Source organism: Actinocrispum wychmicini (assembly GCF_004345645.1).
GTDB lineage: Bacteria > Actinomycetota > Actinomycetes > Mycobacteriales > Pseudonocardiaceae > Kibdelosporangium > Kibdelosporangium wychmicini.
Map to the genome: position 1 here is coordinate 514056 of NZ_SLWS01000001.1, position 56393 is coordinate 570448.

Annotated in this window: 58 protein-coding genes (2 of these 58 cut by a window edge); 29 read left to right on the forward strand and 29 right to left on the reverse strand. The window is 68.1% G+C overall.

Annotated features, from left to right (window positions below; translation table 11 throughout):
* The 5 genes from EV192_RS02515 to EV192_RS02535 all read right to left on the reverse strand — a co-directional run.
* Positions 1–67, reverse strand: the 5' end (the start) of a protein-coding gene (locus EV192_RS02515) for a hypothetical protein (protein ID WP_132110663.1). It extends 2693 nt beyond the left edge of the window; 67 of the gene's 2760 nt are visible here — the first part of the coding sequence; the start codon lies at positions 65–67; the stop codon falls past the left edge of the window.
* 87 nt (positions 68–154) lie between these two features.
* Positions 155–733, reverse strand: coding sequence for a DUF2690 domain-containing protein (locus tag EV192_RS57280; protein WP_132110665.1), 579 nt, complete (start codon positions 731–733; stop codon positions 155–157).
* A gap of 169 nt (positions 734–902) precedes the next feature.
* Positions 903–2438 (reverse strand): glycosyltransferase family 87 protein, encoded by a 1536-nt coding sequence (locus EV192_RS02525; protein ID WP_243726588.1) that lies wholly within the window; start codon positions 2436–2438, stop codon positions 903–905.
* Between the two features lie 37 nt (positions 2439–2475).
* Positions 2476–5211 (reverse strand): transglycosylase domain-containing protein, encoded by a 2736-nt coding sequence (locus EV192_RS02530; RefSeq protein ID WP_165960177.1) that lies wholly within the window; start codon positions 5209–5211, stop codon positions 2476–2478.
* A 70-nt stretch (positions 5212–5281) separates the two neighbouring features.
* On the reverse strand, positions 5282–5686 hold the full coding sequence (locus tag EV192_RS02535) for a DUF5318 domain-containing protein (protein WP_165960178.1): 405 nt from the start codon (positions 5684–5686) through the stop codon (positions 5282–5284).
* A 189-nt stretch (positions 5687–5875) separates the two neighbouring features.
* Between EV192_RS02535 and EV192_RS02540 the strand changes: the two genes are divergently transcribed.
* From EV192_RS02540 to EV192_RS02575, 8 genes are all read left to right on the forward strand, one after another.
* Positions 5876–6418, forward strand: a complete 543-nt coding sequence (locus EV192_RS02540) for a PadR family transcriptional regulator (protein WP_132112889.1) — start codon at positions 5876–5878, stop codon at positions 6416–6418.
* A 45-nt stretch (positions 6419–6463) separates the two neighbouring features.
* On the forward strand, positions 6464–7546 hold the full coding sequence (locus EV192_RS02545; RefSeq protein ID WP_132110671.1) for an inositol-3-phosphate synthase: 1083 nt from the start codon (positions 6464–6466) through the stop codon (positions 7544–7546).
* Positions 7547–7620: 74 nt separating this feature from the next.
* A complete protein-coding gene (locus EV192_RS02550; protein WP_132110673.1) occupies positions 7621–8217 on the forward strand; it encodes a Uma2 family endonuclease in 597 nt (198 codons plus the stop codon).
* A 107-nt stretch (positions 8218–8324) separates the two neighbouring features.
* Positions 8325–8798 (forward strand): sigma-70 family RNA polymerase sigma factor, encoded by a 474-nt coding sequence (locus tag EV192_RS02555; RefSeq protein WP_243726589.1) that lies wholly within the window; start codon positions 8325–8327, stop codon positions 8796–8798.
* Positions 8798–9562, forward strand: coding sequence for a hypothetical protein (locus tag EV192_RS02560; protein WP_132110675.1), 765 nt, complete (start codon positions 8798–8800; stop codon positions 9560–9562). The genes EV192_RS02555 and EV192_RS02560 overlap by 1 nt, the downstream gene beginning before the upstream one ends.
* 43 nt (positions 9563–9605) lie before the next feature.
* Entirely contained in the window at positions 9606–10097 is a 492-nt protein-coding gene (locus EV192_RS02565; RefSeq protein WP_132110677.1) for a SigE family RNA polymerase sigma factor, read from the forward strand.
* Positions 10097–10864 (forward strand): hypothetical protein, encoded by a 768-nt coding sequence (locus EV192_RS02570; protein ID WP_132110679.1) that lies wholly within the window; start codon positions 10097–10099, stop codon positions 10862–10864. Before EV192_RS02565 ends, EV192_RS02570 begins: the two co-directional genes overlap by 1 nt.
* A 24-nt stretch (positions 10865–10888) precedes the next feature.
* Positions 10889–11533, forward strand: coding sequence for an SDR family oxidoreductase (locus EV192_RS02575; RefSeq protein WP_132112893.1), 645 nt, complete (start codon positions 10889–10891; stop codon positions 11531–11533).
* On the opposite strand, the gene EV192_RS02580 is transcribed toward EV192_RS02575, so the two are convergent.
* The 6 genes from EV192_RS02580 to EV192_RS02605 form a co-directional block, all read right to left on the reverse strand.
* Positions 11505–12815, reverse strand: a complete 1311-nt coding sequence (locus EV192_RS02580; RefSeq protein ID WP_132110681.1) for an amidohydrolase family protein — start codon at positions 12813–12815, stop codon at positions 11505–11507. The two genes, EV192_RS02575 and EV192_RS02580, sit on opposite strands and share 29 nt — an antisense overlap.
* Positions 12816–12825: 10 nt before the next feature.
* Positions 12826–13827 carry a nitric oxide synthase oxygenase gene (locus EV192_RS02585; RefSeq protein WP_165960179.1) on the reverse strand — a complete coding sequence of 334 codons (1002 nt, stop codon included), beginning with the start codon at positions 13825–13827 and terminating at the stop codon, positions 12826–12828.
* A 69-nt stretch (positions 13828–13896) separates the two neighbouring features.
* On the reverse strand, positions 13897–14538 hold the full coding sequence (trmB, locus tag EV192_RS02590) for a tRNA (guanosine(46)-N7)-methyltransferase TrmB (protein WP_243726590.1): 642 nt from the start codon (positions 14536–14538) through the stop codon (positions 13897–13899).
* Positions 14539–14638: 100 nt separating this feature from the next.
* Positions 14639–15145, reverse strand: coding sequence for a hypothetical protein (locus tag EV192_RS02595; RefSeq protein WP_132112895.1), 507 nt, complete (start codon positions 15143–15145; stop codon positions 14639–14641).
* Positions 15146–15573: 428 nt separating this feature from the next.
* Complete coding sequence (locus EV192_RS02600; RefSeq protein ID WP_132110687.1) at positions 15574–16338, reverse strand: hypothetical protein; 765 nt, start codon at positions 16336–16338, stop codon at positions 15574–15576.
* Positions 16335–17273 carry an ABC transporter ATP-binding protein gene (locus tag EV192_RS02605; RefSeq protein WP_132110689.1) on the reverse strand — a complete coding sequence of 313 codons (939 nt, stop codon included), beginning with the start codon at positions 17271–17273 and terminating at the stop codon, positions 16335–16337. The genes EV192_RS02600 and EV192_RS02605 overlap by 4 nt, the downstream gene beginning before the upstream one ends.
* Positions 17274–17490: 217 nt before the next feature.
* Here EV192_RS02605 and EV192_RS02610 point away from each other — a divergent pair, with 217 nt between their 5' ends.
* Together EV192_RS02610 and EV192_RS02615 are read left to right on the forward strand one after the other, a co-directional pair.
* Positions 17491–18036: a TetR/AcrR family transcriptional regulator gene (locus EV192_RS02610; RefSeq protein ID WP_132110691.1), complete on the forward strand. Its 546-nt coding sequence runs from the start codon at positions 17491–17493 to the stop codon at positions 18034–18036.
* Positions 18029–18919 carry an SDR family oxidoreductase gene (locus tag EV192_RS02615; protein ID WP_132110693.1) on the forward strand — a complete coding sequence of 297 codons (891 nt, stop codon included), beginning with the start codon at positions 18029–18031 and terminating at the stop codon, positions 18917–18919. The genes EV192_RS02610 and EV192_RS02615 overlap by 8 nt, the downstream gene beginning before the upstream one ends.
* Position 18920: 1 nt before the next feature.
* Here EV192_RS02615 and EV192_RS02620 read toward each other — a convergent pair whose 3' ends face one another.
* The gene (locus EV192_RS02620) at positions 18921–19577 is read right to left on the reverse strand and encodes a response regulator (RefSeq protein WP_132110695.1); all 657 of its coding nucleotides are present in this window, start codon (positions 19575–19577) and stop codon (positions 18921–18923) included.
* Between the two features lie 9 nt (positions 19578–19586).
* On the reverse strand, positions 19587–20744 hold the full coding sequence (locus tag EV192_RS02625) for a sensor histidine kinase (protein WP_132112897.1): 1158 nt from the start codon (positions 20742–20744) through the stop codon (positions 19587–19589).
* A 129-nt stretch (positions 20745–20873) separates the two neighbouring features.
* On the opposite strand from EV192_RS02625, the gene EV192_RS02630 reads away from it, so the two are divergent.
* From EV192_RS02630 to EV192_RS53600, 6 genes are all read left to right on the forward strand, one after another.
* On the forward strand, positions 20874–22433 hold the full coding sequence (locus EV192_RS02630; protein WP_165960180.1) for a dynamin family protein: 1560 nt from the start codon (positions 20874–20876) through the stop codon (positions 22431–22433).
* A gap of 7 nt (positions 22434–22440) precedes the next feature.
* Positions 22441–22911, forward strand: a complete 471-nt coding sequence (gene grpE / locus EV192_RS02635; protein ID WP_243726591.1) for a nucleotide exchange factor GrpE — start codon at positions 22441–22443, stop codon at positions 22909–22911.
* Complete coding sequence (locus EV192_RS02640; RefSeq protein ID WP_132110697.1) at positions 22908–24815, forward strand: dynamin family protein; 1908 nt, start codon at positions 22908–22910, stop codon at positions 24813–24815. The genes grpE and EV192_RS02640 overlap by 4 nt, the downstream gene beginning before the upstream one ends.
* Before the next feature lie 46 nt (positions 24816–24861).
* Positions 24862–25581: a DUF6802 family protein gene (locus EV192_RS53595; RefSeq protein WP_165960181.1), complete on the forward strand. Its 720-nt coding sequence runs from the start codon at positions 24862–24864 to the stop codon at positions 25579–25581.
* Between the two features lie 490 nt (positions 25582–26071).
* Positions 26072–27910, forward strand: a complete 1839-nt coding sequence (locus EV192_RS02655; protein ID WP_132110703.1) for a phosphoenolpyruvate carboxykinase (GTP) — start codon at positions 26072–26074, stop codon at positions 27908–27910.
* A 310-nt stretch (positions 27911–28220) separates the two neighbouring features.
* Complete coding sequence (locus tag EV192_RS53600) at positions 28221–28376, forward strand: hypothetical protein (protein WP_165960182.1); 156 nt, start codon at positions 28221–28223, stop codon at positions 28374–28376.
* Here EV192_RS53600 and EV192_RS02660 read toward each other — a convergent pair.
* Positions 28373–29227, reverse strand: coding sequence for a septum formation family protein (locus tag EV192_RS02660; RefSeq protein ID WP_165960183.1), 855 nt, complete (start codon positions 29225–29227; stop codon positions 28373–28375). The two genes, EV192_RS53600 and EV192_RS02660, sit on opposite strands and share 4 nt — an antisense overlap.
* A gap of 147 nt (positions 29228–29374) precedes the next feature.
* Between EV192_RS02660 and EV192_RS02665 the strand changes: the two genes are divergently transcribed.
* Both EV192_RS02665 and mctP read left to right on the forward strand, forming a co-directional pair.
* Positions 29375–29617 carry a DUF3311 domain-containing protein gene (locus EV192_RS02665; RefSeq protein ID WP_132110707.1) on the forward strand — a complete coding sequence of 81 codons (243 nt, stop codon included), beginning with the start codon at positions 29375–29377 and terminating at the stop codon, positions 29615–29617.
* On the forward strand, positions 29617–31251 hold the full coding sequence (gene mctP / locus EV192_RS02670) for a monocarboxylate uptake permease MctP (protein ID WP_132110709.1): 1635 nt from the start codon (positions 29617–29619) through the stop codon (positions 31249–31251). The genes EV192_RS02665 and mctP overlap by 1 nt, the downstream gene beginning before the upstream one ends.
* A gap of 48 nt (positions 31252–31299) precedes the next feature.
* Here mctP and EV192_RS02675 read toward each other — a convergent pair whose 3' ends face one another.
* The 6 genes from EV192_RS02675 to EV192_RS02695 form a co-directional block, all read right to left on the reverse strand.
* On the reverse strand, positions 31300–31815 hold the full coding sequence (locus tag EV192_RS02675; RefSeq protein WP_132110711.1) for a DUF3558 domain-containing protein: 516 nt from the start codon (positions 31813–31815) through the stop codon (positions 31300–31302).
* Between the two features lie 144 nt (positions 31816–31959).
* Positions 31960–32895 (reverse strand): bifunctional helix-turn-helix transcriptional regulator/GNAT family N-acetyltransferase, encoded by a 936-nt coding sequence (locus EV192_RS02680; protein WP_132110713.1) that lies wholly within the window; start codon positions 32893–32895, stop codon positions 31960–31962.
* A 40-nt stretch (positions 32896–32935) separates the two neighbouring features.
* On the reverse strand, positions 32936–33844 hold the full coding sequence (locus EV192_RS02685; protein ID WP_132110715.1) for an ROK family protein: 909 nt from the start codon (positions 33842–33844) through the stop codon (positions 32936–32938).
* A 373-nt stretch (positions 33845–34217) separates the two neighbouring features.
* The gene (locus EV192_RS53605) at positions 34218–34361 is read right to left on the reverse strand and encodes a hypothetical protein (RefSeq protein ID WP_165960146.1); all 144 of its coding nucleotides are present in this window, start codon (positions 34359–34361) and stop codon (positions 34218–34220) included.
* 188 nt (positions 34362–34549) lie between these two features.
* The gene (locus EV192_RS02690; protein WP_132110717.1) at positions 34550–35743 is read right to left on the reverse strand and encodes an AAA family ATPase; all 1194 of its coding nucleotides are present in this window, start codon (positions 35741–35743) and stop codon (positions 34550–34552) included.
* A 114-nt stretch (positions 35744–35857) separates the two neighbouring features.
* Positions 35858–37129, reverse strand: a complete 1272-nt coding sequence (locus EV192_RS02695; protein WP_132110719.1) for an acetyl-CoA C-acetyltransferase — start codon at positions 37127–37129, stop codon at positions 35858–35860.
* Between the two features lie 81 nt (positions 37130–37210).
* Between EV192_RS02695 and EV192_RS02700 the strand changes: the two genes are divergently transcribed.
* Both EV192_RS02700 and EV192_RS02705 read left to right on the forward strand, forming a co-directional pair.
* Positions 37211–38524 (forward strand): 3-oxoacyl-ACP reductase, encoded by a 1314-nt coding sequence (locus tag EV192_RS02700; RefSeq protein WP_132110721.1) that lies wholly within the window; start codon positions 37211–37213, stop codon positions 38522–38524.
* Positions 38521–39354, forward strand: a complete 834-nt coding sequence (locus EV192_RS02705; RefSeq protein ID WP_132110723.1) for a MaoC family dehydratase — start codon at positions 38521–38523, stop codon at positions 39352–39354. Before EV192_RS02700 ends, EV192_RS02705 begins: the two co-directional genes overlap by 4 nt.
* Here EV192_RS02705 and EV192_RS02710 read toward each other — a convergent pair.
* Entirely contained in the window at positions 39351–39998 is a 648-nt protein-coding gene (locus tag EV192_RS02710; protein ID WP_132110725.1) for a TetR/AcrR family transcriptional regulator, read from the reverse strand. The genes EV192_RS02705 and EV192_RS02710 overlap by 4 nt on opposite strands.
* A gap of 80 nt (positions 39999–40078) precedes the next feature.
* Between EV192_RS02710 and EV192_RS02715 the strand changes: the two genes are divergently transcribed.
* Positions 40079–40720, forward strand: a complete 642-nt coding sequence (locus tag EV192_RS02715; protein WP_132110727.1) for an SCP2 sterol-binding domain-containing protein — start codon at positions 40079–40081, stop codon at positions 40718–40720.
* Entirely contained in the window at positions 40717–41316 is a 600-nt protein-coding gene (locus tag EV192_RS02720) for an SCP2 sterol-binding domain-containing protein (protein WP_243726592.1), read from the forward strand. The genes EV192_RS02715 and EV192_RS02720 overlap by 4 nt, the downstream gene beginning before the upstream one ends.
* Here EV192_RS02720 and pdxR read toward each other — a convergent pair.
* Positions 41279–42634, reverse strand: a complete 1356-nt coding sequence (gene pdxR, locus EV192_RS02725; RefSeq protein WP_243726593.1) for a MocR-like pyridoxine biosynthesis transcription factor PdxR — start codon at positions 42632–42634, stop codon at positions 41279–41281. The genes EV192_RS02720 and pdxR overlap by 38 nt on opposite strands.
* A gap of 46 nt (positions 42635–42680) precedes the next feature.
* Here pdxR and EV192_RS02730 point away from each other — a divergent pair, with 46 nt between their 5' ends.
* A complete protein-coding gene (locus EV192_RS02730; RefSeq protein ID WP_243726594.1) occupies positions 42681–43658 on the forward strand; it encodes an aldo/keto reductase in 978 nt (325 codons plus the stop codon).
* Between the two features lie 12 nt (positions 43659–43670).
* Here the strand turns inward: EV192_RS02730 and EV192_RS02735 are convergent, their stop codons facing one another.
* A complete protein-coding gene (locus EV192_RS02735) occupies positions 43671–44519 on the reverse strand; it encodes an LLM class flavin-dependent oxidoreductase (RefSeq protein ID WP_132110729.1) in 849 nt (282 codons plus the stop codon).
* 33 nt (positions 44520–44552) lie between these two features.
* On the reverse strand, positions 44553–45287 hold the full coding sequence (locus EV192_RS02740; protein WP_243726595.1) for an AraC family transcriptional regulator: 735 nt from the start codon (positions 45285–45287) through the stop codon (positions 44553–44555).
* Positions 45288–45337: 50 nt separating this feature from the next.
* Here EV192_RS02740 and EV192_RS02745 point away from each other — a divergent pair, with 50 nt between their 5' ends.
* On the forward strand, positions 45338–45904 hold the full coding sequence (locus EV192_RS02745) for a TIGR03086 family metal-binding protein (RefSeq protein WP_132110731.1): 567 nt from the start codon (positions 45338–45340) through the stop codon (positions 45902–45904).
* Here EV192_RS02745 and EV192_RS02750 read toward each other — a convergent pair.
* From EV192_RS02750 to pdhA, 3 genes are read right to left on the reverse strand one after another with little or no spacing between them, the layout of a single operon-like run.
* A complete protein-coding gene (locus tag EV192_RS02750; protein WP_132110733.1) occupies positions 45898–47202 on the reverse strand; it encodes a dihydrolipoamide acetyltransferase family protein in 1305 nt (434 codons plus the stop codon). The genes EV192_RS02745 and EV192_RS02750 overlap by 7 nt on opposite strands.
* A gap of 3 nt (positions 47203–47205) precedes the next feature.
* Complete coding sequence (locus tag EV192_RS02755; protein WP_132110735.1) at positions 47206–48225, reverse strand: alpha-ketoacid dehydrogenase subunit beta; 1020 nt, start codon at positions 48223–48225, stop codon at positions 47206–47208.
* Positions 48225–49433, reverse strand: coding sequence for a pyruvate dehydrogenase (acetyl-transferring) E1 component subunit alpha (gene pdhA / locus EV192_RS02760; protein WP_132110737.1), 1209 nt, complete (start codon positions 49431–49433; stop codon positions 48225–48227). The genes EV192_RS02755 and pdhA overlap by 1 nt, the downstream gene beginning before the upstream one ends.
* Positions 49434–49777: 344 nt before the next feature.
* Here pdhA and EV192_RS02765 point away from each other — a divergent pair, with 344 nt between their 5' ends.
* A complete protein-coding gene (locus EV192_RS02765) occupies positions 49778–51196 on the forward strand; it encodes a M20/M25/M40 family metallo-hydrolase (RefSeq protein WP_424923333.1) in 1419 nt (472 codons plus the stop codon).
* Here EV192_RS02765 and EV192_RS02770 read toward each other — a convergent pair.
* Positions 51158–51826: an endonuclease V gene (locus tag EV192_RS02770; RefSeq protein WP_132110739.1), complete on the reverse strand. Its 669-nt coding sequence runs from the start codon at positions 51824–51826 to the stop codon at positions 51158–51160. The genes EV192_RS02765 and EV192_RS02770 overlap by 39 nt on opposite strands.
* Positions 51827–51831: 5 nt before the next feature.
* Positions 51832–52923 (reverse strand): ADP-ribosylglycohydrolase family protein, encoded by a 1092-nt coding sequence (locus EV192_RS02775; RefSeq protein ID WP_243726596.1) that lies wholly within the window; start codon positions 52921–52923, stop codon positions 51832–51834.
* Between the two features lie 122 nt (positions 52924–53045).
* Between EV192_RS02775 and EV192_RS02780 the strand changes: the two genes are divergently transcribed.
* The 4 genes in view from EV192_RS02780 to EV192_RS02795 are tightly spaced (at most 13 nt apart) and all read left to right on the forward strand, a layout consistent with a single transcriptional unit that may run on beyond the window.
* A complete protein-coding gene (locus EV192_RS02780) occupies positions 53046–53978 on the forward strand; it encodes an ABC transporter substrate-binding protein (RefSeq protein ID WP_132110743.1) in 933 nt (310 codons plus the stop codon).
* 13 nt (positions 53979–53991) lie between these two features.
* Positions 53992–54912, forward strand: a complete 921-nt coding sequence (locus EV192_RS02785; RefSeq protein WP_132110745.1) for an amino acid ABC transporter permease — start codon at positions 53992–53994, stop codon at positions 54910–54912.
* Complete coding sequence (locus tag EV192_RS02790; protein ID WP_132110747.1) at positions 54909–55679, forward strand: amino acid ABC transporter ATP-binding protein; 771 nt, start codon at positions 54909–54911, stop codon at positions 55677–55679. Before EV192_RS02785 ends, EV192_RS02790 begins: the two co-directional genes overlap by 4 nt.
* Positions 55680–55682: 3 nt before the next feature.
* A protein-coding gene (locus tag EV192_RS02795; RefSeq protein ID WP_132110749.1) for a pentapeptide repeat-containing protein crosses the window boundary here: on the forward strand, positions 55683–56393 show its 5' end (the start). Its footprint extends 1467 nt past the window's final position; 711 of the gene's 2178 nt are visible here — the first part of the coding sequence; the start codon lies at positions 55683–55685; the stop codon falls past the right edge of the window.

Sequence of the window (56393 nt, forward strand, 5' to 3'; positions counted from 1 at the left end):
CCGGGTCGGTGAACTGCAGCTGATCGGACGGTGGAGCGGCCTCGGCATACGGCATACGGCTGCCCATGACCAAGCTTGTGGCTGCCACACCTGTGGTGGCAAGTACTGCGACAATTCTTCGCATCGACGGATCCTTTTCAGATCAATACGCCTGTCAGTACCATTGAGTACATTCGTAGTCTGCGTCATTTCTGCCCCCATCAGGGGAAGGATCGACCGGAGTATTGGTGGGACGAGTCGTACTGCACGCCTTGACTGAGTTGTTCCAACTCACCATGGGCGTGGCGGAACCAGTGCCTGACCCGATTCGCAGAAAGAAAACTTGTTCGACAAACCCGAATTGACCTGTGTACCAGATCTGAAGACCGCAGGACGCGCCCGTGCCGGAACAGTTTCCGAAGAACTCTGACCATGCGGCCCGACATGATGGTGAGTAATAGAGAAATATGCCGAGAAGATCTCCTGGGACAGACTGGTAAAGTACCTGCCTGTCGGCGTTACACCCCATCGATTGGGGTGTCTTTCCGGTGCATGTGTCCCATGTGCAGCCAACGGCAAGCGTCGTGTTGTCGGCTGGTGAAGTTTTCGCGACGCCCTTTTCTTTGCTTGCGAGGGCTATCGTTGTGGCCGGCTGCTCGATGCGTCTCTCGACAGCGACTGTTCGGGGAGAAATTGGTTCTTGTGGAACTGTCGAAGCCGAAAAAATTGCCGTCAACAGTAGTCCAAAGACCATGGAAAACAAGGTTCTAAACCGCAACTTTCCTCCTGATTGCAACAATAGAAGGTCAGCGGGAAACAGTTCACCCCAGCATGTCAAAGTTGGAAAACCTTGAACGCAATCATTAGATTGATTCGGCTGTCCATAGTCAATAGTCCGAACAGTGCCGCTGGCCCAGGTGCCGTTACAGGGTGTGATCGGTGCTGGTCGAGCGTGCGACAGGCGACCGGCCCAGCCGGAATACGTCCGGCGAACGGTTGAACACTCCGCCCGCGGGGTCGTCGTCGCCGAACTTGCGGACCAGGTCGCGTTCCGGGTGGTAGATCTCGTAGACGACGAGCGCGCACAGGCCGACCACGACGACGTCCCGCAGCAGCACGAACCCGAGGAACCACTCGATCGGCAGACCTTTGTGGTCGACGCCGAGGTAGTACATCATCCGCGGGAACCACACGAGGGCGTCCACGAACATCCACGTCAACAGCACCTTCCAGCGCGGGATCGCCAGCACGGCCAGCGGCACCAGCCAGAGCGAGTACTGCGGGCTCCACACCTTGTTGACCAGCAGGAAGGACGCGATCAGCAGGAACGCGAGCTGGGCGAACCGTGGCCGAACCGGCGCGGCCAAGGCCGTCCATGCGATCGCCAAACAACAAGCCAGGAAGAGCAGTGCGGTAACGATGTTGAGCGCTGTCGGCGTCTGCAGCGCGCGCAGGTTGCCGTCGAAGCCGGGCCAGCCGCTGTACTCGGAGATCGCGTTCCAGATCGAGTCGATGTCGGCGGGCCGGATGGTGTTGCGCCGGAAGAACTCCCACCAACCGGTCGGGTAGGCCAACGCGATCGGCGCGTTCACCGCCAGCCACGTGACGAGTGTGGCGACGGTTGTTCGTTGCCATTCCCGGAGTTTCCCGGCGCGTAGGCACAACACGAACAAAACGCCCAGTAGGAACAACGGATAGAACTTCGTCGCGACACCCAGGCCGAGCAGAATCCCGGCCAGCACTGGTTTCTTGCGGGACCACGCCAGGATCGCGGCCGCGGTCGCCGCCGTGGCCAGCGCGTCGAAGTTGGTGTACGCGTGCACCAGGATCAGGGGTGACGCGGCGACGAGAAGCGCGTCCCAGGGACGTCGTCGCGCGATTCGCGCGGTCGCCCACACCGTCACCAGCCACGCCAGGGCCAGGAAGAAGGCGGTGATGTTGAAGTACACCGCGACCGGAAGCGCCTGCAGCAGGCCCATGTCCAGCCAGCCGGCGGTCAGTTTGGCGTTCACCCACTGGAACAGCCCGGCCAGCACCGGGTACTCCATGTACCGGGTCTGCTGGGTCGGTTTGCCCTTGTCCTCGACGAAACTCGTCTTGTACGGGAACGTGTCCGGCCGGTCGAGCTGTTCGGCGCCGTACAGCGGGACGACGTCGGTATAGCACATCGTGATGTACGGCCGTTGCGTCCGCCAGTCCAGCTCGAACTGGCCTTGGGAGTTGGTGAACTGCTGGATGCAGGCGACCTTGCCGAACCAGCTCACGGTCAACGCGAGGACCGCGATCAGCAGGGCGAACCGCAGCGGCGTCCAGAACCACTGACGGCCCACCTGGGCGTGTTCGCCGAGTGGGCCGCCGATCGGTCTCGCCGCGCCACGCCCGAGCGGTCCGGTCAGTGTGGGGGCGACTCGCTCGGCCAGGTCGAGCGAGTCGGTGTCACCGGAGTGGTCGGGCTGCACGGGCAGATGCTACGGGTGTCGGCATGGCCTGTGTCGGCTAACCACCGCTGTTGCCCGAGTCGCCGTTGTTGCCGCCGCCTCCGCCTCCACCACCGCCGCGTCCCGGTCCGCTCGGGTTGCCTGTGCCGGGAAGCGTGATCGGCGGCGTCGTGTGGGACTTGGACGACGACGGCGGCGAGGAACTCGAGGACGACTGCTGGGGCTGCGACGACTGCTGCACGGAACTCTGCTGCTGTTGCGACGAGTCCTGCTGTTGCTGCCGGGACGCCGCGATGCTCGACTGGGTGTCCTCGACCGACTTGCCGATCGCCTGGTACGGGCCGAAGTCGGCCTTGTCCTTGCCTTTGAGGTAGGCGTTCATGAACGCCTGCCAGATCGGGCCGGCCAGCTTGGAACCGTAGACGGCCTTGCCGTTCTTGTCCTTGACCGGGCTGTTGTTGTCGGTACCGACCCACACTGCCGTGGAGATCTGCGGCGTATAGCCGACCATCCAACCGGCGCAGTTGTCCGCTCTGGTGCTCTTGCCCTGGACCTCGGGGCATCCGTGCGTACCGGTCTTGCCGGCACACAGCCGGTTGTCGGCGCACGGGACCTTGGAGGAGGCCGGGATGGGCAGCAGGGACTCGGTGACGTTCCTCGCGATCATGGCGTTGTTGCCTGGGTCGTTCGCGTTGAACGCGGGTTTGGCAGCCGCCTCGGCGTCCCCGTCGTAGACGACCTTGTTGTTGTCGCTCGGGTCGGTGACCTGCGCGACCAGGTGCGGGGTGCGTTTGATACCGCCGTCGGCGAAGGTCGCGTAGGCACCCGCCATGTCCACAACACGAGCTCGGTACATGTCACCGCCGATGGCGATGTTCAAGTTCGGCTTCGAGCCACCGTCAGGACTGCTTTCGAGCGGGACGTTTTTCTTGTTGTACGGGACGTTCGTCGGGATGCCGGCCTCGATCGCGGCCTTCGCCACGGCACCTGTGCCGACCGTGTTGAACGCGATGTCGGCGAACACGGTGTTGATCGACAGCTTCATGGCCTCGGCGACCGTGCACTGGGTGGCCACCTTGCACGTCTCGCCGTCCGAGTTGCTCATCTTCGTGCTGCCGAACATGCGAGGTGTCGAGCCGTCGTAGATCTCGCCGAGTCCCTTGCCCTGGTGGAGCAGGGCGACCAGGTCGAACGGCTTGAACGACGAGCCAGGGTTCTGCCAGGACTGGCTGGCGTAGTCCAGGCCGTTGTTCTCCTTGTTGTACCCGTAGTAGGCGATGGCCCGGCCGGTGTTCGGGTCGACCGCGACCAACGCCTGCCGAAGGTACTCCGGCTGGCTGTTCATGACGCTGTCGATGGCGTCACCGGCCATCTTCTGGGCCGCCGGATCGACGGTGAGCTTGATGGTGTAGCCGGAGCGCTGGATCTGGTCTCGGGTGATGCCGGCATTGTCCAGCTCACGCAGGGCCGCCTCCCAGACCAGTCGCTGGTCCGGGGTCAGCTTGGTGTTGCTGCCCTGTGCCGAGTCGATCGGGATGGGGGTGGGGAACTTCGCGGCCCTGCGCTCCTCCGGCGTGGCCCACTTGTTGTCCACCATCTTGTCCATCACGTAGTTCCAGCGTGTCTCCGGGTAGCTCGCGTCCTTCAGCTCCCGGTTCGGGCTCTGGATGACACCGGCCAGCACCGCCGCCTCGACCTTGGTGACGTCCTTGAGGTCCTTGTTGAAGTACGCCTTGGCCGCCTCGGCGATGCCGTTCGCGCCCCGGCCGAAGTAGATCGTGTTCAGGTAGGCCGTGATGATGTCCTGCTTGCTCATCGTGTTGGACATCTTGTAGGCCTTGACCACCTCGGTGGCCTTCCGGGTGAGGGTCGGCGACTCGTCCTCGGTGGCCTTCTTGACGTACTGCTGCGTGATGGTCGATCCACCGCCGGTGTTGCCGGTGATGTTCTTCCACACCGCGCGGAGGATGCCGGAGATGTCGAAGCCCGAGTTGGTCTCGAAGGTGGCGTCCTCGGCCGCGTACACCGCGTGCAGGACGTCCGGCGGGATCTGGTCGTACGACACCAGCGTCCGCCGGCCGCCGGGCGCGAACGTGGTGAACGGCGACCCGTCGGCCCACTGGACGGCGACCGTCTTGGACAGTTTCTCGGCGAGCGCGGCCGGGTTCGGCACGTCGACCATCTGGTACATGATGAAGAACGCGATGATCGGGCCGATCAGCATCAGCGCGAAGAAGACGTACGCGGTCCGCCGGATCCGGCGCCAGATCTTCTTGCGGCGCTTGCGGCGGAGTTCCGCCTCGGACTCCAGCGGCTCGTTGTAGGCGCTGTCCGGATCGTCGTACTGGTCGTCGAACTCCCGATGGGTGAGCAGCTCAGGCTCGGCCGCGGCCCGGTTGCGTCCCTCCAGCGGCGACAGCATGTCCGTGGGCTGCTCGGCCGGGTTGCCCGGGGCCCGCACCATCTGCGTCTGCATCTCGTGCGGCGGAACACCCGGCGGCGGTCCCATCCGGCCACCCGGCGGCGGTCCCATCGGCGCGCGGGGGCCAGGCGGGCCGCCAGCACCCGGCGGCCGGCCAGGCGGTCGGGGCGCGCCACCCCGCGGCGGACCGGCCTGCCGCTCCGGCGGCGTCTCGGTCGGCCACTGCGGCTGGCCCTTCGACTGCGCCGGCGCGTCGTCGTCGTCATCGAACGACGGAGACCAGAACCCGGTGCTCTCCTGGGGCTGTTCGTGCCGGCGCCCGCGGTCCGGGTCGTCGCCCGTCGGCCATTGCGGGTTTCCGTGGTCGTTCACTAATACGCCTTCCAGACGTCCGCGAGCTCGCGGAGCAGCCTGCAACGGAACAAGTGCGAGTGCAACCGCCTCATTCCGCCGCTGTCCTCCTGCGTGGCTTGCCGGAACGCAGACCGCGCGTTCCCAAGACGTATGACTGCACTAGGTGGTTCCATGAACATGTGCGGCAAACTTCTACCGCATACACGGTGAACTCCTCATAGAGGTTCGCCAGCTTGGCGAGTTCCTCCGGGGCCCGGGCCGACCCGGACGCGTGCTTGAGCTCGTCACCGTAGATCCACGACACCAGGGTCAGTGGCTCCTTGCGGCAGACCGGGCAGGTCACGTCGGTCGGCTGCCCGTGGAACTTGGCAGCTCGGAGCAGGTACGGACTCGCGTCGCAGACCTCCGCGGTGCCAACGCGGCCGGAGTAGACCTCCGCGAGCAGCGCACGGCGCTGCAACGCGTAGTCCACGACCTGACGTTGGGTTCGCACAGATCACAGCGTACGGGTTGGGGCAGGTCGACCGTTGGTCCGTTCGGCCCACACGGTCGGGCGCGGGCCTGCCACCAGGGAACTGTCGGCATGGTGTCGATTGCCACAGCCGAAGGAGTTGGACGAGCGCGCGATGTATCGCGACGATATAGTCGGACGGTAGATCGAGTGACCGGTGAGGAGGTCTCAGTGCTGGAGTTCGCGATCCTCGGACTGCTGCACGAGGCCGCCATGCACGGCTATGAGCTGCGCAAACGCCTGTTCGATCTGCTCGGCACCCTGCGCACGTTCTCCTACGGGTCGCTGTACCCGACGTTGCGTCGGCTGCAACGCGCCGGCCTCATCGTCGAGGAAGAACCGGACGAGAACCGCGCGTGGGGCCGACGGGCCAAGCGCGTCTACAAGCTCACCGCGGACGGCAAGGAACGGTTCGCGGACATGCTCGCCGACGCCGGTCCCCAGACTTGGGACGACGAGGGGTTCGGCGTCCACATGGCGTTCTTCTCCCGGACACCGGCCGAGGTCAGGATGCGAATCCTGGAAGGTCGTCGACGGCGGGTGGAGGAGCGTCGGGAAGGGCAGCGATCCCTGCTCGCCAGGGCCGGTGAGCAGATCGACCGGTACACCCGGGAACTGCACCGGATGGGCCTGGAATCGAGTGAGCGCGAGGTGCGTTGGCTCAATGAGCTGATCGCCAACGAGCATGCAGAGCAGGACGGCGGCGCGAGCTAGCTCCCGACCGCCCCTGAACCAGCCAGAAAGAGAAGGAGAACCGGCATGGGCCGAAGCGTCAAAGTGGCTGTCGTCGGCGTCGGGAACTGTGCCGCGTCGCTGGTGCAGGGCGTCCACTACTACCGCGACGCCGATCCAGCCACCCGCGTGCCCGGCCTGATGCACGTGCGGTTCGGCGAGTACCACGTCGGTGACGTCCAGTTCGTGGCCGCGTTCGACGTGGACGCCAAGAAGGTCGGCCGTGACCTGTCCGAAGCCATCGTGGCCAGCGAGAACAACACGATCAAGATCTGTGACGTGCCCCCGCTCGGCGTGACCGTGCAGCGCGGCCACACCATGGACGGCCTGGGCGAGTTCTACTCCGAGATCATCACCGAGGCCGACGAGGAGCCGGTCGACGTGGTGAACGTGCTCCGGGAATCCGGCGCCGACGTGCTGGTCTCCTACCTGCCGGTCGGCTCGGACGAAGCGGACCGCTTCTACGCCCAGTGCGCGATCGACGCCGGCGTGGCCTTCGTCAACGCGCTGCCGGTGTTCATCGCCTCCGACCCGGTGTGGGCCGAGAAGTTCCGCGCGGCCGGTGTCCCGATCGTCGGCGACGACATCAAGTCCCAGGTCGGCGCCACCATCACCCACCGCGTGCTGGCCAAACTGTTCGAGGACCGAGGCGTCGAGCTGCTGCGGACGTACCAGCTGAACTTCGGCGGCAACATGGACTTCATGAACATGCTGGAGCGCAAGCGCCTCCAGTCGAAGAAGATCTCCAAGACCCAGTCGGTGACCTCGCAGGTACCGCACGAGATGGAAAAGGCGGACGTACACATCGGCCCGTCCGACCACGTCCCCTGGCTGGACGACCGCAAGTGGGCCTACGTCCGCCTGGAAGGCCGCGCCTTCGGCGACGTCCCCCTGAACATGGAGTACAAACTCGAGGTCTGGGACTCCCCCAACTCGGCCGGCGTGATCATCGACGCGGTCCGCGCCGCCAAGATCGCCCTCGACCGCGGCATCGGCGGCCCGATCGAGTCCGCCTCCTCCTACTTCATGAAATCCCCGCCGATCCAGTACTCGGACTCGGAGGCGTTCGAAGCGGTGGAGAAGTTCATCCGCGGCGAAGTCGAAGGCTGAGTCACGACGGATGTGGGGCCAGCACGCTGGCCCCACATACGGCACAATCTGAGCATGGAACTGGGAGGTGGATGATGGCGGTTGAGGCCTTCGCGCCCGACTTCGACCCGCTCGTCGAGTTCTACGGGATGTGGAACACCGAGCTTGCCGAGCTTTACCTGCCACTTCCGAATGTGCCGATGATCGGCAAGTACGAGTGCCTGGACGGCTACCTGATCATGAGTCCCCGTGAGGGCACCCCGAACAGCTATGCGACTGTGATACTCGGCAGTCTCCTGATCGAACCGGCGCGTGCCGCGGGATTCCGCGCCTACTCGGCGGTGAACATGGGGTTCTATCCGAACCGTTGGATCGAGCCTGATCTCACGGTCCTCAATGCGCCGACCAAGGGCTTGACCTGGGTGCCTGCCGACAGGGTGTTGATGCCGGTCGAGTTTGTCTCGCCGTCCAGCCGTCGCCGGGATCGGCTCGACAAACCCGCCCTGTGCGCTGACGCGGGCGTTCCCTACTTCATGCGGGTGGAGATCAACAAGTACGACGCCCATGTCGAGCTCCTGAGGCTCGATGGCGACAAGTACGTGATGCACGCCAAGGCCCTTTCCGGCCAGCAGTTTGAGACCGAGTTGCCGTTTCCGCTCTCCTTCGACCCGGGTGTGCTGCTTGAGTCGTGAGTCACCCCTAAGTCGGCGTTACTAAACCGTCGCTCGTTCGGGGACGTCGTCGGCGTGTGAGAGCGGTGGTTGCCGGCTCCGTGGCCGGACCGTCCAGAATGGACGCGATGGCTGGGTTTTCGGCGCTGTTCGACGAGTCCTTCGAGGCGATGAAGCGACTCGCGTTCCTGCTTGGCGCCGATGACCCGGAGAACATCGCGCAGGAGGCGTTCGTCCGCCTGCACGACCGGTGGCACACGCTCTACGACGACAACAAGGCGCTGCCGTACCTGCGGGCCATGGTGGTGAATCTCAGCCGGTCCCGGCTGCGGCACCTGCGGGTGGTCCGCAAGACGCCGCCGGATGTGATGCTCGACGAGTTGTCGGCGGAGGCGCACGCGCTCGCCCGGCAGGAGCACCTGCGGATCAGGGAGGCGCTGGGCAAGCTGTCCCGGCGGCAACGGGAAGTCCTTGTCCTGCGCTACTGGCTGGATCTGGACCAGGCCGCGATCGCCGAGACGTTGGGTGTGGCGGTCGGCACGGTGAAGGCGACCACGTCCCACGCGATGACGAACCTCCGTAAGCACCTGGAGGAGGCGTGATGGACGAGCTGGAGCAGCGGCTGAGCTCGGTTCTCACCGAGATGGCCGAGGGGGTGCCGCCGAGCCCGAACGCCTGGGTCGAACACCAGCGTCGGCTGGCCAGGAAAAGCCGGCGGGCACGACGCCGGCCGGCGATCCTCGCGGCCGCGGCGGCCGTCGCCGTGACGTTGGTTCTCGTCCCGTTCCTGGTCGCGAACGGTCATGGCGGGCCTGAGCTGACTGTGGCTCAGCCGTCGCCGCCCGCGACGTCGTTCACGCCGAACGCGCCGCAGAGAGACGGCCGGTCCGCGCCGACCTACCAGCCAAGCCCCGGTGAGGTCGTCCTCACCCAGCCGTTCAGCCTGCTCGACGAACGGGTGGGGAACGTCGAGTTGGTCACGTACGTGTACACCGTGCAGGGCTCGGACGGGCATCGGATGGTGTGCTCGGTGCAACAGCCGACCAGCCTGGGCACGGTGATCAACGGGTCGGCCGCACAAATGCGAACGTGCGCGACGATGAAGCCGCCATCGAACGGCAGGTACCTGATGGCCCAGATGCCTGTGCAGAGCGCCCACTACCAGGGCGTTTACGTGTACGTGGCGGCCAGGCCGATCGAACGGACCATTGTCAGGCGCGCCGAGGGCGGCCTGGTGACGGCCAGCACCCGGATGTCCGGCGACCAGTTCACCGTGTTCTCGGTCCAGCTGGATTCGCCGGCGGCACCGGCCGCGTACTCCCTGTTGGGGGCCGCGCCGGCCTATCCACGGATGGAGGACGGGTAAACCTTCCCGGGAGGTGAGGCGTCAGGTTCACGTGAGAGCGGTTATGACCGGGACGTCCGGCATGGCAGCGTTCTCCGCGCTGTTCACAGAGTCGTTCGAAGCGATGAAGCGGCTCGCGTACCTACTGGGTGCGGACGACCCGGAGAACATCGCGCAGGAGGCGTTCGTCCGCCTGCATGATCGCTGGCACACGTTGTACGACGACTCGAAGGCGCTGCCGTACCTGCGGGCGATGGTGGTGAATCTCAGCCGTTCGCGGCTGCGGCACCTCAAGGTGGTGCGGCGGACGCCGCCGGATGTTCTGCTGGACGAGTTGTCGGCGGAGGCACACGCCCTCGCCAAACAAGAACATGGACGGATCAGGGAGGCGCTGGGCAAGCTGTCGCGCCGACAGCGGGAAGTACTTGTGCTGCGCTACTGGCTGGACCTGGACCAGGCCGCCATCGCCGAGACCCTCGGGGTCGCGGTCGGGACGGTGAAGGCGACCACGTCGCACGCGATGAACAACCTGCGCAAGCACTTGGAGGAAGGGTGATGGACGAGCTGGAGCGCCGGCTGCGCTCGGCACTCACCGACATGGCCGGGGAGGTGCCACCGAGCCACAACGCCTGGGCCGAACAGGAGCGACGGCTGGCTCTGAAAAGTCGTCGAACGCGCCTTCGGCCGGCGCTCCTTGCGGCGGTGGCGGCGGCAGTTGTCGCGCTCGTCGCCATCCCGGTGATCATCCTCAACTCCCGGTCGTCCGCCCCGGTGGACCACGCGGCCATCCCCACCGCGACCCCGCCGGAAAGCTCCGAGTCGTCGGCCAGCCCGCCGGTGAAGACTTTCCCCCAGGTGAACGGTTACAGCTACCAGAGCATCCCGGGCGAGACGCTGTTGACCCCGCCCACCTGGCTGGACAACCTGCAACAGGGTAGGAGCATCGTCGGGTACGTCGTGAACAGGGAATCTCTCGGCGGTCCCGCGTGGTGCTACGCCGTCGTCACGCAGGGCGGCCCGGTCAACGGTCCGAACCAGCAGGGGGCGGCGACGTGCCAGCCGATCAAGCCGGCCGGCAAGTCGCTGTTCTGGTCGCAGACCCAGATCCCGGACACGGACACGCCGGGCGTCTTTGTGTTCGTGACGGGACCGCAGGTCGACAACATCCTGGTGCGCCGCGGCGAGGGCGACGGCTATCGGCAGGCGTACACCTTCGGCCGGACGCAGGACTTCGCGGTTCTGATGGTGCAGATGGCGTCGGACCGCCTGCCGAAGGCGTACACGGCCCGGGACAAGGACAACAAGCCGCTCGAGAGCAAGTAGTTTGGTCGCGTGGCGAAGACGGCGATGGTGACGGGCGCTTCCGGTGGCATTGGCGGCGCGGTGGCCAGGGTGTTGGCCCCGACTCATGATGTGTGGCTGGGCGGGCGCCGGCCGGTGGCTGGGCCTGGCCGGCCGTGGCCGGTGGACCTGCTGGACTTCGACTCGTTCCCAGAGCTGACCAAGGACATCGAGACGTTGGACGTGCTGGTGCACAGCGCCGGCACGGTCGAGCTGGCCCCGCTCGCCGACCACAGCGTCCAGACCTGGCGGGACACGTTCGACCTGAACGTGGTCGCCGTCGCCGAACTGACCCGCGTGCTGCTCCCGCAGCTGCGGCGCGCGAACGGCCACGTCATCCTGATCAACTCAGGCTCGGGCATCCGGGCCAACGCGAACTGGGGCGCGTACGCGGCCAGCAAGTTCGCTCTCCGCGCGTACGCCGACGTCCTGCGTGCCGAGGAACCGGACATCCGGGTGACGAGTGTCTTCCCCGGCCGGACCGCGACCGAGATGCAGCGGAAGGTGCGGACGGCCGAAGGCGGTGACTTCCGGCCCGAGGACTACCTCAGCCCGGAGACCGTCGCCGCGGCCGTGCTGCACGCGATCACCACACCCGGCGACGCGCACCCGACGGAACTGGTCATCCGGCCGCGAGCAGCCGCTGGGTGACGGCCCCGGCCATGGCCTGCGCCTCGGCCCGGTCGACCATCGTGGTCTCCCCTTCGCTGACCACCTGGTCGCCCGCCACCCACACGTCCCGCACCTGGCGCGCGCCGGCGGCCCAGACAAGGTTGGACAGCAGTTGCGCGTCGGGCACGTCCAGCCCGCCCGCGAACGCCGGCGCGTCCGGGGACACGTGCACGACGTCGGCCCACCGGCCGGTCTCGAGCGCACCGATGTCGTCCCGGCCGAGCACGGCCGCGCCGCTTCTGGTCGCCATCAGCAGCACGTCGGCCGCGACCAGCGCGGCTGCGTCCATTGTGGATAGACGGGTGAACATGGCGGCCAGCCGCATGTCCTCCCACAGGTCCAGGTCGTCGTTGCTGGCCGGCCCGTCGGTGCCGATCCCGACCGCGACACCGGCGTCCCGCAGCGCCCGCACCGGCGCCATCCCGGACGCCAGCTTGGCGTTGGAACCCGGGCAGTGCGCGACCCCGACGCGGTGCTCGGCGAACAACGCGATGTCCGCTTCGGACAGATGGACGCTGTGCGCGGCCACCACGCGTCCCCCGAAGAACCCGATGGAAGCCAACAACTTCGGCACCGAACCGTGTGCGTCCCGCACCGCCACGTCCTCAAGAGCGGCCTCGGCGACGTGGATGTGCATCAAGGCGTTCCGCGAGTGCGCGGCCTCGGCGATCTCGGTCAACACCACGGGCGACAGCATGTACGCCGAATGCGGTCCGTAGCCCAGTTCGATCCGGTCGCCCGGCCCGTAGCGCAGGCCGTGCGAGTCGATCAGGCCGTTCATGACGTCGAGCAGCTTGCGCCACTGGAACCCGGGCGCCTCGATGATCCCGCCGGTCAGCACCGCCCGCGCGCCCGTCTCCAGCACCGCCCGCGCCAGCTCGTCCAGGTGGAAGTACATCTCCAGGCTCGTCGTCACGCCGCCGCGCAGCATCTCCACCGACCCCAGGAGCATCCCCGCGTACATGTCCGCGGCGGTCAACTGGGCCTCGGCCGGCCAGATGACGTCCTGCAGCCACCGCAGCAACGGCAGGTCGCCGCCCATCCCGCGAAGCACGGTCATCGGCGTGTGCGCGTGCGTGTTGATCAGTCCTGGCAGCAGGATTCCAGGCAGTGCGGTGATCACCGCCTCGCCGGGCGCCTCGCTGACCGGTCCGACGAACCCGATCCGGCCGTCTTCCTCAATGTCCACAACGGCGTCCCGCAGTACCGAACACGCGGGGTCACAGGGCAGAACGATCGGAGCATGGAGCCGTTGACGCATGCCGTGGAAGTTACCCCAGGAAAGTGGGGGAATAGCGGTCGGTGTGCTGCGGAATCGGTTGGGCGTCGCGGGGCGCAATGCTCACCCCCGCGGCGCCGAACGAGTGCAGTACCGCCCGGTCGAGTTCCAGAGCGGCACGTTCTCGCCACAGCGATCCCTCGTCGGCGGTGTCCAGCCCGAGGTGTTCGGCGATCACGCGACCGAACCCGTATCCCCGGTCGTCGCCAAGTGCTTCCGCGCCAATGGCCGAGGACGTGTAGATCCCGTTGAACACGGCCGGATACCGCACGCCGCCGATGGACAGCTGCTGCGACCGCGCGCCGACCGCGTGCCACCGCAGGCCGAGCCGCACGAACCAGGGGAACGCCGGATGTTCGAGCGGCACCTCACGCACCACGTCCCGGGGGACCCCGAACAGCCGGACACCGTGTTCGGAATCCCGGATCACCAACGGAAGCAGGTCGTACGCGCTGCGCGCGGTCGGCGGACGCCAGCCCAGCCTGCGGACCGTCTCGGTGAATGCGACATGCCGCCGGTCCCCGATGATCTGGCCGTGCTGGGCGTATCCGGCGTACCGGATGACCTGCTCGTTGATCAGTCGTGGACTGTCCGGCGCGAACACCGTCACCGCAGGCCGGACGCGGCCCTTGCCCGCGGAGAGACGCAGGTGCTGGACACACCCGGTGGCGACCTGCGCGGCTTCATGCGTGGCCCGCATGTCCCGGACCAGCAGGTCGCGCCACGGGATGCCGCCGAGGTAGACACCGCAGGCGCGCAACGCGATTCGCGCGCCATACGCCAGCTCACCACGCGTGTGCTGGTACGTCCCGGTCGACAGGACCTGGGTACGGACGGCGGCCAGCCGGGCCCGCACATGGCCGGCCCGTGGCCGGGCTGAGTGATAGCGGTGCAGGAACTCCGCGGCCGCGTCAAGCAGTTCATCAGGAGGTGGGGGTGGGAGCCCGCTTTGCGGGGTCGGAATGTGGCTGGATAACGAACGCAGGGCGGTCACGTGTGTGCTATCGGCCGTTCGCCCCAGTCGGCTCAACTACCTGGACGGGTACTGCCGCGAACGGTCGGACTACTGAGGGTGTCTCCGTTCGAAGATCAGGTCGCGGACGACCCGGCCTTCGGTACGCGCGCGCGACTCGAACTTGGTCACCGGCCGCCATTCCGGCCGAGGCGCCCACGACGCGTGGACGTTCCGGAGCAACGGTTCCGCGGTACAGACCGCCGACATGTGCTCCGCGTAGTGCTCCCAGTCGGTCGCCATGTGGAACCGTCCACCCGGGACGAGCCGGGACGCGACCAGCGCCGCGAACTCACGCTGGACGATCCGTCGCTTGTGGTGCCGTTTCTTGGGCCAGGGATCCGGAAAGTACAGCCGGACCTCGGCCAGCGAGTCGGGCGCGACGTGCTCGGTCAGCAGGACGACCGCGTCTCCGCGCAGCAGGCGGAGATTGGCCAACCCGAGCTCGGTCGCCCGCATCATCAACTGCGCCAGTCCCGCTTGGTACACCTCGACAGCCACATAGTTGCTGTCCGGCACGGCCGACGCGAGCTTGGCCGTGGTCTCGCCCATGCCGGAGCCGATCTCCATGATCACCGGCGCGGTGCGGCCGAACCAGCCGGAGATGTCAAGCGGCCCTGATGGCAGCTCAACGACGTCACGCCCGAGCTGCGACCAGTGCCGCTCCCATGCCCGCTCCTGGCCGACAGTCATCCGTCCGCCCCGCTGGACGTAGCTGACGACAGAGCGCCTGTGTAGCTGTTGTTCCACGAACGAAACCTAGTGCCCTGAACCGGAGGTCCGGTTCAGGGCACTAGAAGACCGACTCCCAGCGGGCGAGGTTGGCCCGCAGGTCGGCCAGCCCGCGCACGGCGAGCGGGTCCGGTGTCTTGCCGGTGCCGTGCACCGGGTAGATGTCCAGCCAACCGGGATGCCGGTCGGTCAGGATCAGGGTGGTCGGGATCGCCGGACCGTCGACCCGGCGTTCGGACGGCATGTACTCCCAGTACCCGGTGTCGCCCTCGGTGCTCCACGGTACGAACACCCAGCCAGGACGCGCGTCGAGCAGCTTGCCGACGCGGTCCTCCAACAGGAAACCCTCTGACCGGGAGCTCAGCGCCCCGGCCGCGAGCGCCCGCAGCCACCACGGCGCGGGGAGTTCGGGGTCCACTTCGGCGGCGCTGCGGTACAACGTCAGCACCTGGTCCTCGGGGGCGCGGTGAACCCACGCCCGACGTGTCTCCGACGGTCTGACCGCGGACGCGATGGATGAGAGCACGGCGTGCGGCTCGATGGCCTGTGACCATTCGAGCGCGATCATCGGCTCCACTCGTAGTTCTCTGCGGCCGTTCTCGTTAGCACCGCCGTTGTGGTTGGTCGGCAATGCCGGCTCCGGCTGTCCGGTCGGCGCGCTCAAGTCAGCGACCGTCAACGTCCACCTCCGATGGTTCGTGACGGGGTCAACATCGATCAAGCGCTAGTCGAACATCGTTGTCCGCGGCGTGTGCGCCACCTCACAGCCTCTTAACGTGGTCTTAACTGGGCCGCATGCGCTAGATCGCTTCGTTACATACTCGCAAGTCCGAGGGGTGATCGCAACCGTCCGTGATCGGGCCAACAGTTGCTTCCCGTAAGGACATTTGCCGTTCGCGTCCCGGAAACACGAACCGGAGCCACCCCCCGACAGGTGGCTCCGGTCTCGTTCCCCCAGTCGGCGTGTCCCCGAGACGCGCCGATGGTTCTTTCGGTTCAGGCGTCCCGGCGCTTGGCCACCGAGACCGCGATGGTGAGCATCACGATCGCGAAGGCGGCGAAGTAGGCCAGTGCCCACCACGGGTCCAACGTGGAGGTCGACATCGACGGCCCACCCCCGGCGAGCTCGGGCGACAGGTCCGGGTTGCCGGTCAGGAAGCGGTTGGCGACGTTGAACGGCATCCACTGGTAGATCTTCGGACCGGCGGTCGGGATGAGCTGGATCAGCTTCTCGACCATCAGCGAGTACGCCAGCAGCACGGACACCGCACCGGCGGTGTGCCGGATGAGCGTGCCGACCGCGATCGCGACCACCGCGGCGAGCCCCGTCACCAGGCCGGTCCCGGCGACGTTGCGCCAGTCGGCCGCGCTGTTGATCGCCAGGTCGGCGCCGGGCCGCAGCAGCTTGGCCATGCCCCACGCGCCGAACGCGGCCAGCTCGCCGAGAACACCGGTGACCAGCGCGACGAGCGTGGTCTTGGCCAGCAACGCCGACGTGCGGTTGGGCACCGCCTGGAATGTCGTCTTGATCGTGTTGAACCGGTACTCGGTGGTGATCGCCAACGCGGCCAGCACCAGGATCACGGCCATCCCGAAGGTGAAGCCGAACTGCGTGCTCGGCACGTTGACCGAGTCGATGTCGTTGGACGTGCCCGCCATCAGCGCGCCGAAGCCGACCACGAGAGCGAGCGCCAGTGCCATGCACCACCACGGCGACCGGGTGGAGAAGAACTTGATCCGTTCGACGGCGAGCAGGGTCATCGGGTCACATCCATCAGCTGGTCGGCCGCCTCGGTGAGATCGGTGTGGTATTCGACGGAGTCGCCGGTGAGCTGCATGAACGCCTCTTCCAGCGAGCCGCGCTGCGGGCTGAGCTCGTGCAGGACGAGCTGGTTGGCCGCGGCGATCTCGCCGATCCGGGCGCTGTCCATGCCGGACACGACAAGCGCGTCCGCTTCGTCACGGATGGCGCTGGCCTCGCGGGCGATCGCGTCCCGCAGCTTGCTCAGGTGCGGGCTGCGCACCTTGACGGTGTTCTCGGTCGCCGCGTGGATGAACTCCTCGGTGCTGCTCTGCGCGATCAGCTTGCCGCGGCCGATGACGATGAGCTCCTGTGCGGTCAACGACATCTCGGACAGCAGGTGGCTGGACACGAACACGGTCTTGCCCTCGTCGGCCAGCCGGTGCATGAACCGGCGGATCCAGAGGATGCCTTCTGGGTCGAGGCCGTTCACCGGCTCGTCGAACAGCAGCACCTCCGGGTCGCCCAGCAGCGCCCCGGCGATGCCGAGCCGCTGGGACATGCCCAGCGAGAAGCCGCCGGCCCGTTTGCCGGCCACCGCGCTCAGTCCGACGACCTCCAGCACCTCGTCGACCCGGCTGATCGGGATCCGGTTGGACACGGCCATCCACTTCAGGTGCGCGTACGCCGACCTGTTGGGGTGTACCCACTTGGCGTCCAGCAACGCGCCGACCTTGCGCAACGGGTGGCGCAGCTCCCGGTAGGTCTTGCCGTCGATGAGCGCCTGGCCCGCGGTGGGGTTGTCCAGGCCGAGCATCATCCGCATGGTGGTGGATTTCCCGGCCCCGTTCGGGCCGAGGAAGCCGGTGACCCGGCCTGGTGGAACGGCGAAGGACAGATCGTTGACCGCGAGGGTCTTCCCATACCGTTTGGTGAGGCCCCTTGCCTCGATCATCGCCGCTCCTAGGTGAAAGACGGATACCCTCCCCGAACTGGACCCAATGGTGCCGGTCGGGCCGGTCCCACCGCGTCGTCCCGAGGTGCCACGTACAGGTCAGCTCAAGGTCGTAGGGTGACCCACTTTCCAGTCGTCCGCGATCGGTGAGGACCCCTACGTCACCCTGACAGGGGTAGGGCTGGCACCAGTTAATGAACTGTGATTCACTAATGGTGTGGCACGCCCGAGAACGATCACCGACGACCGGCTGCTGGCCGCGTTGGCGCAGGTCATCAACGACAAAGGGCCGGGTTTCACGATCGCCGACGTGGCCGCGAGGGCGGGTGTCTCGGTGGGCACGGTGGCCCAGCGGTTCGGTTCGAAGCACGGTTTGCTGAAGGCGCTGAGCCAGGCGGCGATCACCCGTGCGGTTGACGTGGTCCGCGCGGCCGCGCCCGGCGGTCCACGGGCCGCGCTCGTGGCCTTCTTCGGTGACCTGGACGACCCGGCGGCGGCCTCGCGCAACATCGGCCAGTTCGCCGTCGACCTGGCCGACCCGGAACTGCGGACGCTGCTCGCCGAGCTGTTCGCGACCCTCGTGGCCGAGTTGACCCCACTACTGCACGACTTGCCGGGCGCGCCGCCGCACGCGGCCCGCCTGCTGGTCTCGCTGGCGAACGGAACGGCGGTCGACTGGTCGATCCGCCCGCGGGGCAGCCTGGTGGACCGGCTCACCACGGACATCGACACGGTGCTGGACGGATGGAGGAAAGATGCCTGAGCTCGTCGCGGTGGTCGCCGGCGCGACCCGGGGATGCGGTCGGGGGATCGCGGTGGAGCTGGGCGCGATCGGCGCCACGGTCTACGTGACGGGTCGGACGACGCGCGACTCGGCCAGCCCAATGGGTCGTCCGGAGACCATTGAGGACACGGCGGACCTGGTGACCGAGGCGGGCGGCAAGGGAATCCCGGTCCGCTGCGACTTCACCGTCAAGTCCGATGTGGACGCGCTACGCGCCCGACTCGACCGGCTGGACGTGCTGGTGGACGACGTCTGGGGCGGAGATCCCTTCGTGGAGCACGAAAAGCCGTTCTGGGAGGCCGACCTGGACACCGCGGTGCAGGTCGTCCGCAACGGCCTGGAATCACACCTGACGGCGTTGCACGGCCTGCTACCCGTGCTGGTGCGGCAGGGTTCCGGCCTGGTGGTCGAAGTGACCGACGGCGACGACGACACCTATCACGGCGTGTCGGTTCCGTACTACCTGGTGAAGTCCGGCATCAGGAGAATCGCCCACGCCATGGCCACCCGACTGACGCCGCTCGGAGTGACCACGCTGGCACTGACACCGGGCTACATCCGCTCGGAAGCCATGCTGGAAGGCCGTGGCGTGACCGAGGAGACCTGGCGTGACGCGATCGTCCAGGACCCGCACTTCGCCATGGCCGAGTCACCGCGCTACGTGGGCCGCGCGGTCGCGGCCCTGGCCCAGGACCCGCACGTGCGCCGCTGGGCCGGCCGGTCACTGTCATCGTGGGAACTGATGCGCGAGTACGGCTTCAAGGACCTCGACGGAACCCAGCCCGACTGGGGCAGGTGGTTCGACGAGATCTACCTGACAGGCGAGGACGCGGCCACGGCGGACGCCGGCAGGTACCGCTGAGTCACGCCTCGCCGGGACGCACCAGACCTGTCTCGTAGGCCAACACCACCGCCTGCACCCGGTCGCGCAGGTCCAGTTTGGCGAGGACACGACCGACGTGGGTCTTCACGGTGGCCTCGGACAGGAACAGTTTCCGCGCGATCTCGGTGTTCGACAGTCCCTGGGCGATGAGCACCAGGACTTCGCGTTCCCGCTCGGTCAGCGCGTCCAGGACTGAGGCGTCGCGCAGTTCGCCGCCGGTGGTGCCGAGGAAACGGTCCAGCAGCCGGCGGGTCACGCTCGGTGACACCACCGCGTCGCCGCTCGCGACCGAACGCAGGGCCGCGACCAGGTGGTCCGGCGGGGTGTCCTTCAGCATGAACCCGCTGGCGCCGTTCTTCAGCGCGCTCAACGCGTACTCGTCCAGGTCGAACGTTGTCATCACGAGGACTTTCGCGGTGCCCGCCGAGGTGATCATCTTGGTGGCCTCGACGCCGTCGAGCACGGGCATTCGGACGTCCATCAGCACCACGTCCGGCCTCAGGTCCGCGGCGAGCCGGACGGCTGCCTCGCCGTCGCCCGCCTCGCCCACGATCTCCATGTCCGGTTGGGCGCCGAGCACCATCCGGAAGCCGACGCGCATCAGTTCCTGGTCGTCGACCAGCACCACCCTGATCATGTGCCCAACCTAGGTCCCCTGGATCGGGAGGACCGCGTGGACGTGCCAACCACCACCCGGGCGGGGGCCGGCGTCGAGGCTGCCGCCGAAGACGTTCGCGCGTTCCCGCATGCCGATCAGGCCGTTGCCGCCGGAGATCCCGACCAGCTGGTGCGGGGTGCCGAAGCCGTCGTCGGTGATGTCCAGTTCCACGTTCTCGCCGTTCCGGGTCACCTTCACCTGCGCGGAGGCGCCGGCGCCGGCGTGCTTCAGGGTGTTGGTCAACGCCTCCTGGACGATCCGGTAGATGCCGAGTCCGATGCCGGCGGGGAGGCCGTCGAGTTCGCCCTTCATCCGCAGCCGCACCGGCAGGCCGACCAGGCGCACCCGTTCGGCCAGGTCGTCCAGGGAGTTCGTGCTGGGCTGCGGGGTGCGCTCGTGCTCGTTGTCCTCGGAGCGGAGCACACCGAGCAGCCTGCGTAGTTCGGTCAGCGCCTCGCGGCCGGTCGAGGAGATCGTCTTCACAGCGCGTTCGGCCAGCTCGGGGTTCGTGCTGATGGCATAGCCGGCGCCGTCGGCCTGGACGACCATCACGCTCACCGCGTGCGCGACGACGTCATGCAGTTCGCGGGCGATCCGTGCGCGTTCCTCGACGACAGCGATCTTGGCCTGGTGATCGCGTTCGGACTCCAGGAGGCGCAGGCGTTGCTCCATCTCGTTGAGGTACGCCCGCCGGGCACCCACGAACTCGCCCAGCACCCAGCAGAACGCGAAGACCACCAGGACCACGATCATCGCGAGCCACATGCCGTTGCTCGGCTTCACCCGCCAGACGCCCCACAACGCGGTGCCGAGGAACGCCCACACCGCGTACACGGCAGCTTTGCGGCGGCCGACGTAGACCACCATCGTGTACAGCGCGATGCCTAGGGCGATGTCCGCCGCGCGGGCCACGTTCTCGTCGCCGGGTCCTTGTGTGAACAGCTGGAACGCGCCGGCGATGAGCACCAGGTAACAGGACAGCAGGGCGTGCCGTCGACGGATCACGATCGGCCCGATGATCAGGGCGTCGGTCACCACGTACAGCAGCCATGGCTGGGGTGTGAGGTCGCCGAGCAACGCGGGCAACTCCATCACCAGGAGCAACAGCGCGATAAGGCTGTCCCCGAACGTCGGGTGCTTACGCATCCAGAGACTCAGCCGTCGCACCCCACCAGCCTAAACTCCGGTTCAACCCGTCGGCGTCATTCCGCAGGCTGACCGCCGGTCCGACCGTGGGGGCAATATGCTCAGGTCGGACGACCTGAGGGGTGAAGTGTGACCACGGCGACTGATCAGCAACAGCATCTGGCTGGGCCGTTGTCGACAGCGGTGGCCAACCTGTGCGTCCGCCTGCAGCCGCAGGTGTCGGCACGGACGGCCGCGGGTTTCCGGGAGGTGCTGCGCCGGCTGTCCGCGCCGTTGCAGGTCGCGGTCGCCGGCCGGATCAAGTCGGGCAAGTCGACCCTGGTCAACGCCCTGATCGGGCGCCGGGTGGCACCAACCGACGTGGGTGAGTGCACCCGGCTGGTCACCCGGTTCCAGTACGGCACGGTCGACCGGGTGGAGGTCGTCTTCACCGACGGCCGCAAGCAGGTGCTGCCGTTCGACGTTGGCGGCATGATCCCGGCCACCCTGGAGGTGAACTTCGACGAGGTGTCCCACCTGGAGGCGTATCTCACCAACGCCGTCCTGCGGGACCTGACCGTCATCGACACCCCCGGCCTCGGTTCGCTGGACGCCGCGTCGGTGGCCCGGACCGAGCAGCTCCTGGGTGCCGCCAAGCACAGCAAGCCCGACGAGGACGGCTCCGACGAACTGGACGACACCTCGCGCAACGCCGTGGCGGGCGCGGAGGCCGTTCTGTACGTCGTGACGCAGGGCGTGCGGGCCGACGATCAGCAAGCGCTCGCGGCGTTCACCGCGGCGACCGCGAGCCGTGAGGCCGGACCGGTGAACGCGATCGCGGTCCTCAACAAGGCCGACACGATCGCGCCCGAGTCCGTCACCGGGTCCGACGGGGACGTGTGGAAGGCCGCGACCCTGCTCGCCGAGAAGCAGGCGTTGACGTTGAAGCCCCGGGTGGCGGACGTGATCCCGGTGATCGGCCTGCTCGCCGAGTCCGCCGAGTCCGGCGGGTTCACCTCGGCCGACGCGGACGCCCTGCGCCAGCTGGCCCAGCTCGACGACGTGAGCTGGGAGATGATGATGGTCGCCGCGGACATCTTCGCGACCTGGGAGTGTGACGTCCCGAGCGGCACCCGCGTGAAACTGCTGGAGAAACTGGACCTCTACGGCATCCAGTACGCGGTCGACGCGTTGCGTGCGGAGCCTGAGCTGACCGCGGGTGCGTTGCGCCGCAAGCTTCTCGACGCTTCGGGACTGGGCAGTGTGCGGTCCCGGCTCGACGCCGTGTTCCGCGCCCGCGCGGACGGCATCAAGGCCGCAGCCGCGCTGGCGTCCGTGACCGCTTTGGCGCAGGCGTCCGGGGATCCAGGTGAACGGCAGCGCGTGCACGACGCCATCGAGGTGCTGCTGGCCAAGCCCGAGGCGCACGCCCTGCGGATGTTGGAGGCGTTGACGCTGGTGACGTCGGGCGCGGTGGCCATGCCCGAGGACCTGGCCGAGGAGGTGCTGCGGGTCGGCGGCAGCGCGGACGTCGGCGAACAGCTGGCCATGACCGGCCGCCCGACCGGCGAGCTGGTCGCGTACTCCCTGGAGCGGGCCGGCTGGTGGCGGTCCTTCGCGTCGTTCGGCGCGACGCCGGCGCAGAGCCGGGTGGCGCACGTCGTGCACCGGGCTTATTTCCTTATCTGGCAGCAACTTAAGGGGCAGTGATCGAACGGTGGCTTCGCTCTTTCGACGGCCCGCACAGTCCACACCGGACAATCCGCCTGAGAACCCTGGACACTCGGACCAGACCGTCGAGGTCAGCGCCAAGATGATCGCGGACCTGGACGACGGAACCGTCCCGGCCGAGGAGCCGTCGGAGCCGGACGTGACCGAGGAACTGCTCGAACAGGCACTGACCGAGCGCAAGGCGCTGGTGCAGCTCTGCCTGTACGCCCTGGACCGCGCCCGCAGCCCCGGCGTGGTCGAACGCCTGGAACAGGGCCTGGCCGGGATCGGCGTGTCCGCGCTGCGGCCGGACGGTGCCGTGTTCGACCCGGCGCACCATGAGGCGGGCGGCACCGTCCCGACCGGGGACGCCGCCCAGGACGGCCTGGTCGCCGAGACCGAGGTGGTGGGCTTCGAGGACCGCGGCCAACTGCTGCGGGCGCCGATCGTGATCGTGTACAAGGCGCAGCAGTCATGAGCACGCCGACCAAGCAGCCGCTGAGCCTGCCCAAGCAGGTCGCGCAGCACCGCGAGGTCATGCTCGACCTGCTGCGGGACACCGCGCCCGAGTCGGCCAGGTGGGTCGAGGACCTGCGTGGCCGGCGTCGCCGCCAGCCGACCGTGGTGACCGTCGGCGAGACGAACCGCGGCAAGAGTTCCCTGGTCAACGCCCTGCTGAACCAGCCGGGACTGTCCCCTGTGGACGCTGACGTGGCCACGGCGACGTACCTGGTCTTCGGGCACGCCGACGAGTGGACGGCCCGCGCCTGCTATCCCGGCCAGCTCGCGCCGGTGCCGGTCGAGCTGAACCAGTTGATCAACTGGGTGTCGGCCGGGCACGAGCTGCCCGAGGGCCAGCTGCCGCCGCGGTACGTGGAGGTCGACGGCCCGGTCGAGCTGCTGTCCAAGATCTCCGTCGTGGACACCCCCGGTGTCGGCGGTCTGGATTCCGTGCACGGCGAGCTGGCCCTTGAGGCCGCCGCGAGTGCCACCGCGTTGATGTTCGTGGTCGACGCGTCGGCGCCGTTCACCGTCGGCGAGCTGAACTTCTTGAAGAACGTCGGCGATCGCGTGGAGACGATCATCTTCGCGCTGTCCAAGGTGGATGCGTACCGCGGCTGGCGGCAGGTGCTCGAAGCCGACGAGGCGCTGTTGAAGGAGCACGCGCCGCGGTTCGCCGGCTCGACCTTCTACCCGGTGTCGGCGCGCATGTACGAGATGGCCGCGAAGGCGCCGAACCCGGACGCCGGCGGCATGCTCCGGGAGCGCTCCGGGTTGCCGCTGCTCGCCGGGGCGCTGCAGGAGCTGGTGATCGGCAAGGCCGCGATGCTCGCCGAGGCCAACACCCTGCGGGCGATCGGCACGTCGCTGGACGAGGTCAAGGTGCGGCTGGCCGCCGAGGTCCGCGCGCTGACGACGGGTGCCGACGAGGCGAAGGTGCTGCGGGAGCGCAAGGAGGAGCTGACCGCCGAACGGAAGTCGTCGACGCGCGGCTGGCAGGTGCGGATGCGGACCGAGGTCCAGCGCTGCCGGATGGAGAACACCCACGAGGTCAGCCGCGAGATGCGGGACATGCAGACGTGGTTCCGACAGGCGATCGACGCCGCCGACAAGGACGCGCTGGCGAAGCTGCCCGCCGACGTCGACGCGGCACTGCAGGTGGTCTCCAGGCGGATCAGCAACTCGGTCGGCATGCGGCTGAACAAGATCGGCGACACCGTCCTGAAAGACCTGTTCACCCGCGAGGAACTCGCTGTCCTGCAGGCGCAGTACGCGCGCGCCGGACACCCGCCGGTGGTGCTGCGCACGCCGGAGAAGAAGCCGGCCACGTCCGAGGACAAGCTCATGGTGATGATGGGCGTCTCCGGTGGCGTCGGCCTGGGCAAGCTGGCGACCCTCCCCTTGGGAATCTTCGGCGCGGCCGCGGCCGGCACCCTCGGGGTGGTGGTCGCGCCGGTGACCATCGTGCTCGGCCTTGGCGCGGGCTGGTGGATCGCGAAGACCCGCAAGCACGCCCAGGAGAAGCAGCACATGAAGACCTGGCTGACCGACGCGATGGCGGACGCCCGGTCCACACTGGACCAGATGGTCGCCGACCAGCTGATCCAGGCCGAGCAGGAGCTGTCGCTGGCCCTGGACGACGCGCTCGGCCGGCGGATCGGCGCCATCGAGGAGGAGCTGCGCGAGGTGGACAAGGCCATGCGGCTGGGCGCGACCGAGCGGTCGAAGCGGCTGCAGGTGGTGAACAAACAGCTCGCGGATGTCGAATCGGGGAAGGAAACCGCGGACACGCTGCTGGCCCTGATCAGATCGGCTAAGGTCCGCGTGAGCACCCCTGGCGGTGACTCATCGGCCGCGCAGGGAACCGCGGCGGCCATCTGACAGTCCAATCGCTTGAAACCAGCAGAGACTCCGACTAGGGGGACCCGTGTACGACGACACGACCGACCACTCGAGCACCACGCACGGCGGCACCGACGAACTGACCGTCAACGTCGATGGCGAGCAGTACGAGGTCCAGGAGAACTACGACCTCGACCACGACGGGCACAACGACACCGCCGTCGTCCAGACCGACGACGGTCACCAGGTCGCCTTCTCCGACACTGACCACGACGGCACCGCTGACGTCGCCGTCGAGGTGGACGACCACGGCAACGTCGTCGGCGCGGCGCGTTACGACGAGCAGAGCGGCGAGTGGGTCGCGGTCGACCCCAAGACCGGCCAGGAGGCCGGCGGCGGCTCGACCGGCGGCCACAGCACCGGCGCGAGCGACCACCACAGCACCGGCGGCACCGGCACCGGCAGCCACTCGTCCGGCAGCGGCTCGTCGAGCGGCGGCGACGGCGAGGACATCACGGTGGACGTGCCCGGCCAGAGCCAGGACGTCGACGCCGGCCACGCCACCCTGGACATCAACCACGACGGCGTGAAGGACACCGTGGTGGAGAAGGAGTCCGACGGCACCACCATCGCGTTCACCGATGTGGACGGCGACGGCAAGGCCGACGTGGTGACGATCATCGACCCGACCGGCGACGTGACGATCGGCCAGCACACCGGCGAGGACGAGTGGACCGACGTCGAGCACGGGCACGTCGACTCGCGGGGCAACTACACCCCGGACAGCACCAGCAGCCGTCGCTGACGAACCGCGGGCGGACACCGCCGCGATGGAACGCTTGCCGAATCCCCGTGGGCCCAACCGGACTCACGGGGTTTCGCGTTTTCGGCGGAACCGGCTGCGCCATTCCGTAATTGGTCTAGTCCTATTCCGGGGCCTGCGCGGAATTGTGGCGCAGACCACTGTCCGCCCAGGTCAGGTACTGGAACGATTCCCTGAACCGATAAGGGCTGCCGGAAATCTTCCTGACCCACCGTGGTCGTGTGGGAAAGACCACGTGGGCATTCGTGTACTGAATCGATCCCCTTATCGGTCCGGTGAGGCAACCCACACGTCAACTGTCGTTTAACTGCCGTCCAGCTGGTTAACCTCGCCTCATCCCTTTTCACGGCACCGCCCACCTCGTCAGCGCGGATGGGTGGGCGAGAGCCATTGGTGAGGACGCCGAAGTCCCCGCTGTCGGACAACGGCGTCCGTCGCGGGCTTTGCGCCTCCAGTCAGGAGACGAGGCGAGATGACCGCATTGGCCATTCCAGGTCTGGATTCCGCACCGACGACGCACCGGCGGCTGTTGGCGTGGGTGCACGAGGTCGCTGAGCTGACCACGCCTGACCGCGTGGTGTGGGCCGACGGTTCGGACGAGGAGTGGGGCCGGCTGACCGCGAAGCTGGTCGACGCAGGCACGTTCACTCCGCTCAAGCAGAAGCCCAACTCGTTCTGGGCGGCCTCGGATCCCGGCGACGTCGCCAGGGTCGAAGAACGCACCTTCATCTGTTCGGTCGACCCGGAGGACGCCGGGCCGACCAACAACTGGACCGACCCGGCCGAGATGAAGGCCACCATGACCGAGCTCTACCGGGGCTCGATGCGTGGCCGCACGATGTACGTCATCCCGTTCTGCATGGGCCCGCTCGAAGCCGAGAAACCCATGCTGGGCGTGGAGATCACCGACTCGGAGTATGTCGTCGTGTCCATGCGGGTCATGACGCGCATGGGTTCGAAGGCGTTGGCCAAGTTCGGTGCCGACGCGGACTTCGTGCCCTGCCTGCACTCCGTGGGCGCGCCCCTGGCGGACGGGCAGCAGGACGTGCCGTGGCCGGCCAACGAGACCAAGTTCATCTCGCACTTCCCGGAGACCCGCGAGATCTGGAGCTACGGCTCCGGCTACGGCGGAAACGCCTTGCTGGGCAAGAAGTGCTACTCGCTGCGGATCGCGTCGGTGATGGGCCGCGACCAGGGCTGGCTGGCCGAGCACATGCTGATCCTCAAGCTGATCTCGCCGGAGGACAAGGTCTACTACGTCGCCGCCGCGTTCCCCAGCGCCTGCGGCAAGACGAACCTCGCCATGCTGGAGCCGACCATCCCGGGCTGGCGGGTGGAGACGCTCGGCGACGACATCGCGTGGATGCGTTTCGGTGCCGACGGTCAGCTGTACGCGGTGAACCCGGAGGCCGGTTTCTTCGGTGTGGCACCGGGAACCGACTGGCACACCAACCCGAACGCGATGCGCACGATCGAGCGCGGCAACACCGTGTTCACCAACGTCGCCCTGACCGACAACGGTGACATCTGGTGGGAGGGCATGGGCGAGCCGCCCGCGCACCTGACGTCGTGGAAGAAGCGGGACTGGACGCCCGAGTCGGACGAGCCGTCGGCGCACCCGAACTCGCGGTACTGCACGCCGATGTCGCAGTGCCCGATCCTGGCGCCGGAGTGGGACGACCCGAAGGGGGTGCCGATCTCGGCGATCTTCTTCGGCGGCCGGCGCAAGGACACCATCCCGCTGGTGGTCGAGTCGCGGGACTGGAACCACGGCACGTTCATGGGCGCCACGCTGTCCAGCGAGACGACCGCGGCGGCCAAGGGCAAGGTCGGTGTGGTGCGCCGGGACCCGATGGCGATGCTGCCGTTCATCGGCTACCACGCGGGTGACTACTTCGCCCACTGGATCGCCACGGGCAAGCGGGCCGACGCCGCCAAGCTGCCGAAGATCTTCTACGTCAACTGGTTCCGCCGCGGCGAGACAGTGTCTGATGCGGGACACCCGCACCCGGGGGGCTTCCTGTGGCCGGGGTTCGGCGAGAACTCGCGCGTGCTGAAGTGGGCCATCGAGCGGATCGAGGGCAAGGCGGCCGCGCAGGAGACGCCCATCGGGTGGGTGCCGTCCATCGACGACCTGGACCTCGCGGGCCTGGACGCGCCGCGCGAGGACATCGAGGCGGCGCTGCGGGTCGACGCGGACGAGTGGCGGGCCGAGCTGCCGTTGGTCGACGAGTGGTTCGACAAGATCGGCGACAAGCTCCCGACTTCGCTGCGTGACGAACTGGAGGCGCTGAAGCAGCGTCTTGGGTGACACCGGACGGATGTCATCTGCCAGCGGCCCCGGGTGCACTGCCCGGGGCCGCTGGCTTTGTCCACAGGGTTTGTGGCGGGTGTGAACACTGTGACGGTTGATGCACAGCCCCGGGCCTGCGATTGCCCCAAGTTGTCCACAACCTGTGGACAGAACTGTGCACAGCCTGGGGACGACACCCGTTCGTCACCATGTCGAAACTCAGTTGTCCACAGACAGGTGAAACGAGGACCCTTGCCGTACGTCATATAGAGGTAGTGATCCGGGACACGAAGAGCCCGGACCCGAGATGACAAAAGGTGATGCAGCCATGATCAGCGCGGGTATCGCGATGATGGTGCTCGCCTTGGCCGCTTTGGTGATGGTCCTGGTGACCGACCGGTCAGGCGGAGAAGAGAAGGCGAGCGTGGAGGAGCCCGTCGTTCCCCAGCACGACGGGCTGCCCCGCGTACTCACCGTCGTCTAGGACGGCAGTTTCAGCGGCCCCAGATTGCGCAGCCGCACCGACACCGGCCGGATGGCTTCGGCATAACAGACAATGTTCGTGTATCCGCGCGACCACGACTCGGCGTTCGGCACCCGCCACGCGGGCAGCACCTCCTGGGTCTGGCCGCCCAGGTACCTCCGGAGAATCACCGGGCACCGCTGCTGCGCCAGCTTGGTGACGGCGTCGCTGGACGGCATCGGGCCGGCCGAGTCGCCCAGCCTGATCACGCCCGGCAGCGCCTCACCGAGATGCGGGGCGTCGCACCGGCCCCGCTGCAGCCGTGCGTCGCGGGACGGTGAGGACACCGAGCACGTCTGGAACCGGAGTTGGTCGCCGCCGCGCAGCGCGCCCTCCAGGGAACCGGTACGTGTCAACGGTTTCTCGTCCATCCCGACCTCGGCGACGGTGCAGAGCAGCCACCGCTGGCCCTGGCGCCACTCCTCGTCGTTCGGCCAGAGCGGCATCGCGACCAGGTTCGTGCTGTCGGCGTCCGGGCCGCCGAGGTAGTCGGTCATGTGGTCGCGGCACACAGGCATGGTCATCGTGCTGGCGGTGGTCTCGTCCGGCATCGACGTGGCGGTCAGCTTGCCGACGTTAATCACCTCGGCGTCGTGCGGCTCGGTGCAGGCGACCACCGCGGCGTGCCCGGTGTCGAGGCACTGACCGGGAGACGGCGGATGCTCCGCGTACATATTCGAGGGCAGGGTGACCCGTCCGGATGATGTTCGAGTCGATGCGCCGTCACCGGCGGATGATCCGGAAGACGCGGCATCGCAGCCGGTGACGGCCAGCAGGGCAGCGCAGACGGCCAACCCCCACGCGATCCGCATGACGTGACGGTACCGGTCTGGCCAAATGCCAGCTTCCATGACGAAAAGTCACGATTCGGCTACCGCCGCTGTAACGGTGTGCCCCCGGCCGCTTACCATCCGGCGAGCACGATCTGGACCGGTCTGCGAGGGGTTGTGAGGACGCCGATGTCTGATGATTCTCCAGGTGGTAGGGCCGGATCCGGCCTGCGGTGGAGCAACTGGAACCTGCTGCTGCTCGTTCCGCTGGCCATCCTGATCACCCCACTGACGAACTTCCGCGGCCCGGCCCTGCTGGGCATGCCGTTCTTCTACTGGTCACAGCTGGCCTTCGTGATCGTCGGCGTCGTCTGTGTCGCCGTGGTGTTCGTGAAGACCAAGGACCGGCGGGACGAAGGGCAGGACAAGTGATGCAGTGGACCCAGTTCGTCATCTTCCTGATCCTGTTCCTCGCCGTGACCGCGATGGGCTTCTGGGCCGCGCGGTGGAAGGCCGGCAACACCCTGGACCACCTGGACGAGTGGGGCCTGGGCGGGCGCAAGTTCGGTTCGTGGATCACGTGGTTCCTGATCGGCGGCGACCTCTACACCGCGTACACGTTCGTCGCCGTGCCCGCGCTGGTGTTCGGCGCCGGCGCGACCGGGTACTTCGCGTTGCCGTACACCGTGATCGCGTACCCGATCGTGTTCCTGCCGCTGCTGCGGATGTGGTCGGTGTCGCGGGTGCACGGATACGTGACGCCCGCTGACTACGTCCGCGGCCGCTACGGTTCGCCGACGCTGGCGCTGCTGGTCGCGATCACCGGCATCGTGGCCACCATGCCGTACATCGCGTTGCAGCTGGTCGGCCTCGAGTCCGTGCTGCGCACGATGGGCATCAACGGGTCAGGCATCCTCGGCCACCTGCCGCTGTTCGTCGCGTTCGTCGTGCTGGCGGTTTACACCTACCAGTCCGGCCTGCGGGCGCCCGCGCTGATCGCGTTCGTCAAGGACATCCTGATCTACCTGGTGATCCTGGTCGCGGTGCTGTACCTGCCGGCGAAACTCGGCGGCTGGGGCCACATCTTCGACCTGGCCGACAAGAAGTTCAACGCCACGCCGAACCCGAACGACGGCGTTCTGCTCAACGGCAACAACCAGTTGCAGTACGCCACCCTGGCGCTCGGCTCCGCACTCGCGCTGTTCCTCTACCCGCACTCGATCACGGGTGTGTTCGCGTCCAGGGGCCGCAATGTGATCAAACGGAACATGGTGGCCCTGCCGGCGTACTCTTTTCTGCTTGGCCTGCTCGCCATGCTGGGATTCGTGGCCATCGGGGCCGCGACGACCCCGATCGTCAACCAGGCGACCGGCCGGGCGGACACGAACACGATCATCCCGAACCTGTTCAACACCCAGTTCCCGCCGTGGTTCGCGGGCATCGCGTTCGCCGCCATCGGCATCGGGGCCCTGGTGCCCGCCGCGATCATGTCGATCGCCGCGGCGAACCTGTGGACCCGCAACATCTACAAGGAGTTCATCAGCAAGCGGGCCACCCCGGCACAGGAAGCCAAGCAGGCCAAGCTGGCCTCGCTGGTGGTGAAGTTCGGCGCGGTGCTGTTCATCGTCCTGCTCGACCCGCAGTACTCGATCGACCTGCAGCTGATCGGTGGCGTCATCATTCTGCAGACTCTGCCGGCCGTGGCGATCTCGTTGTACACCAGGTGGTTCCATATCTGGGGCCTGGTCGCCGGCTGGGTGGCCGGGATGGCGTGGGGATTCGCGATGTTGTGGGTCATTCCGAACCCGGCGACGAACCACGCGCATTTCGGTGGTTCCGCGTTGCCGTTGAAGGACCTGAGCCTGTTCGGCTGGCATCCGTTCCCGGGATCGACCGTCCAGATCTTCGTCGGCTTTGTTGCCCTGATCGGAAACCTCGTCGTCGCCGCGGTCGTGACGTGGATTCTGCGGGCCCGCAAGGTGGCCAACGGCATCGACAAGACTCGGGACGCGGACTTCCACGCGGACGAGGGGGACAGCCGGCTCAAGGAAGTCGCCGTGCACTGATCACGACCGGTCGCGCCTGTCTCTGTCCACTGCGGACAGAGGCGGGCGTTACTGTTTCGCCGACTCCAGGGACCTGATGGCCCGGTTCGCGAAGTCACGGGCCGGCGCGCACGGCGGCAGTTTCGGATCGGCGGCCTCACGGCGGTACACCACGAGCAGCACCTCGGTGGGGGCGACGTCGAGCGCGATCCGACACGTCGCGTACCCGTCGTTGCCGGGGGCCGCGATCTGGATGGCCGGAAAACGGCTGATCCCGATCCAGCGGTTGGTCGTGCCGTTGACGACCGGGCCGTACCCGTCCCGAAGCGACTCGTCGAACTGTGGGATCACCACGATTTCCGCGGTCCCCGATTCGGCCATCAACCGACATCCCAACGAAATCTGGTCAGCGCCTAGATCCGCGCACAGGTCGGGGTGATCAAGCGGGATGTCGACCGGACGATTGATCGGGGACATGGGTAAGTCCCATTGATCATCGCCGGCACTCAGTCCCGCGAGCAGTCCCACCGTGACCGTTCCCGCCGCGGCGAGCAGCACCGAGCCCATCAGGGCGCGACCAGGCACGCCAGCCCTCCTTGAAACAGCGAATTTCCCAGAGGACTACCAAACCACTGATCGCGCCGCCAGTCGATGCTGCGTTCGAGTGTGTTTTCCCGCACCTGGGTGCTTTTATTGAAGTCGCCGCTCAACAATTCACCCACATGGCATCTATTTGGCTCGTTGCCGCCCCAGGTCAAGGGCCCAGGTCTCGGCCACCAGGTCGGGCTCGAAGCCGTGGTGCGGCTCGGATTTCACCACCGTGAAACCCCGCGAGGTATAAATCCGCCTGGCCGCGCTGAGAACGCTGTTCGTCCAGAGTTCAATTGTTCGGTAGCCGATCGAAGTGGCGAACCGCACGCACTCGTCGACCAGCCGGCCGCCGACCCCCAAGCCGCGCGCACTCGGTTCGACGAGCAACAACCGAAGCTTCGCCGTGGCATCGTCCTTGCGGACACAGAACACGCATCCGACGCGTTCGCCGTTGACCTCCGCGATCCACGCGGCTTCCCGCGTCGGGTCGTTGTCCGCCGCATAGTCCGCGACGATGCGCGCGACCAATGCCTCGTATTCGACGCCCCAGCCGTACTCCTGGGCGTAGATCGCGCCGTTGCGTTCGATCACCCAGCCGAAGTCGCCGGGGCGAGGCGGGCGGAGCACGACCGTGCTGTCCTTCGGCGTGCGGTCAAGCCGTTCGCGGATGACGTCCATGGCGTCCACGAGTTGGCGTTGGTCGTCTTCGCTCAGTTGTGCCAACAGGTTCTGGACCTGTTCGCTCGCCCGGTCGTCCAGCATCTTCGCGGCGGTCCGGCCGGCCTCGGTCAAGCTGATGACCTGTCGGCGCGCGTCGGTCTTCGCACGGTCCCGGACGATCAGGCCGTCGGTCTCGAACCTGGCCAGCAGCCGGCTCAGATAGCCGGCGTCCAGGTCCAGGTCCCGCCTGAGTGCGGTGACCTCAAGATCGTCCCGTTGGTTGAGCTCGAACAGCACCCTCGCCTCGGTCAGCGAGTACGGGGTGTCGACCAGGCCTTCGGCGAGCATGCCGAGGATCTTGGTGTAGCAGCGGTTGAACTTGCGGACCGCGCTGACGTGGGCTGCAGGAATCATTGACTACCTCAACTAGTTCGTTGACGGAGTCAAGATAACTCTATCCGGTCCGGATGACCAGGGCCGCTGCCCCCACCAGGCCGGCCCGCCCGGAAAGTTCGGCCTGCGCGACGCGAAGATCCCGGACGTAGGAAAGCCGCGCGTGGTCGTTGAGCGCCCGGCGGACCGGTTCGAGCAGGATGTCGCCGGCCTGGGCGACACCACCGCCGACCACCGCGAGATCGAGGTCGCAGAGGGCCGCGGTCGCGGCGATCGCCAGCCCGACAGCCCGGCCTGCCCGGTCGAAGGCGGCCAACGCGATGTCGTCCCCGGCGAGAGCGGCGGCCGCGAGATGGGCCGCGTCGGCGTTGTCCGGCGCCGGCCAACCCTGCCGGCGCGCCCACCGAACCAGATGCGGGCCGCCCGCGATGGTCTCCACACAGCCACGCCCGCCGCAGCTGCACGGAACACCGTCCGGCTCGACAACGACATGACCGATATGCCCGGCGTTTCCGGTCCGCCCGCCGTACGGGCGGCCGTGCAACACGAGCCCACCGCCAACCCCGGTCGACACGACCAGCCCGACCAGGAAGTCGGCATCCCGGCCCGCGCCCATCCAGTGCTCGCCCAACGCCATGCAGATCCCGTCGCCCGCCAACTCCACCTGGACGTCCGGAAAAACCTGGCGCAGCCGCGCGACCAGCGGGAACTCACGCCAGCAGCCGACATTGATGGGGCTGACGGTGCCGGCGACCGTGTCGATCGGGCCGGCACAAGCGATGCCGATGCCATCGACCTTTCGGCCGTCCAACGCTTCGGTGGCCGCATCGAGAACGGCCTGCCAGGCGTGGTCCACGTCGTAGAGAGGTGTGGCTCGCGCGGCCTGGTGGATGACCTCGCCATGATCGTCAACCACCGCGGCGGCGATCTTGGTGCCGCCGATATCCAGTGCCAGGGCTGTAGTCCCCATAAGAGCCAGCCTAGAGAGGCGAACGAGGTCACAGGACCGGGTGAAGCCCAGCCGCAGGGGTCGTCCCTCAAACGGTGACGGGCGACCCGGCGAGGGTGCGGAGCACCGAGCGTGGGCGCCCGGAACTGCCGGGGGGCTTGGGGTCGTCCCCCCAAATAAACAAGGTCGACCCGGCGAAGGCGCGAGGCGCCGAGCAGGGTCGACCTGAGACCTTGGAAGACCCCAAGGTGCTGCCAGGTCGGGGGTCCGCCAGCATCTCGGGGTCATCTGGAACATCGCCAGTCGGAACCATGTTGTTACCGACATACGTGATGTGTTCCACGTCACTCTTTCGAGTGAATCTAGTTAGCTTTAGGTGAGTAGCTGGTGACGCTCAGCGCATGAACGACTGCTGCTGCGCGATCATCATCAGCTCGTGCTTCATCGCTGGCGTCGCTGCCATGTCGATGGCTCGGTTCACTGCCCGCCGGGTGCGAGCCTCGGCGCGGCGGGCACGGATCTTGGCGGTGATCTTCATCAGGTCCAGCATCCCCTCGGGTTGCACTCTGTTCTGTCTGTACCTATTATGCGCCATCCGCTGGTGGGATGCACCCGATTATCCGGTGATGTCAGGCACACGCCGATGATTCATTGGTCATCGAGTCCATCTACCGGACATGTCCTCTTATCTGACTGTATACCCGCAGTCCTAGACGTGCTTAGACTTCACTCGTCGCGGCCCAGCAGGAAGCGCCCGAAGTGCGGCACGGTGAACGCGATCCGCCCCCGCTCGGCGGAGTACACCAGGCCCTTCTTGATCAGGCTGTCCCGTGCCGGCGACAGCGATGACGGCTTGCGGCCCAGGAAGACCGCGATGTCCGCGGTGCTGACCCCCTCGTCCCGGCCCTCGGTCAGCTCGGCGATCGCCCGCAGGTACTCCCGCTCGGCCGGCGTCGCCCGTTCGTACCGCGACCCGAAGAAGCCGACCGCGAGCTCGGACTCGGCCTCGGGCGCGGCCACGCCGACGTCTTCCACCGTGATCGGGTCGCTCGGCGCCGCGTCCCACGCCGCCTTGCCGTACGCCTGGATGAAGTACGGGTAGCCGCCGGACGCCTCGAACAGTGCCTCCAGCGCGTCGCTGGTGATGTCCGCGTCCTCGCGGGCGACCGGGGCGAGGACCGCCTGCTGGGCGTCCTCCTTGTCCAACCGGTCGATCCGGACGTACCGGAACAACCGCTCCGAGTACGACTTGCTCGCCGACAGCACAGCCGGCAGATGCGGCAACCCGGCCCCGACCACGACTAGCGGCGCCCCTGACTGGGATAACTCGTGGCACGCCGCGCACATCGCGGAGATGTCGTCCGGGAGCAGGTCCTGCATCTCGTCGATGAGCAGGGCGACACCGGTCCCCACGTCCTGGGCCAGCTCGGCGACGTCGGTGAACAGCTCGACCAGGTCGATCTCGATGTCCCCGGAGTCGGCCCGGCCCTGTGCCGCCGGCACGTCGATGCCCGGCTGCCACCGTTCCCGGAGTTTCGCCCCGTCCGGCGCGGCGCGGAGCGCGAACGCCTTGAGCACGGCAAGGACCGACTCCACCCGTTCCGGCGCGCGGTGTCGGACCGCGAGATCGCGTACTGCCCTGTGCAGTGCGGCGGACAGCGGCCTACGCAGGTCCGCGTCCGGTCGCGCCTCCACCTTCCCCGCGCCCCAACCGCGCTTGACCGCCATCGACCGCAGTTCGCCGAGCAGCACGGTCTTGCCCACGCCACGTAGCCCGGTCAGCACCAGGCTGCGTTCGGGACGGCCGCGCGCGACCCGTTCCAGAACGACCTCGAAGGCGGCCAGCTCCTTGTCCCGGCCGGCCAGCTCGGGCGGACGTTGCCCAGCTCCAGGCGCGAAAGGGTTCCGTACCGGATCCATCATCGAAAGGTATCGACCTCTCTAGTGAGAACCCGATATTCGCCGATACACGGCTACGGCGTGTCGGCCTTGCCCGCACTCTCTAGCTCCAGAGCTAGAGAGTGCTATACGACCCTATTTCTCCAGGATGGCCGTGACACCCTGGCCGCCAGCAGCGCAGATGGAAATCAGCCCACGGCCCGAACCACGCTCGTTCAGCAACTTCGCCAGGGTCGCCACGATCCGGCCGCCGGTGGCCGCGAACGGGTGCCCCGCCGCGAGCGAGGAGCCGTTCACGTTCAGCTTGCTCCGGTCGATCGCGCCGAGCGGCTCGTCCAGGCCGAGGCGCTCCTTCGCGAACGCCGAGTCCTGCCAGGCCTTCAACGTGGCCAGCACCTGGGACGCGAACGCCTCGTGGATCTCGTAGAAGTCGAAGTCCTGCAATGTCAGTCCCGCACGGGCGAGCATCCGCGGCACGGCGTACGCGGGCGCCATCAGCAGCCCCTCGCCGCCGTGGACGTAGTCGACCGCGGCGGTCTCGGAGAAAGTCAGGTACGCCAACACAGGCAGCCGCCGCGCCTTGGCCCACTGGTCGTTCGCGAGCAGCACGGTCGACGCGCCGTCCGTCAACGGCGTCGAGTTGGCCGCGGTCATGGTGTCGCCGAAGACGGGCTTGAGCTTCGCGAGCTTCTCGACCGTCGAGTCCGCCCGGAGGTTCTGGTCCCGGCTCAGCCCCAGATAGGACGTGACCAGGTCGTCGAAGAAGCCGCGGTCGTAGGCGGCGGCCAGGTGCTGGTGGGACAGCGCCGCCAACTCGTCCTGCTCGGCGCGCTCGATTCCCCACTCCTTGGCCGTGATGGCGGCGTGCTCGCCCATGGACAGGCCGGTCCGCGGCTCGGCGTTGCGCGGGATGTCCGGGATGATGTGGCTCGGCCGGAGCCTCGTGAGCAGCCGCAGGCGACCGCCGAGGCTCTTGGTCCGGTTGAGGCGCAACAGAATCGCGCGGAGGTCCTCGTGCACGCCGATGGGCGCGTCGCTCGTGGTGTCCACCCCGCCGGCGACCCCGGCGTCGATCTGGCCGAGCGCGACCTTGTTCGCCACCTGGATGACCGCCTGCAGGCCCGTGCCGCACGCCTGCTGGATGTCGTAGGCCGGCGTTTCCGCGGACAACCTGCTGCCCAGCACCGACTCCCTGGCCAGGTTGAAGTCGCGGCTGTGCTTGAGCACGGCGCCCGCGGCGACCTCGCCGAGCCGCTCGCCCTGCAGGCCGAAGCGGCTGACCAGGCCATCCAGCGCGGCGGTGAACATGTCCTGGTTGGAGGCGGTCGCGTACGGCCCGTTCGACCGGGCGAACGGGATGCGGTTCCCACCGATGATCGCGACGCGCTTCAAGCCTCTCGGAGCCATCTTCGCCCTCCCACGGTTCGGGTCGTACTGGCCATCCTAACCTACTCGTAAGTAGTATTACCGCGAGTAGGGAGGCGACACATGACCGATCGCTACCAGCGGTTCGCTCGAACCGGCCCGGGAAAGTTCCTGGTCAGCAGGCTCGGGTTGCCCAATCCGGTACCGCTTCGCCGGTACCGGCCGGACCAGCCGCCGCTGCCCGGACCGGCTGTCGTCGGTGCGGCCAAGGGCGGCCGGTTGGAGGACACAGTACGGAAAGTGCTGGCCAGCGCGGGCATCGAAGTCGGCGACAACGTTGAGCGACCGGGCGCGTTGGTGTTCGACGCGACCGGCATCGACACCGTCGACCGGCTACGCGAGCTGTACGACTTCTTCCACCCACGGATCCGTGGCATCGCCACCAACGGGCGCGTCGTAGTCCTCGGGACGACGCCCGACGGGAGCAAGGAGTCGATCCCCCAGCGCGCGCTGGAGGGCTTCACCCGGTCGGTCGGCAAGGAGCTCAAGCGCGGCGCCACGGTCCAGCTCGTCTACGTCGAGCCCGGCGCCGACGACATCGAGTCCACCCTGCGGTTCCTGCTGTCCGGCAAGTCCGCGTACGTCGACGCCCAGGTGATCCGGATCGGCCAGGGCACGTCACCGCGGCCGGAGAACTGGCTGGCGCCGCTCGCCGGCAAGGTCGCCCTGGTCACCGGGGCGTCCCGGGGCATCGGCGCGTCGATCGCCGAAGTGCTGGCCCGGGACGGCGCGCACGTCGTGGCGCTGGACGTGCCGGCGCAGGGCGGCGAACTGTCCGAAGTGGCCAATCGGGTCGGCGGCTCGACGCTGCAGCTCGACATCACCGCGCCGGACGCGCCCACCAAGCTGGTGTCCCACCTGACCCAGCGGCACGGCGGAGTCGACATCGTGGTGCACAACGCCGGCATCACCAGGGACAAGACGCTCGCGAAGATGACCGACGCGCACTGGGACGCCGTGCTCGCCGTGAACCTCGCCAGCCAGCTGCGGATCAACGACGCGCTGCTCGTGTCCGGCCTGCGCGCCGGCGGGCGGATCATCGGCGTGTCGTCGATCGCGGGCATCGCCGGCAACGTCGGCCAGACCAACTACGGCACCAGCAAGGCCGGCGTGATCGGCATGGTCAACAGTTACGCGCCGCTGCTGGCCGCGCACGGCGGGACCATCAACGCGGTCGCGCCCGGCTTCATCGAGACCAAGATGACCGCCGCCGTCCCGTTGTTCATCCGGGAGGCCGGCCGGCGGATGAACAGCATGTCCCAGGGCGGGCTGCCGGTGGACGTGGCCGAGACCATCGCCTGGTACGCCAGCCCGGCGTCCGGCGCGGTGAACGGCAACGTGGTCCGGGTCTGCGGCCAGAGCCTGCTGGGAGCGTGACCATGCCTGTCCTTGACTCCACGCCCAACCTGACCGTGCTGTTCGGCAAGGCGGTGCTGACCGGCTTCACCCGGCGCGGCGGCGCCCTGCCGTCCACTGTGTACAGTCGGTCGCAGGTGGTCGATCCCGAGCACCTGGCCGCGTACGCCAAGGTCTGCGGGTTCCGGCTGACCGACCAGCTGCCCGTCACGTACCCGCACGTTCTCAGCTTTCCGTTGCAGGTCAAGCTGATGACCGACGGCGACTTCCCGTTCCCGCTGGTCGGCTCGGTGCACATCGCCAACCGGATCACCCAGCACCAGCCGTTGCGCGCGGACACCCCGCTGTCCCTGCGGGTGCACGTGGAGAACCTGCGTGACCACCCGAAAGGCAAGCAGTTCGACATGGTGATCCAGGCGTCGTCGGCCGACGACGGCCCGGTGCTGTGGGAGGGTGTCAGCACGTACCTGCGGCGCAGTGGCGGCTCCGGCGGCGGCGACCGGGAAGTCGTCACCCGGCAGCCCAGCGCGATCTGGTACGTGCCCGACGACATCGGCCGCCGCTACGCCGACGTCGCCGGTGACCGCAACCCGATCCACACCCATGCGTTGACGGCCAAGCTCTTCGGCTTCCCGCGCGCGATCGCGCACGGCATGTGGACGAAGGCCCGGTGCCTGGCCGCCTTCGAAGGGCGGCTGCCGGATGTGTACACCGTAGACGTCCGGTTCAAGCTGCCCGTCCTGCTGCCCGCCAAGGTCGGCTTCCACGCCTCGGTCGAGGAGGACGGGCGGCACTTCGAACTGTTCGACGCCAAGTCCGGCAAGCCGCACCTGTCCGGGGTGATCACCTAGGGCGTTGGCTGCCAGACGGTGCCTTCGACCAGGTCGCCGAAGCCCATCCAGACCAGGTTCATCAGCCAGGAGGCGACCACCCTGGTCGGCACCTCCGGGTGGTCCAGCCACCAGTCGGCCATCGACTCGCCGCCGCCGACCAGGGCGGCGGCCATCGCCTCGGTGCTCTTGGTGGCGTGCTGCTCCTCGACGCCGTGCCGGGTCGCCGACCGGAACAGCAGGGCGTCGACCAGGTTGATCGCCCGGGAGCGCATGGCCACGAGTTCCTCGCTGAACGGGCCGCCCTGGGAGATCGCCTGCCGGTGCAGGACCCGCCAGCTCGGCTTGTTCGCCGCGACGAACTCGAAGAACGACCGCAGGCCCATCCACAGCTGCATGTCGGCCGGCTGGTTCTGGTCGACGCCGCCGACGATGGCCTCCATCAGCAGGTTGGCCTCGCGCCGGATACAGGCCGCGAAGAGGTCTTCTTTGGAGCCGAGGTACGCGTAGATCATCGGTTTGGAGACACCGGCGACTTCGGACACCTCGTCCATGGAGGCGTTGTGATACCCGTGTTCGGAGAACACCTGCACCGCCGCGTCCAGGATCTGCTTCTCGCGGACCTCACGCGGCAGGCGTTTCACCCGCCGGTCCTCAACGCTCACACCCACCTCCGAGGGTTCAGGTTGTCATCGTATCTACTCGAACGTAGTCTTACTGGTGAGTAGGTAAGAGGAGGTTGTTCATGCCTGACCTCAGCGTCGAGGCCATCGGCCAACTTAGCCCCAGTGAGCTGGTCCAACTCGTCGAGCAGCTCGACCCGGCGGACGCGGCGTTGCAGGACGTCGACATCGACGCCATCGCGCGGCAGATCGACCCGGCCAAGCTCAAGGGCGACGAGTTCGTGCGGCTGATCGCCGGGATGCAACGGCTGTCCGGGGCCGCGGTGGACGTGACCAAGATGGGGCCGCAGACGTTCGCCCGGCTGATCTCGGGCGCGGCCAAGGACCAGCTCGAAAAGGTCCTCCTGCACCAGGACCTGCGTGACCTGATCCTGGGCGAGATCTTCCGCCGGATGCAGACGCACCTGCGCGTCGACAAGGCGGCCAATGTCAATGCCGTGGTGCACTGGCGGTTCTCCGGTGGCGCGGACGAGGACGGATACGACCGGTACGAAACGGTTATCTCCAAGGGCACGTGCGTGGTTACCAAGGAGAAGACCAGCGACGCGCGGGTCACGATCACCATGCCGCCGCAGGACTTCCTCAAACTCGTCACGTCGAACGCCTCCGCGCCCGTCCTGTTCATGACCGGCAAGCTCAAGGTCCGTGGCGATCTGGCCTTCGCCGCCGGCCTGCTCAGCCTCTTCGACCTGCCGAAGCCTTGAGGTTCCGGCGCCGCCGCGCGGCCATGCCGGCGGCGCTGGGGGGCTTCGACGGGTTCGCGCGCTCGATCGACGTGACCAAACTGGACGAAGCCCAGTTCGTCCGGCTGATCGAGACCCTGGACATGCTGGGCAAGGCAGGCACCGGGATCGAACTGTCCGCGCTGCGTACGGAGACGTTCGTCGGCATCATCGCCATGGCGTCCGCCGCGCAGCTTGACGCGCTCATGGAGCACACGGACCTGAGAGGGGTCGTGCTCAACGAGATCTTCGCGCGGATGAGCAAACACCTGCATTCTGAGCGGGCCGCAGGTCTGGACGCGGTGCTGCACTGGCGGTTCACCGGCGGATGCGAGAACGGCGGCTACGACCGGTATCAGACCGTCATCGCCGACGGACGATGCACGTCCGGGATCGTCCAGGACCGTGATCCGCGGGCGACCGTCACGCTCGCGCCCACCGACTTCCTGCGGGTCAGCACCGGGATCACCGCCGCGCCGCTGCTGTTCCTCCGGGGACGGATCAAGGTGAAGGGCGACATCCCGTTCGCCGCCGGGTTCGTCAACTACTTCGATATCCCGCGGCCCGAAGAGCCCTGACCGCGTCGGCGACTGCGTTGTCAGCGAGGTTGCCGTAGCCGAGCACAAGCGCCGGTTCGCCAACGCCGGCCCGGTAGTCGTCCAGGTTGCCGACCTTCAGGCCGTTCGCCGCCGCCCTCCGGACCAGTGCCGCCGCGTCCTGGTCCACGTGCAGCACCAGATGCAGGCCGGCGGCGGCGCCTGAGACCTTGGCGTCGCCCAATGCCGCCAGCAACCTGTCCCGCCGGGCGCGGTACCGCAGCCGGGCCGCTCGCAGATGCCGGTCGTAGCCGCCGCGCTCGATGAACTCGGCCAGGGCCAGCTGGTCCAGGACGGGCGGCGCGGGCGCGGTGGGGTTGGCCGCCAATACCTTGTGTGTCCACTGTGGAGGGACAACGCACCAGCCGACGCCCACCGCCGGGCTGAGCGTCTTGCTGACCGAGCCCAGCAGCACGACCCGTTTCGGATCCATCCCCTGTACCGTGCCGACCGGCCGGCGGTCGTAGCGGAACTCGGCGTCGTAGTCGTCCTCGAGGATCAGGCCGCCCGTCTTCCTGGCCCACGTCAGCAGCTCCGCGCGGCGCCCCGGAGTGAGGACCACGCCTGACGGGAACTGGTGGGCCGGCGTCACGACGACGGCTTTGGCCCCGACCGGGATGAGGTCGACACGTAGGCCGTCATCGTCAACCGGGACCGTCACCACACGCAGTCCCGCGCTCTCGGCGGCACGCCAGACACGCGTCCAACCGGGCTCCTCCACGGCGATGGTCGTGACGCCCTTGGCTTTGAGGGTGCGTGCGATCCGATGTACGCCGTCGGTGACGCTGGTGCAGATCGCCACGTCCTCGGTGACCGCGCCCCGGACCCGCCGCAGGTACTCGGCGAGCACGGCCCGCAGCCGGGGATGTCCGCCGGGCGGCGGCAGGCCGAAGTCCGTGTGCGGTGCCGTGGTCAGGACGTGCCTGAGCATGTCGGCCCAGCGTTGCCGCGGGAACGCGCGCAGGTCCGGCAGACCGGGCGCCAGGTCGTACTTCGGTGTCGGCGGCGCCGGGCTCGGCGGTCGCACGTTCCCGCTGGTGCCCGCCCAGCGCACCCTGGTGGCCGAGCCGCTGCGGCCGACCAGGTACCCCTCGGCGACGAGCTGCGCGTACGCCTGGGTGACGACCCACCGCGAACAACCCAGGTCCTCGGCCAACTTGCGGCTGGGTGGCAGCGCCGCGTCCGGGGGGACGACACCGTTGCGGATCGCCGTGCGCAGGGCTCGGACCAGCTGCTCGTGCCGTGCGCCCGGTCCGGACACGTCCAGCAGCACTCCCCAATCGGTCTGTTTTGTCGCCACGAAATTGGATCGTAACGACAGACCGATCGCGCCTAGGGTCAACGGTGTGAAACGAGTCGAACTCGGCCGGACAGGCCAGACCGTCAGCCAGGTGTCCCTCGGCTGCATGCTGATGGGCACCAGCACCGATCCGGACACGTCCGCCCGGATCCTGGACAGCTACCTCGACAGCGGCGGCGACTTCCTGGACACCGCGAACTGCTACGCCTGGTGGACCGGGCCGACCGCGACCGGCGACGAGAGCGAGGAGTTGCTCGGCCGGCTGCTCGCCGGCCGGCGGGACAAGGTCTTCCTGGCCACCAAGGCCGGCGGCCGGATCACCGACCTGGCCGGCGCCCGCACCGCGACCAACTGGGAGATCTGGCAGTCGTACTTCGAAGGAGCCGGTGCCGACACCATCCGCCGCGGCATCGACGACTCGCTCCGCCGGCTCAACACCGACCATGTCGACCTGTACTACGTCCACGTCGACGACATGGCGACGCCGCTGGAGGAGACCCTCGCCGCGCTCGACGAGATCGTCCGCGCGGGCAAGGTGCGGTACATCGGCTGGAGCAATGTCCGCACCTGGCGCCTGGAACGCATCCGTGGCCTCGCCGAGCAGCACGGCTGGCCGAAACCCGTTGCGGTGCAACAACGCCACTCGTACCTGCGGCCCGTCGCCGGCACGGACCTGACGTCCTTCGTCGGTGACGAGATGCTGCATTGGTTGCGCGCCAACGAAGACGTGTCGTTGGTGCCGTATTCGCCGATCCTGGCGGGCCTGTACGAGGACCCAGCGCGACGGACCCAGGACAGCGTCTGGCAGCACTACGCCGGCGCCGACTCCGAGGCCCGGCTGGCGAACGTCGCCAAGGTCGCCGGCGAGCTCGGCGTCACCGGCAGCCAGGTGGTGCTGGCGTGGCTGCGACACCAGGGCGCGATCCCGATCATCGGCCCGCGGACCTGGGAGTTCTGGGAGGCGTACCGGCCGGCGTTCGACCTGACCCTGTCCGCCGAACACCTGGCCCTGCTCGGCGACTAACGGTCGTGACCACTAGAGCAGCGCTTTCACCTCGGCGAGCAGATCCGCCTGGGTCCGCCAGTCCGGGCCGGCGGCGACCACCGAGACGTGGTCGGCGCCGGCTTTGACGAACTCGTTGATCCGGTCCGCGACCTGGGCCGGCGCGCCGCCGAGCAGGATCTGCCCGGCGAGGTCGAACGGCAGGCTGTACTGCTTGTTCAGCATCGCCGCCAGGGCGTCGGTGGTCGTGCCAAGCGCGCCGAACAGTTGGAGCCCGCCGCGCGGCGCCGGGCGGCCGGCTTCGGCGGCGAGGTCGCGGATCTCGGTCAGGCCTTCGGCATACCTGGCAGGGGTGATCATCGCCGGGTACCAGCCGTCGCCGAGTTCGGCCGCTCGACGGCGGGCGCGTTGGCTGCTGCCCGCGATCCAGACCGGTGGGGTGGGCGCGACCGGGGTCAACCGGATCACCACGTTCGTGTCCGGTGTCCTGGTCGCGTGCCCGCCGAGCAGGGACGGCAGGGCTTTCAACGTGTCGTCGGTGCGCCGCCCGCGCCCGGCCAGCGACATCCCGGCCGCCGCCCACTCGTCCGGCCACTCCCCGCCGACCCCGACGCCCAACTGGACCCTGTTGCCGGACAACGTCTGCAACGAGCCGATCTGCTTCGCCGCCCACGCCGCCGGGCGCAACGCGATCTGCATGACCATGCCCAGCTCCACTGTGGACGTCACGGCCGCCGCGGTGGCCAGGGTCTGGGTCACGTCGAGCACGGGCATGTTGGTCGCGAGATGGTCACCCGCCCAGACCGAGTCCAGGCCGAGGTCCTCGACCTGGCCGGCGAGCCGGGCCTGCTGGCCGGAGATGTTGATGCCGACTTTCACCATCCGCCGATGCTGCAACCTCAACCACGGTTGACATCAATACCGGGCCGCGTACGTCGTCGGGCTCTCGCCGAACATCGCGGTGAAGTCCCGGGTGAAGTGCGCCTGGTCGGCGTACCCGAGGTCGGCGGCCAACCCGGCCCAGTCGATCGCCGAACCCCGCGCCATCCGCTCGGTCACCTCGTGCAGCCGGTAGCGCCGGATCACCCATTTCGGGCCGACCCCCACATACTCGGCGAACAGCCGCTGCAACCGGCGGACCGTGGTGTCGTACTCCTTGGCCAGCACGTCCACCCGGACGATCTCCGGCCCGCCCGCGATCCGGTCGACGATCGCCGCGGCCAGCTCCGCCCTGGGGTCGGCGGCCGGCAGGTTCGCTCGCAGGAAGTCCTCCACCGCGGGGATTTCGCACTTCGCTGGCCACCCGTGGAACACGTCGTCCACCGGGATGTCCAGGTCGGTGATCGTGCTCACCGGGCGGCCGAGGAACGGCCGGAAGCAGCCGGGCCGGAACGCCACCCCGAGCACAGTGCCGGCACCGACGAGCTCCTTGAACACGTGCCCGCTCGACACGCCATGGATCCCGGCGGTGGTGTCGTGGAAGGACAGGTGCACGTTCGGGTACGGCACGACCAGCTGCCGGTACGGCTGGTCGTACCGCCATTCCACGTGCCAGTACCGGGCCACCCACATCGCCAGGTCCGGCGACGGTTCGACGAACTCGATCGTCTGGTGGCGACGCCAGTCCAGTTCGCGCTCGTCCCTGCTCACGGCCTCGATTATGTCGCGTTTGTTCAATACACCGTGGATACCGTGAGGCCATGCCTGAGTTGATTGAACTGGCGACCGGACCTGTCCTGGACGTGGTTCGCCGGATCGAGCCGGACCAGTTGGCCGCGCCGACACCATGTGCCGAGTTCGACGTACGGACCCTGCTCAACCACCTGCTCTACTGGGGACCCTCGTTGGAGGGCGCCGCCCGCAAGGTCCTCGTCGCGCCACCCGAGACCGCTGAGAAGGACACCGCACTGCCTGCCGACTGGCAGCCGAAACTCCTGGCGCACCTGGCGAAGCTGACCGAGTCATGGCGTGACCCGTCGGCCTGGGAAGGTGTCACGCAGATGGGCACGCCGACCGAGCTGCCGGCCATTCTGGTCGGCGGGATGGTCGTCGGCGAGGTCGTCGTGCACGGCTGGGACCTGGCCACCGCGACCGGGCGGACCCCGGTGTGGGCCGACGAGCTGCTCACGTACGTCCACAAGGAAGTCGTCGAGAACGTGCAGTGGGGCCGGGACATGGGGGTCTACGGGCCTGAGGTGCCGGTCCCCGAGGACGCGCCCCTGCTGGCGCGCATCCTCGGGCTGACCGGGCGAAACCCTGCTCAGTAGGTGATCGCGATGCTCGGGTCGGCGAGCAGCGCACCCACGTCCGCGAGGAACTCCGAACCCTGCTGGCCGTCGATCACACGGTGGTCGAAGCTCAGCGACAGCTGGCAGACCTTGCGCGGCACGACCTGGCCGTCGACCACCCACGGCATGTCGCGGATCGCGCCGAGGGCCAGGATCGCCGACTCGCCCGGGTTGATGATCGGGGTACCGGTGTCCACGCCGAACACACCGACGTTGGTGATGGTGAACGTGCCGTTCGCCATCTCCGCCGGGGTGGTCTTGCCGTCGCGGGCCTTGACTGTCAACGCCTCGATGGCTTCGCCGAGCTCCCGCAGGGACATCTGGTCCGCGTCGTGCACCTTCGGCACGACCAGGCCACGCGGGGTGGCCGCGGCGATGCCCAGGTGCACATAGGACTTGTAGACGATCTCACCCGCCTGCTCGTCCCACAGGGCGTTGATGTCCGGCGTACGGCGGACCGCGAGGCACACCGCCTTGGCCGCGAACGCCAACGGGGTCAGCTTCACGTCCCGGAACCCGGGGTGGTTCTTCAGCCTCGCCCGCAGCTCCATCATCGGCGTGACGTCGATGGTGAGGAACTCGGTGACGTGCGGCGCGGTGTAGGCGCTTTCCGTCACGGCCTTCGCAGTCGCCTTTCGGACGCCACGGACCGGCACTCGGCGTTCCCGCTCGCCCGCCACAACGATCGGGGCCGCCGCCGGCTCGGGCGTGGCCGCCCGCTGCACGTCGTCACGCGTGATGACCTGGCCGTCCGCCGCCAGTGACCGCAGGTCGACGCCGAGCTCCTTGGCCAGCTTGCGGACCGGTGGCTTCGCCAACGGCACGTAACCGCCAGCAGGCACCAGGACCGGCTCGGGCTCAGGCTTCGGCGCAGGGGCTTCGACCACAACCGGCGCGGCACCCTTGCGGGCCCGGCGCGTGGCCGCACCCGTCCTGGGGCCGTAGCCGACCAGGCTCTGGATCCGGCCGTCCGCGCTCTCCTCGCCGATCTTGGTGCCACCGCCGCCGTTGTCCGAGGCAGGAGCGCCGTTCGGGTCGATGTCGAACACGATGATCGGGGTGCCGACCGCGACCGTCTCACCGGGTTTGGCGAGCAGCTCGGTCACCACACCCTCGTACGGCGCGGGCAGCTCGACCGCCGCCTTGGACGTCTCGATCTCCACGAAGATGTCGTTGACCTTCACGGTCTGGCCGACCTGGACGTGCCAGGTCAGGATCTCCGCTTCAACCAGGCCCTCGCCCACGTCAGGAAGAGGGAAGCGCATGTAGTTCGGCACAGGTCACCACGCCAGCGATCGGTCGACGGCGTCCAGCACCCGGTCCAGGTCCGGCAGGTACTCCTCTTCGACCTTCGCCGGTGGGTACGGCGTGTCGAACCCGGTCACCTTCAGCACCGGCGCCTCCAGCGAGTAGAAGCACTCCTGCTGCACCCGGCTGGCGATCTCGGACGCGATCGACACCTCACCCGGCGCCTCGCTGGCCACCACCAGGTGCCCGGTCCGGCGGACCGACTCGAACACCGGGTCCAGGTCCAGCGGCGACAACGTGCGCAGGTCGATGACCTCCAGCTCGTTGCCGTCCTCGGCGGCCGCGGTGGCCGCGTCCAGACACGTCTTCACCAACGGCCCGTAGGACACCAGGGTCGCGGTCGAACCGGTGCGCAGCACCCGGGAGGCGAACAGCGGATACGGCGTCGCCTCGGTGTCGATCTCGTCCTTCTCGTGGTAACGCCGTTTCGGCTCGAAGAACAGCACCGGGTCGTCGCTGTCGATGGACTGCTGGATCATCCAGTACGCGTCCACCGGGTTCGAGCACGTGACCACCCGGATCCCGGGCAGGTGCGCGAACAGCGACTCCGGCGACTCCGAGTGGTGCTCCACCGCGCCGACACCGCCGCCGAACGGGATCCGGATCACCAGCGGCACCTTGAGCCGGCCCTGGGTCCGGTAGTGCAGCTTGGCGACCTGGCTGTTGATCTGGTCGAAGCCGGGGAACACGAACCCGTCGAACTGGATCTCGCACACCGGCCGGAACCCGCGCACGGCCAGGCCGACCGCGGTGCCGATGATCCCGGACTCGGACAGCGGCGTGTCCAGCACGCGCTGCTCACCGAAGTCCTTCTGCAGGCCGTCGGTGATCCGGTAGACGCCACCCATCTTGCCGACGTCCTCGCCCATCACGATGACCTTCGGGTCGCGCTCCATCGCCGCGCGCAGGCCCATGTTGATGGCCTTGCCCATGGTCAACTTGGTGGGCGCGGCGGCGGCCCGGGTCTTCGGATCCATCACTGGTGCAGCCATCAGTGCGCACCTCCCTCGAAGCCGGCCAGGTAGGCCAGGTAGTCCTCACGTTCCTTGTCCAGCAACGGGTTCGGCTCGGCGTACACGTTCGCGAAGATCCGCTCGGGCGGCGGGTCGGGCATGTTGAAGCAGTACGCGCGCAGCTCGGAGGCCAGCTGGTCGGCCTCAACCTGGACCTCGTCGAAGAACTCCGGCTCGGCCAGACCGTTGCGCACCAAGTGCACCCGGACTCGCTCGATCGGGTCCTTCAGCTTCCACGCCTCCAACTCGTCCGACAGCCGGTAGCGGGTCGGGTCGTCGGAGGTGGTGTGCGCGTCCATCCGGTAGGTGAACGCCTCGATCAGCACAGGCCCGTTGCCCGTGCGGCACTCCTGCATCGCCCAGCGGGAAACCGCGAGCGTGGCGAGCACGTCGTTGCCGTCGACACGGATGCCTGGGAAGCCATAACCGCGGGCGCGCTGGTACAGCGGGAGCCGGCTCTGCCGTTCGGTCGGCTCGGAGATCGCCCACTGGTTGTTCTGGCAGAAGAAGACCACCGGCGAGTCGTAGACAGCCGCCCACACGAAGCCCTCGTGCACGTCACCCTGGCTGGTGGCGCCGTCGCCGAAGAAGACCATGGTCGCCTCGGCGTCCGGCTCGGGGCCGACCTTGCCCTCGAACCGCTGGCCCATGGCGTACCCGGTGGCGTTGAGCACCTGGTTGCCGATCACGATCGTGTACGGGTGGAACCGGTATCTGACCGGGTCCCAGTCCGAGTGCTGGGTGCCGCGGAAGGTGGCCAGGATCTGCTCCGGGCGGATGCCCCGGCACCAGGCCACGCCGTGCTCCCGGTAGCTCGGGAACGCCATGTCCTGCGGCTTCAGCGCCCGGCCGGCGCCGATCTGGGCGGCCTCCTGGCCCAGCAGCGGCACCCAGATGCCCAGCTGGCCCTGGCGCTGCAGGGCGTTGCCCTCGCGGTCGGCGCGGCGCACCAGGAACATGTCGCGGTACAGGCCACGCAGCTCCTCGGCGCCGATGTCGTCGACGTACTTGTCGAACTCGGGGTTCGCTACTCGCTCACCCTCCGGCGTCAGGAGCTCGACCAGCTCCGCGCCGCCTTCGTTAGTCGCACGCAAACCGGCGAGCACCTGCTCCTTGGTCGGCTTCGCCGCGGTGGCGGCTGGACCACCGCCCGGCTCCGGGTGCGTCCACTGTTCTGGGGACGACATGCGGCTTCTCCTCGTGTCGAGGCCATGGCATCACTTGTGGCGACGCCTGGCGCCCATTCGCGAGCTGCCATCGCCACCTCGGGTGGGAGGCGTACAGCGGCAGTCGGCGTTGACGGCTGTCACATCCATCCTGGCATGCCGTCAGCCGATCCGGTGAGTCGGCCACCCGACGGAAATGGTCTCAAAATGGCTCTGAACAGGCAAAATGGTAGGAAGCCCAATGGTCGGTGATCCAAGGTTGGACACGCAGTGTGTACCCGAGCAAGCCCGTTCGGAGCAATGCCGACCGGAAGTCCAGCCGATGTGAGGTGGACTACTTTTCGTCTCGTGCCAGTATCGAAGGCGTGGAGCACAACGCGCTGAACTCGACAGTCGACCGGCTCTGGGAGTCGGAGATCCTGGCCAGCCTGTCCGAGTTGATCTCTGTCCCGGCCCTGTCGCCGGCCTTCGACGCCGACTGGGCGGCGCGTGGCCATCTCGACGCGGCCGCCGAACACGTCCGCCGGTGGGTCGCCAGCCGGTCGCTGCCGGGCGCCTCGGTGGAGATCGTCCGCCTGGACGACCGCACCCCGTTGGTCGTGGTGGACATACCGGCGACCCCGGGCGGCGTGGACGCCGGCACGGTCGTGCTCTACGGCCACTTGGACAAACAGCCCCCGGTCGGCGGATGGGCCGACGGCCTCGGCCCCTGGACGCCCGTCCTGCGCGACGGCCGGCTGTACGGGCGCGGCGCGGTCGATGACGGCTACTCCGCGTACGCCGCGACAGCCGCCGTGGAGGCGGTGCGCGCGTCCGGCGGTGAGCACGCCCGGTGCGTGATCCTGCTGGAGACCTGCGAGGAGTCCGGCAGCCCCGACTTCGCGGCGTACCTGGAGCACCTCAAGCCGAAGCTGGGCGACGTGACCCTCGTGGTGTGCCTGGACTCCGGCGGCAACGACTACGACCGGCTGTGGATCACGACGTCCCTGCGCGGCCTGGTGTCGGTGGACCTGACCGTGCGGGTGCTGGACGTGGCCGCCCACTCCGGGATGGCGAGCGGCATCGTGCCCAGCTCGTTCCGGATCATGCGGACCCTGCTCGACCGGGTCGAGAACGCGGCCACCGGGGAGATCCTGATCCCGGAGATGAACGTCGAGATCCCGGCGCACCGGCTGGCCGAGGCCCAGGCCAGCGTGGCGGCCGCCCCGGGCGCGGTCGGCCGGGCCTACCAGCGGTCCGGGACGACCCAACCGGCCGCGGCCACCGACCTGGACCTCGTGCTGAACAACAGCTGGCGGCCGACACTGTCGGTGATCGGCGCCGCGGGACTCCCCCAGCCGACCGACGCTGGCAACGTGCTGCGCACCCACACCACGCTGACCCTGAGCTTCCGGCTGCCGCCCACCGCGAACAGCGAGGCGGCCCTGGACTCGGTGCTCAAGCTGCTCACCACGGACGTGCCCTACGGCGCCACCGTGGAGATCGCGCGTGAGGAGCACGGCGGCGGCTGGAACGCGCCTGAGATGGCGCCGTGGCTCAGCGCGGCCGTGGAGAACGTGAGCAAGACCGTCTACGACGCCCCGTGGGGGACGGTCGGGCTCGGCGGCTCCATCCCGTTCGTCGGCCTGCTCGGCGAGACGTACCCGAACGCCCAGTTCCTGGTCACCGGGGCCGGCGGCGCGGACAGCAACATCCACGTCCCGAACGAGTGGCTGCACCTGGGCCAGGCGGCGCGGGTGACCACCTCAGTCGGCCACGTCCTGCACGCCCACGCCACCCGCTAGCGCTCGGCGACCCGCCTGATCGGCGGCCCGGGTGGTCTCGGGCTGCCGGTAGCGCGGGCTCAGCCTGAGGACCAGGTCGGTGGCGGTGTCCAGGTCCATGCGGTGGCCGATGGAGACGAACACCGGCTTGACCCGTCGCTGGGTCCGCAAGGCCCGTCCGACAACCTCGCCGTCGTCGACCAGGGGTGTCCAGTCACCCCGGTCGTCACCGGGCATGTCGTATTGGCCAAGCGCTTGCTTGCCCACGCCGATGGACGGCAGCCCGGTGACCACCCCGGCGTGGCAGGCCAGCCCGAACCGCCGTGGATGAGCCAGTCCCTGCCCGTCGCAGACAAGAACATCCGGCGTGACAGTCAACTGTTCGATCGCCCTGAGCAGGGACGGCAGCTCCCGGAACGCGAACAGCCCCGGCACGTAGGGGAAATCGGTCGTCCCCAACACCACGGCTTCCTCGACACTGTCCAAAGTCGACATATCTACGGCGACCGCGGCGGCGGCCAACTGGTCGGAATCCGTCGCGTACGCCACGTCCAACCCCACTGCCACCCGAGGCGAAAATCCCTCCGGCGTCTGCCGTACCACCTGCGGCGCCAGCTTTTCCTGCAACGCTACGGCTTCGTCGACGGTCATGCTCGTCAACGGTCCGGGTAACGGTCGTACCAGGCAGGGTCGCGCGACGGCCGGGGACCGAACTCGACCACCGCGTCCAGACACAGCCGCTCGATCACCTCGCGCAGCTCCAACTCCGCGTGCCACGCGGCCGGGATGGCGTCGACGCCCCACATCGCGCCGAGGATGTTCCCGCAGATCGAGCCGGTCGAGTCGCTGTCGCCCGAATGGTTCACCGCCATCAGCAGGCCGTCGGCCATGTCGTCGGCCGCGAGGGCCGCGCAGACGCCGATGGCGAGGGCCTCCTCACCGACCCAGCCGCCGCCCAGTTCGTCGGCGATCGTCTCCGGAGAAGGCTTGCGGGCGGCCAAATCGCCCGCTTTGTCCAGGACGTCCAGTTGCTCCTCGTGGCGGTCCCAGCGGACCAGTTGGGTCCGGGCCACGGTCACCGCGTCCGGCAGGGCGGTGCCGTCGAGCAGTTCGCTGACGATCACGGCGAGCACACCGGCCGACAGGAAGCCGCTGGGGTGGCTGTGAGTCAACGCCGCCGCGTCCGCCGCGAGCCTGAAGACCTCGGCGGGGTCGTCGGACCAGAACGCCGCCGGGGCGGCCCGCATCACGCCGCCGCAGCCCTTCGAGTCGTTCAACCGTTCGGTCACCGAACCCATGACGCCGCCCGCACCGAAGGCACGTAACGCGGACAGGCAGGTGTTGCCTGGTGCGCGGCGGTGGAACAGGTCGCGGTTGGTCACCAGCCAACCGTCCGGGCCGTCGTCCTTGAAGACGCCACCGGCTCGTTCCCAGGGGTCGCCCTGCGTGTGGAGCCAACGCTGGTAGGCGTGCTGGAGGACGAGTGTGACGTCCGTCTCGGCGCCCCGGCGCTGCGCCGCGTGCGCGCGGACCAGCCCTTCCAGGGTGAACAGGGTCATCTGGGTGTCGTCGGTGATCCGGCCACGGCCGCCGTACTCGTAGGCGTAGTCGGTCAGACCGTCCTGGCCGTAGAGCCGGCGGATGTCGTCGATGGAGGCGAACTCGACCGCGCCGCCCAGAGCGTCACCGACCGCACCCGCCAGAATCGATCCGAGCACCTTCGAAGGCGGCAGAACGTGTCGACTCACCGGGGAATCGTAGGCGATTCGCATCGTGATGCAGGCTCGTAACGGGTACTTGCTGGGAACTGTGCCCCTCGGGTGGCAGTATGCGGACACTTGATCCGGACAACAGTGACGAGGAGTGACCTGTGGCGCGACGAACCAGGCACAAGTTGCTCGCCGTGGTACCCGTGCTTGCCCTGGCGACGCTGGGTGCCGCATGCGGGACGGTGAACGACAAGAACCCGACCGGTGGTGGTTCGACCAGCCAGTCGCAAGTTGCCACGGCGATCCCGACGGCGACCAAGGACGACAAGCTCGCCGCCATGGTGCCCGACGACGTCAAGAAGGACGGCAAGATCATCGTCGGCCAGGACCAGAGCTACCCGCCGAACGAGTTCGTGGAGAACGGCCAGGCCATCGGCATGGACATCGACCTCGGCAAGGCGATCGGCCAGAAGCTCGGCCTCGAGGTCGAGTTCCAGAACTCCGCGTTCGACGGCATCATCCCCGGCCTGACGGCCGGCCGGTACGAGGCCGCGATGTCGTCGTTCACCATCAACGCCGACCGGCTGCAGCAAGCCGACATGGTGTCGTACTTCAGCGCCGGCACCTCGGGCGCGGTGCTCAAGGGCAACCCGGACAAGCTGACCCTCGACACGCTCTGCGGCAAGACCGTGGCCGTGCAGAAGGGCACCGTGCAGGTCGACGACCTGGCGGCCCGCACCGCCAAGTGCAAGTCCACCGGTCAGCCGGAGATCACCGTCCAGCAGTTCCAGGCCCAGACCGACGCGAACCTGGCGCTGAGCGCCAAGCGGGTCCAGGCCATGCTGGCCGACTCGCCGGTCATCGACTACGCGATCAAGGTGACCAAGGACCAGATGGAGCAGGTCGGCCAGGTGTACGACACCGCGCCGTACGGCGTCATCGTGCCCAAGGGCAAGGGTGACTACGCCAAGGCGGTGCAGGGCGCCATCCAGGCGCTGATGGACGACGGCACGTACAAGAAGATCCTGGAGAAGTGGGGCATTCAGCAGGGCGCGTTGGTCAAGTCCGAGGTGAACCCGGCGCCGGCCGGCTGATCGGGAGTAGTCCTTGTCCACGCCAACCGAAGACGGCCGGGCGGAACCGATCAAGGCGGTTCCCGTCCGGCACGTCGGCCGCTGGGTCGCGGGGGTCATCGTCCTCGCGCTGGCCGCGCTCGCCATCCGCAGCATCATCGTCAACCCCAACTTCCACTGGGACATCATCGGTCCGTACCTGTTCGACAGCCGGATCGCGGACGCCCTGCTCACCACGCTGAGACTGACCCTGCTCTCGATGATCGTCGGTGTGGTCGGCGGCGTGGTGCTCGCGGTGATGCGGCTGTCGCCCAACCCGCTCGTGTCCGGCGCGGCCGGCATCTACATCTGGCTGTTCCGCGGGACGCCGCTGATCACCCAGCTGATCTTCTGGGCGTACCTGGGCGCGCTGTACCCGACCTTCGGCCTCGGCATCCCGTTCGGGCCGGAGTTCGTCACCTGGCAGACCATAGCGACGATCACCGTCCCGGTCGCGGCTGTGCTCGGCCTCGGCCTCAACGAGGCCGCGTACATGTCCGAGATCGTCCGGGCCGGCATCCAGTCGATCGACGAGGGACAGACCGAGGCGGCCAGCGCGCTCGGCATGACCAGGGGCAAGATCCTGCGCCGGATCGTCCTGCCGCAGGCCATGCGGGTGATCATCCCGCCGACCGGCAACCAGGTCATCTCCATGCTCAAGACGACCTCGCTGGTCGTGGTGATCGGGGAGAAGGAGCTGATGGTCACCGTCGGCCAGATCTACGCGCAGAACTTCCTGGTCATCCCGCTGCTGATCGTGGCGGCGATCTGGTACCTGGTCTGTACCAGTGTGCTGACCGTGATCCAGGGCTGGATCGAGCGGAAGTTCGCCCGCGGCTCCACGGCGATGCCGAACCAACCCGGCTGGGCAAGTCGGATGTTCGCCTTCCGGTTCAGCCGTAAGGAGTACGAATGAACCCCATGGTGAAGGCCGAGGGGGTCTGCAAACGGTTCGGCCGCCTGGAAGTCCTCAAAGGCATCGACCTGGAGGTGCAGCCCGGTGAGGTGATGTGCGTGATCGGGCCGTCCGGGTCGGGCAAGTCGACCTTCCTGCGGTGCATCAACCACCTGGAGAAGGTCGACGCCGGCCGGCTGTACGTGGACGGCGAACTCGTCGGCTACCGGCAGAAGGGCGACAAGCTGCACGAGCTGCGGGAGAACGAGGTCACCCACAAGCGCCGCGAGATCGGCATGGTGTTCCAGCGGTTCAACCTGTTCCCGCACAAGACCGCGCTGGAGAACCTGACCGAGGCGCCCACGCAGGTGCTGGGCGAGTCGAAGGCGTCCGCGCGGGAACGCGCGACCGCCCTGCTCGCCGAGGTCGGGCTGGCGGACAAGGCGGGGAGCTATCCGCGCCAGCTGTCCGGCGGCCAGCAGCAGCGGGTGGCGATCGCGCGGGCCCTGGCCATGCGGCCCAAGCTGATGCTGTTCGACGAGCCCACCTCGGCGCTCGACCCCGAGCTCGTCGGCGACGTCCTTGAGGTCATGCGCCAGCTGGCCAAGGACGGCATGACCATGGTGGTGGTGACGCACGAGATGGAGTTCGCCCGTGAGGTCGCCGACACCGTGGTGTTCATGGACGGGGGCGTGGTGGTCGAGGCGGGTCCGCCGGAGCGGGTGATCCGGGATCCGCAGCACGAACGGACCAAGGCGTTCCTGTCCCGCGTACTGCGTCAGGACTGACCCTTGGCGGACAACCGGGGTGGCGGCTCGGCGGACGAGTCGCCACTCGACCCGTTTTCCCCTGCCCCGCCCAGGTGGGCGCACATGGCCGCGGCGGACGTCATCCGTCGCGTGGTCGAGCCGGACCCCGGCGGACTGCGCCTGCGTCGCCGAGCCGTCACGCCGCCTGTGATCGTCGTGCAGGACAAGTACCTCACCGGCACGCTCAACCTGCGCGCGGTGGAGTTCCCGTACCTGCTGGAGTTCGTGCGGTGTCGGTTCGAGAACGCGCCGGACCTGCGGCAGGCCAAGCTGGCCGGGCTGGAGTTCCGGGAGTGCTGGCTGCCCGGCCTGCGCGCGAAGAACTCCCGGTTCGCCAACGACCTCGTCCTCGGTTCGACCACTGTGGACGGTCTGATCGACCTGGTCGACGCCGAGGTCGAAGGCTCCCTCGACCTGAAGTCGAGCAACCTGGGATCCGGTTCGCGCGCGTTGCACGCCGACCGGCTGGTGCTGGCGGGCGCGTTGCTCGCGAACAACGTCAAGGCGCACGGCGAGATCCGGATGCCCGGGCTGCGTGCCGGCGGTAACGTGAACTTCTCCGGAGCGTTGCTGGACAACCCTTCGGGGTACGCGCTCAACGGGTACGGCATCCATGTCGGCGGGAACCTGTTGTGCGGCATCGACGTCACGTCACAGGAAGCGTTCTCGTCGACCGGTTGGCTGTTCCTGCCA

Excerpts from the sequence above, each read along its gene's own strand:
- EV192_RS02695 (WP_132110719.1), bottom strand. The coding sequence starts at position 37,129 with ATGGCTCCGAGAGGCTTGAAGCGCGTCGCGATCATCGGTGGGAACCGC.
- EV192_RS02550 (WP_132110673.1), top strand. The coding sequence starts at position 7,621 with ATGGCGGTTGAGGCCTTCGCGCCCGACTTCGACCCGCTCGTCGAGTTC.
- mctP (WP_132110709.1), top strand. The coding sequence starts at position 29,617 with ATGCAGTGGACCCAGTTCGTCATCTTCCTGATCCTGTTCCTCGCCGTG.
- EV192_RS02745 (WP_132110731.1), top strand. The coding sequence starts at position 45,338 with ATGCCTGAGTTGATTGAACTGGCGACCGGACCTGTCCTGGACGTGGTT.
- trmB (WP_243726590.1), bottom strand. The coding sequence starts at position 14,538 with ATGACTGTCGGCCAGGAGCGGGCATGGGAGCGGCACTGGTCGCAGCTC.
- EV192_RS53600 (WP_165960182.1), top strand. The coding sequence starts at position 28,221 with ATGATCAGCGCGGGTATCGCGATGATGGTGCTCGCCTTGGCCGCTTTG.
- EV192_RS02605 (WP_132110689.1), bottom strand. The coding sequence starts at position 17,273 with ATGATCGAGGCAAGGGGCCTCACCAAACGGTATGGGAAGACCCTCGCG.
- EV192_RS02570 (WP_132110679.1), top strand. The coding sequence starts at position 10,097 with ATGGACGAGCTGGAGCGCCGGCTGCGCTCGGCACTCACCGACATGGCC.
- pdhA (WP_132110737.1), bottom strand. The coding sequence starts at position 49,433 with ATGTCGTCCCCAGAACAGTGGACGCACCCGGAGCCGGGCGGTGGTCCA.
- EV192_RS02565 (WP_132110677.1), top strand. The coding sequence starts at position 9,606 with ATGACCGGGACGTCCGGCATGGCAGCGTTCTCCGCGCTGTTCACAGAG.
- EV192_RS02560 (WP_132110675.1), top strand. The coding sequence starts at position 8,798 with ATGGACGAGCTGGAGCAGCGGCTGAGCTCGGTTCTCACCGAGATGGCC.
- EV192_RS02690 (WP_132110717.1), bottom strand. The coding sequence starts at position 35,743 with ATGGATCCGGTACGGAACCCTTTCGCGCCTGGAGCTGGGCAACGTCCG.
- EV192_RS02755 (WP_132110735.1), bottom strand. The coding sequence starts at position 48,225 with ATGGCTGCACCAGTGATGGATCCGAAGACCCGGGCCGCCGCCGCGCCC.
- EV192_RS02685 (WP_132110715.1), bottom strand. The coding sequence starts at position 33,844 with ATGGGGACTACAGCCCTGGCACTGGATATCGGCGGCACCAAGATCGCC.
- EV192_RS02790 (WP_132110747.1), top strand. The coding sequence starts at position 54,909 with ATGAACCCCATGGTGAAGGCCGAGGGGGTCTGCAAACGGTTCGGCCGC.
- EV192_RS02575 (WP_132112893.1), top strand. The coding sequence starts at position 10,889 with ATGGTGACGGGCGCTTCCGGTGGCATTGGCGGCGCGGTGGCCAGGGTG.
- EV192_RS02660 (WP_165960183.1), bottom strand. The coding sequence starts at position 29,227 with ATGCGGATCGCGTGGGGGTTGGCCGTCTGCGCTGCCCTGCTGGCCGTC.
- EV192_RS02625 (WP_132112897.1), bottom strand. The coding sequence starts at position 20,744 with ATGCGTAAGCACCCGACGTTCGGGGACAGCCTTATCGCGCTGTTGCTC.
- EV192_RS02655 (WP_132110703.1), top strand. The coding sequence starts at position 26,072 with ATGACCGCATTGGCCATTCCAGGTCTGGATTCCGCACCGACGACGCAC.
- EV192_RS02555 (WP_243726589.1), top strand. The coding sequence starts at position 8,325 with ATGGCTGGGTTTTCGGCGCTGTTCGACGAGTCCTTCGAGGCGATGAAG.
- EV192_RS53605 (WP_165960146.1), bottom strand. The coding sequence starts at position 34,361 with ATGAAGATCACCGCCAAGATCCGTGCCCGCCGCGCCGAGGCTCGCACC.
- EV192_RS02640 (WP_132110697.1), top strand. The coding sequence starts at position 22,908 with ATGAGCACGCCGACCAAGCAGCCGCTGAGCCTGCCCAAGCAGGTCGCG.
- EV192_RS02715 (WP_132110727.1), top strand. The coding sequence starts at position 40,079 with ATGCCTGACCTCAGCGTCGAGGCCATCGGCCAACTTAGCCCCAGTGAG.
- EV192_RS02700 (WP_132110721.1), top strand. The coding sequence starts at position 37,211 with ATGACCGATCGCTACCAGCGGTTCGCTCGAACCGGCCCGGGAAAGTTC.
- EV192_RS57280 (WP_132110665.1), bottom strand. The coding sequence starts at position 733 with ATGGTCTTTGGACTACTGTTGACGGCAATTTTTTCGGCTTCGACAGTT.
- EV192_RS02620 (WP_132110695.1), bottom strand. The coding sequence starts at position 19,577 with ATGATCAGGGTGGTGCTGGTCGACGACCAGGAACTGATGCGCGTCGGC.
- EV192_RS02615 (WP_132110693.1), top strand. The coding sequence starts at position 18,029 with ATGCCTGAGCTCGTCGCGGTGGTCGCCGGCGCGACCCGGGGATGCGGT.
- EV192_RS02580 (WP_132110681.1), bottom strand. The coding sequence starts at position 12,815 with ATGCGTCAACGGCTCCATGCTCCGATCGTTCTGCCCTGTGACCCCGCG.
- EV192_RS02600 (WP_132110687.1), bottom strand. The coding sequence starts at position 16,338 with ATGACCCTGCTCGCCGTCGAACGGATCAAGTTCTTCTCCACCCGGTCG.
- EV192_RS02545 (WP_132110671.1), top strand. The coding sequence starts at position 6,464 with ATGGGCCGAAGCGTCAAAGTGGCTGTCGTCGGCGTCGGGAACTGTGCC.
- EV192_RS02735 (WP_132110729.1), bottom strand. The coding sequence starts at position 44,519 with ATGGTGAAAGTCGGCATCAACATCTCCGGCCAGCAGGCCCGGCTCGCC.
- EV192_RS02595 (WP_132112895.1), bottom strand. The coding sequence starts at position 15,145 with ATGATCGCGCTCGAATGGTCACAGGCCATCGAGCCGCACGCCGTGCTC.
- EV192_RS02680 (WP_132110713.1), bottom strand. The coding sequence starts at position 32,895 with ATGATTCCTGCAGCCCACGTCAGCGCGGTCCGCAAGTTCAACCGCTGC.
- EV192_RS02665 (WP_132110707.1), top strand. The coding sequence starts at position 29,375 with ATGTCTGATGATTCTCCAGGTGGTAGGGCCGGATCCGGCCTGCGGTGG.
- EV192_RS02770 (WP_132110739.1), bottom strand. The coding sequence starts at position 51,826 with ATGACCGTCGACGAAGCCGTAGCGTTGCAGGAAAAGCTGGCGCCGCAG.